The organism is Arthrobacter sp. K41, from assembly GCF_059089645.1.
Map to the genome: position 1 here is coordinate 1 of NZ_JBNHEW010000007.1, position 57,671 is coordinate 57,671.

At 60.9% G+C, this 57,671-nt stretch carries 50 protein-coding genes, 1 tRNA gene and 1 pseudogene (1 of these 52 running past the window's edge); 28 read left to right on the plus strand and 24 right to left on the minus strand.

Annotated elements, in window-relative coordinates:
• Positions 1-210: 210 nt before the first annotated feature.
• The 4 genes and pseudogenes from purU to AC5RTE_RS15000 form a co-directional block, all read right to left on the minus strand.
• Positions 211-1,086, minus strand: coding sequence for a formyltetrahydrofolate deformylase (gene purU, locus AC5RTE_RS14985; protein WP_494042178.1), 876 nt, complete (start codon positions 1,084-1,086; stop codon positions 211-213).
• 35 nt (positions 1,087-1,121) lie between these two features.
• Positions 1,122-2,018: a bifunctional methylenetetrahydrofolate dehydrogenase/methenyltetrahydrofolate cyclohydrolase gene (locus AC5RTE_RS14990; protein ID WP_494042179.1), complete on the minus strand. Its 897-nt coding sequence runs from the start codon at positions 2,016-2,018 to the stop codon at positions 1,122-1,124.
• A 346-nt stretch (positions 2,019-2,364) separates the two neighbouring features.
• On the minus strand, positions 2,365-3,648 hold the full coding sequence (locus AC5RTE_RS14995; protein WP_494042180.1) for a hypothetical protein: 1,284 nt from the start codon (positions 3,646-3,648) through the stop codon (positions 2,365-2,367).
• Between the two features lie 155 nt (positions 3,649-3,803).
• Positions 3,804-4,163: pseudogene (locus AC5RTE_RS15000) on the minus strand (formyltransferase family protein); the annotation flags it as partial.
• Between the two features lie 228 nt (positions 4,164-4,391).
• Here AC5RTE_RS15000 and AC5RTE_RS15005 point away from each other — a divergent pair.
• From AC5RTE_RS15005 to AC5RTE_RS15015, 3 genes are all read left to right on the plus strand, one after another.
• Positions 4,392-5,021 (plus strand): nuclear transport factor 2 family protein, encoded by a 630-nt coding sequence (locus tag AC5RTE_RS15005; protein WP_494042181.1) that lies wholly within the window; start codon positions 4,392-4,394, stop codon positions 5,019-5,021.
• Positions 5,022-5,454: 433 nt separating this feature from the next.
• Positions 5,455-6,030 carry a helix-turn-helix transcriptional regulator gene (locus AC5RTE_RS15010; RefSeq protein WP_494042182.1) on the plus strand — a complete coding sequence of 192 codons (576 nt, stop codon included), beginning with the start codon at positions 5,455-5,457 and terminating at the stop codon, positions 6,028-6,030.
• A 50-nt stretch (positions 6,031-6,080) separates the two neighbouring features.
• The gene (locus AC5RTE_RS15015; RefSeq protein ID WP_494042183.1) at positions 6,081-6,506 is read left to right on the plus strand and encodes a transcriptional regulator; all 426 of its coding nucleotides are present in this window, start codon (positions 6,081-6,083) and stop codon (positions 6,504-6,506) included.
• A 258-nt stretch (positions 6,507-6,764) separates the two neighbouring features.
• Here the strand turns inward: AC5RTE_RS15015 and AC5RTE_RS15020 are convergent, their stop codons facing one another.
• Positions 6,765-7,424, minus strand: a complete 660-nt coding sequence (locus AC5RTE_RS15020) for a GntR family transcriptional regulator (protein ID WP_494042184.1) — start codon at positions 7,422-7,424, stop codon at positions 6,765-6,767.
• Between the two features lie 303 nt (positions 7,425-7,727).
• Between AC5RTE_RS15020 and AC5RTE_RS15025 the strand changes: the two genes are divergently transcribed.
• From AC5RTE_RS15025 to AC5RTE_RS15065, 9 genes are all read left to right on the plus strand, one after another.
• Entirely contained in the window at positions 7,728-8,426 is a 699-nt protein-coding gene (locus AC5RTE_RS15025) for a FadR/GntR family transcriptional regulator (protein ID WP_494042185.1), read from the plus strand.
• Positions 8,427-8,515: 89 nt separating this feature from the next.
• Complete coding sequence (locus AC5RTE_RS15030; RefSeq protein WP_494042186.1) at positions 8,516-9,379, plus strand: NAD(P)-dependent oxidoreductase; 864 nt, start codon at positions 8,516-8,518, stop codon at positions 9,377-9,379.
• 36 nt (positions 9,380-9,415) lie between these two features.
• Positions 9,416-10,723, plus strand: a complete 1,308-nt coding sequence (locus AC5RTE_RS15035) for an MFS transporter (RefSeq protein ID WP_494042187.1) — start codon at positions 9,416-9,418, stop codon at positions 10,721-10,723.
• The gene (locus AC5RTE_RS15040; RefSeq protein WP_494042188.1) at positions 10,720-11,628 is read left to right on the plus strand and encodes a transketolase; all 909 of its coding nucleotides are present in this window, start codon (positions 10,720-10,722) and stop codon (positions 11,626-11,628) included. Before AC5RTE_RS15035 ends, AC5RTE_RS15040 begins: the two co-directional genes overlap by 4 nt.
• The gene (locus tag AC5RTE_RS15045) at positions 11,625-12,644 is read left to right on the plus strand and encodes a transketolase family protein (RefSeq protein ID WP_494042189.1); all 1,020 of its coding nucleotides are present in this window, start codon (positions 11,625-11,627) and stop codon (positions 12,642-12,644) included. Before AC5RTE_RS15040 ends, AC5RTE_RS15045 begins: the two co-directional genes overlap by 4 nt.
• Before the next feature lie 101 nt (positions 12,645-12,745).
• Entirely contained in the window at positions 12,746-13,000 is a 255-nt protein-coding gene (locus tag AC5RTE_RS15050; protein WP_494042190.1) for a hypothetical protein, read from the plus strand.
• 560 nt (positions 13,001-13,560) lie between these two features.
• Positions 13,561-14,868, plus strand: a complete 1,308-nt coding sequence (locus tag AC5RTE_RS15055; RefSeq protein ID WP_494042191.1) for a hypothetical protein — start codon at positions 13,561-13,563, stop codon at positions 14,866-14,868.
• Positions 14,868-16,235, plus strand: a complete 1,368-nt coding sequence (locus AC5RTE_RS15060) for an SNIPE associated domain-containing protein (protein WP_494042192.1) — start codon at positions 14,868-14,870, stop codon at positions 16,233-16,235. The genes AC5RTE_RS15055 and AC5RTE_RS15060 overlap by 1 nt, the downstream gene beginning before the upstream one ends.
• A gap of 163 nt (positions 16,236-16,398) precedes the next feature.
• On the plus strand, positions 16,399-16,965 hold the full coding sequence (locus tag AC5RTE_RS15065) for a recombinase family protein (RefSeq protein ID WP_494042193.1): 567 nt from the start codon (positions 16,399-16,401) through the stop codon (positions 16,963-16,965).
• Between the two features lie 316 nt (positions 16,966-17,281).
• On the opposite strand, the gene AC5RTE_RS15070 is transcribed toward AC5RTE_RS15065, so the two are convergent.
• From AC5RTE_RS15070 to AC5RTE_RS15105, 8 genes are all read right to left on the minus strand, one after another.
• Positions 17,282-17,779, minus strand: a complete 498-nt coding sequence (locus tag AC5RTE_RS15070; RefSeq protein ID WP_494042194.1) for a hypothetical protein — start codon at positions 17,777-17,779, stop codon at positions 17,282-17,284.
• A 723-nt stretch (positions 17,780-18,502) separates the two neighbouring features.
• Positions 18,503-19,039 carry a hypothetical protein gene (locus AC5RTE_RS15075; RefSeq protein ID WP_494042195.1) on the minus strand — a complete coding sequence of 179 codons (537 nt, stop codon included), beginning with the start codon at positions 19,037-19,039 and terminating at the stop codon, positions 18,503-18,505.
• 13 nt (positions 19,040-19,052) lie between these two features.
• Entirely contained in the window at positions 19,053-20,531 is a 1,479-nt protein-coding gene (locus AC5RTE_RS15080; RefSeq protein ID WP_494042196.1) for a mannitol dehydrogenase family protein, read from the minus strand.
• Positions 20,532-20,543: 12 nt separating this feature from the next.
• Positions 20,544-21,539, minus strand: coding sequence for a carbohydrate kinase family protein (locus AC5RTE_RS15085; protein ID WP_494042197.1), 996 nt, complete (start codon positions 21,537-21,539; stop codon positions 20,544-20,546).
• Between the two features lie 58 nt (positions 21,540-21,597).
• A complete protein-coding gene (locus AC5RTE_RS15090; RefSeq protein WP_494042198.1) occupies positions 21,598-22,656 on the minus strand; it encodes an NAD(P)-dependent alcohol dehydrogenase in 1,059 nt (352 codons plus the stop codon).
• A 41-nt stretch (positions 22,657-22,697) separates the two neighbouring features.
• On the minus strand, positions 22,698-23,618 hold the full coding sequence (locus tag AC5RTE_RS15095; RefSeq protein ID WP_494042199.1) for a carbohydrate ABC transporter permease: 921 nt from the start codon (positions 23,616-23,618) through the stop codon (positions 22,698-22,700).
• On the minus strand, positions 23,615-24,583 hold the full coding sequence (locus tag AC5RTE_RS15100) for a carbohydrate ABC transporter permease (RefSeq protein WP_494042200.1): 969 nt from the start codon (positions 24,581-24,583) through the stop codon (positions 23,615-23,617). The genes AC5RTE_RS15095 and AC5RTE_RS15100 overlap by 4 nt, the downstream gene beginning before the upstream one ends.
• A 20-nt stretch (positions 24,584-24,603) precedes the next feature.
• Positions 24,604-25,956 (minus strand): ABC transporter substrate-binding protein, encoded by a 1,353-nt coding sequence (locus tag AC5RTE_RS15105; protein ID WP_494042201.1) that lies wholly within the window; start codon positions 25,954-25,956, stop codon positions 24,604-24,606.
• Positions 25,957-26,230: 274 nt separating this feature from the next.
• Between AC5RTE_RS15105 and AC5RTE_RS15110 the strand changes: the two genes are divergently transcribed.
• Positions 26,231-27,160 (plus strand): AraC family transcriptional regulator, encoded by a 930-nt coding sequence (locus tag AC5RTE_RS15110; protein ID WP_494042202.1) that lies wholly within the window; start codon positions 26,231-26,233, stop codon positions 27,158-27,160.
• Positions 27,161-27,218: 58 nt separating this feature from the next.
• On the opposite strand, the gene AC5RTE_RS15115 is transcribed toward AC5RTE_RS15110, so the two are convergent.
• The gene (locus AC5RTE_RS15115; RefSeq protein WP_494042203.1) at positions 27,219-28,097 is read right to left on the minus strand and encodes a LysR family transcriptional regulator; all 879 of its coding nucleotides are present in this window, start codon (positions 28,095-28,097) and stop codon (positions 27,219-27,221) included.
• A 509-nt stretch (positions 28,098-28,606) separates the two neighbouring features.
• Between AC5RTE_RS15115 and AC5RTE_RS15120 the strand changes: the two genes are divergently transcribed.
• On the plus strand, positions 28,607-29,128 hold the full coding sequence (locus AC5RTE_RS15120; protein ID WP_494042204.1) for an EamA family transporter: 522 nt from the start codon (positions 28,607-28,609) through the stop codon (positions 29,126-29,128).
• 103 nt (positions 29,129-29,231) lie between these two features.
• Here the strand turns inward: AC5RTE_RS15120 and AC5RTE_RS15125 are convergent, their stop codons facing one another.
• The gene (locus AC5RTE_RS15125; RefSeq protein ID WP_494042205.1) at positions 29,232-29,675 is read right to left on the minus strand and encodes an Lrp/AsnC family transcriptional regulator; all 444 of its coding nucleotides are present in this window, start codon (positions 29,673-29,675) and stop codon (positions 29,232-29,234) included.
• Positions 29,676-29,746: 71 nt separating this feature from the next.
• Here AC5RTE_RS15125 and AC5RTE_RS15130 point away from each other — a divergent pair, with 71 nt between their 5' ends.
• Together AC5RTE_RS15130 and AC5RTE_RS15135 are read left to right on the plus strand one after the other, a co-directional pair.
• Complete coding sequence (locus tag AC5RTE_RS15130) at positions 29,747-30,475, plus strand: AzlC family ABC transporter permease (protein WP_494042206.1); 729 nt, start codon at positions 29,747-29,749, stop codon at positions 30,473-30,475.
• Positions 30,468-30,803 (plus strand): branched-chain amino acid transporter permease, encoded by a 336-nt coding sequence (locus AC5RTE_RS15135; protein WP_494042207.1) that lies wholly within the window; start codon positions 30,468-30,470, stop codon positions 30,801-30,803. The genes AC5RTE_RS15130 and AC5RTE_RS15135 overlap by 8 nt, the downstream gene beginning before the upstream one ends.
• 889 nt (positions 30,804-31,692) lie before the next feature.
• Here AC5RTE_RS15135 and AC5RTE_RS15140 read toward each other — a convergent pair.
• The 7 genes from AC5RTE_RS15140 to AC5RTE_RS15170 all read right to left on the minus strand — a co-directional run bounded on the left by AC5RTE_RS15140 (position 31,693) and on the right by AC5RTE_RS15170 (position 42,587).
• A complete protein-coding gene (locus AC5RTE_RS15140; RefSeq protein WP_494042208.1) occupies positions 31,693-33,294 on the minus strand; it encodes a DUF5597 domain-containing protein in 1,602 nt (533 codons plus the stop codon).
• Between the two features lie 110 nt (positions 33,295-33,404).
• On the minus strand, positions 33,405-35,120 hold the full coding sequence (locus AC5RTE_RS15145) for an ABC transporter ATP-binding protein (RefSeq protein ID WP_494042209.1): 1,716 nt from the start codon (positions 35,118-35,120) through the stop codon (positions 33,405-33,407).
• Positions 35,121-35,257: 137 nt separating this feature from the next.
• Positions 35,258-36,772, minus strand: coding sequence for a GH1 family beta-glucosidase (locus AC5RTE_RS15150; protein WP_494042210.1), 1,515 nt, complete (start codon positions 36,770-36,772; stop codon positions 35,258-35,260).
• A gap of 57 nt (positions 36,773-36,829) precedes the next feature.
• Positions 36,830-39,244, minus strand: coding sequence for a glycoside hydrolase family 3 N-terminal domain-containing protein (locus AC5RTE_RS15155; RefSeq protein WP_494042211.1), 2,415 nt, complete (start codon positions 39,242-39,244; stop codon positions 36,830-36,832).
• Between the two features lie 165 nt (positions 39,245-39,409).
• The gene (locus AC5RTE_RS15160; protein WP_493993669.1) at positions 39,410-40,318 is read right to left on the minus strand and encodes a carbohydrate ABC transporter permease; all 909 of its coding nucleotides are present in this window, start codon (positions 40,316-40,318) and stop codon (positions 39,410-39,412) included.
• Entirely contained in the window at positions 40,315-41,250 is a 936-nt protein-coding gene (locus AC5RTE_RS15165; RefSeq protein WP_493974061.1) for a carbohydrate ABC transporter permease, read from the minus strand. The genes AC5RTE_RS15160 and AC5RTE_RS15165 overlap by 4 nt, the downstream gene beginning before the upstream one ends.
• A gap of 5 nt (positions 41,251-41,255) precedes the next feature.
• Complete coding sequence (locus tag AC5RTE_RS15170; protein ID WP_494042212.1) at positions 41,256-42,587, minus strand: ABC transporter substrate-binding protein; 1,332 nt, start codon at positions 42,585-42,587, stop codon at positions 41,256-41,258.
• Positions 42,588-42,746: 159 nt separating this feature from the next.
• Between AC5RTE_RS15170 and AC5RTE_RS15175 the strand changes: the two genes are divergently transcribed.
• The 4 genes from AC5RTE_RS15175 to AC5RTE_RS15190 all read left to right on the plus strand — a co-directional run bounded on the left by AC5RTE_RS15175 (position 42,747) and on the right by AC5RTE_RS15190 (position 46,824).
• Positions 42,747-43,403 carry a TetR/AcrR family transcriptional regulator gene (locus AC5RTE_RS15175; protein ID WP_493993667.1) on the plus strand — a complete coding sequence of 219 codons (657 nt, stop codon included), beginning with the start codon at positions 42,747-42,749 and terminating at the stop codon, positions 43,401-43,403.
• A 268-nt stretch (positions 43,404-43,671) separates the two neighbouring features.
• Positions 43,672-44,586, plus strand: coding sequence for an aldo/keto reductase (locus AC5RTE_RS15180; protein ID WP_494042213.1), 915 nt, complete (start codon positions 43,672-43,674; stop codon positions 44,584-44,586).
• Positions 44,587-44,652: 66 nt separating this feature from the next.
• Complete coding sequence (locus tag AC5RTE_RS15185) at positions 44,653-46,497, plus strand: glycoside hydrolase family 3 protein (RefSeq protein WP_494042214.1); 1,845 nt, start codon at positions 44,653-44,655, stop codon at positions 46,495-46,497.
• A 96-nt stretch (positions 46,498-46,593) separates the two neighbouring features.
• Positions 46,594-46,824, plus strand: coding sequence for a hypothetical protein (locus tag AC5RTE_RS15190; RefSeq protein WP_494042215.1), 231 nt, complete (start codon positions 46,594-46,596; stop codon positions 46,822-46,824).
• Between the two features lie 512 nt (positions 46,825-47,336).
• Here the strand turns inward: AC5RTE_RS15190 and AC5RTE_RS15195 are convergent.
• Complete coding sequence (locus AC5RTE_RS15195) at positions 47,337-48,125, minus strand: SDR family NAD(P)-dependent oxidoreductase (protein ID WP_494042216.1); 789 nt, start codon at positions 48,123-48,125, stop codon at positions 47,337-47,339.
• A 276-nt stretch (positions 48,126-48,401) separates the two neighbouring features.
• Here AC5RTE_RS15195 and AC5RTE_RS15200 point away from each other — a divergent pair, with 276 nt between their 5' ends.
• From AC5RTE_RS15200 to AC5RTE_RS15225, 6 genes are all read left to right on the plus strand, one after another.
• The gene (locus AC5RTE_RS15200) at positions 48,402-49,574 is read left to right on the plus strand and encodes an endo-1,4-beta-xylanase (protein ID WP_493993663.1); all 1,173 of its coding nucleotides are present in this window, start codon (positions 48,402-48,404) and stop codon (positions 49,572-49,574) included.
• Between the two features lie 217 nt (positions 49,575-49,791).
• On the plus strand, positions 49,792-50,682 hold the full coding sequence (locus AC5RTE_RS15205; protein WP_494042217.1) for an aldose 1-epimerase family protein: 891 nt from the start codon (positions 49,792-49,794) through the stop codon (positions 50,680-50,682).
• A 195-nt stretch (positions 50,683-50,877) separates the two neighbouring features.
• Positions 50,878-51,534: a TetR/AcrR family transcriptional regulator gene (locus AC5RTE_RS15210; RefSeq protein ID WP_493993660.1), complete on the plus strand. Its 657-nt coding sequence runs from the start codon at positions 50,878-50,880 to the stop codon at positions 51,532-51,534.
• A 648-nt stretch (positions 51,535-52,182) separates the two neighbouring features.
• Positions 52,183-53,457, plus strand: a complete 1,275-nt coding sequence (locus AC5RTE_RS15215; protein WP_494042218.1) for an endo-1,4-beta-xylanase — start codon at positions 52,183-52,185, stop codon at positions 53,455-53,457.
• A gap of 674 nt (positions 53,458-54,131) precedes the next feature.
• On the plus strand, positions 54,132-55,259 hold the full coding sequence (locus tag AC5RTE_RS15220) for an L-talarate/galactarate dehydratase (RefSeq protein WP_494042219.1): 1,128 nt from the start codon (positions 54,132-54,134) through the stop codon (positions 55,257-55,259).
• Between the two features lie 10 nt (positions 55,260-55,269).
• The gene (locus tag AC5RTE_RS15225; RefSeq protein WP_494042220.1) at positions 55,270-55,968 is read left to right on the plus strand and encodes a FadR/GntR family transcriptional regulator; all 699 of its coding nucleotides are present in this window, start codon (positions 55,270-55,272) and stop codon (positions 55,966-55,968) included.
• A gap of 58 nt (positions 55,969-56,026) precedes the next feature.
• On the opposite strand, the gene AC5RTE_RS15230 is transcribed toward AC5RTE_RS15225, so the two are convergent.
• Positions 56,027-56,109: transfer RNA gene (locus AC5RTE_RS15230), tRNA-Leu, on the minus strand.
• 375 nt (positions 56,110-56,484) lie between these two features.
• Between AC5RTE_RS15230 and AC5RTE_RS15235 the strand changes: the two genes are divergently transcribed.
• Positions 56,485-57,228 carry an FHA domain-containing protein gene (locus tag AC5RTE_RS15235; RefSeq protein WP_494042221.1) on the plus strand — a complete coding sequence of 248 codons (744 nt, stop codon included), beginning with the start codon at positions 56,485-56,487 and terminating at the stop codon, positions 57,226-57,228.
• A protein-coding gene (locus AC5RTE_RS15240) for an FHA domain-containing protein FhaB/FipA (protein ID WP_494042222.1) crosses the window boundary here: on the plus strand, positions 57,225-57,671 show its 5' portion. It continues 36 nt past the right edge of the window; only the first 447 of its 483 coding nucleotides appear in the window; the start codon lies at positions 57,225-57,227; its stop codon lies off the right edge, out of view. The genes AC5RTE_RS15235 and AC5RTE_RS15240 overlap by 4 nt, the downstream gene beginning before the upstream one ends.

Below are 57,671 nucleotides of genomic sequence, written 5' to 3' on the forward strand. Positions count from 1 at the left end.
CGCGTTAGTCCTTACCTCGCCGATCGAGGGTGTTCTCGCTGCATCTGGTCTATTCCCTAGTGTGCGCCAGTGGTCTGATGCTTGAGCTCGCGAACCGGCAGATCGAGACTGCTGGGGCTTGGGGGCTTCTTTAATCCCCGCAAATTCGAGCTTTCCGTCGAATTTGACCCGCCCAGCAGCCGAAGGGTCGTTTCTGCAGGATCAGGGTCTTCAGGTGAAGAGGATGGTTTGGTTGCCGTGTCGGATGACGCGGTCTTCCGCATGCCACTGGACGGCCCGCGAGAGGACTGCACGTTCGACGTATGCTCCGTGGGCCTGAAGATCTGAAGCACTCATGGCATGCGTGATCCGGGTGACGTCCTGTTCGATAATCGGACCTTCGTCCAGGTCTTTTGTTACGTAGTGGCTGGTCGCACCGATAAGCTTCACGCCGCGTTCTTTTGCCTTGCGGTAGGGAGCAGCACCGATGAATGCGGGAAGGAACGAGTGGTGGATGTTAATGACGGGGACTTCCACATGCGTGAGGAAGTCTTCGGAGATGATTTGCATGTACCTTGCCAGGACGATGAAGTCGGCGTTGCCGCGGACCAGCTCGAGGATGCGTGCCTCGGCTTCGCTTTTGTCCGGCCCCTGAGAGGGGACGTGGAAAAAGGGTATGCCAAATGCGCGCACGTCCTCGGCCACGTTGGTGTGGTTAGAGATCACCATAGGAATCGACACGGGCAGTTCGCCCCGACGGTGCCGCCACATCAAGTCCAAGAGGCAGTGATCGGATTTTGAAGCCAGGATCGCCATCCGTTTCGGCAACGCATGGTTCGTCAACTTCCACTCCAACCCAAGAGCGGTAATGGTATCCGTAAGGTCGGATTCGATTTCCGGGATAGCGCCGGCTAAACCGGGACGATGAAAAACAACACGCTGGAAGAACGCGCCGCCCTCCGGATTGTCCGAATACTGATCGAGCGTTACGATATTCCCTTTATTGCGGGTGATCAGCGCAGTGATAGCCGCTACAATTCCCGGTTTGTCTGGCCCGTGAACAATAAGGCACGCCTGGTCTTGTGGAGCTTGGATATTTAATTCCATGAGATTCCTCGTCTAGACCTTTCTTTGAGGTTTTTCTATTCGGAGTGGTTCGACAGCCGTTCTGCGATTTCGACGACGTTTGCGACAAGCATGGCCCGCGTCATAGGCCCCACCCCGCCGGGGTTTGGGGAGAGCCACCCGGCCACCTCCGCTACGGCCGGATCGACATCTCCGGCAAGTTTTGCCCGGCCTTGCCCTGTGGTTCCGGATCGGGTCACCCCGACGTCAAGTACCGCGGCGCCGGGTTTGATCCAGTCTGGTTTCACCAGATGGGGCACACCGACCGCAGCAACCACTACGTCGGCTCGGCGTACTTCAGCGGCGAGATCTGCGGTCCGTGAATGCGTCAGCGTCACAGTAGCGTCCGTGCCTTTGCGGGTTAGCAGCAGCCCCAGCGGGCGTCCCACTGTGATCCCCCGACCGATAACGGTCACATGCTTCCCTGCGACGTCGACGCCGTGTCGATTCAGCAAATGGATAATTCCCGCGGGTGTGCAGGGCAATGGCCCGGGGGCTGCTGTGGCGGGGTCGATACCTAGTACAAGTCCGCCGAGGTTCATCGGATGCAGCCCGTCGGCATCCCTTGCTGGATCGATCATCCTGATGATCGCGTTCTCGTCTATGCCGGGTGGTAGAGGGAGTTGCACAATGAACGCGGTTACCTTTGGGTCCTCGTTGAGGGCCTGTACCGCGGCGGCGATGTCCTCGAACGACGCTGACGCGGGAAGCTCGACTGAGATAGAGGCTACGCCGACCTCGGCGCAGTCGCGATGTTTGCCGGTCACATAGGAGCGCGAGGCCCCGTCATCGCCTACGAGCAGGGTACCCAGTCCAGGATTGATTCCCTTGGCACTTAGTGCCGCCACCCGTACTCGCAGCCCGTCCTTGAGAGCTGCTGCAGATGCGGTGCCGTCGAGTTTTTTAGCTGACATATTTCCCACCTTCTGTTTCTTTGCAGCAGCCAGATTTGGTATTTCGGCCGCCGAGCACACTCGGCCTGTTCAACATAAATTTGGAGGCCGTGAACACGCTCCGTTGACCAGTTACGTGCAACAGTCTTGACATTGTCTGGCTATAGACTTGCCTTAAATCTTGCTTGCCTATCGGTCAGTGTTAGTTCTTCAATTCCCACGAGTCGTTCCTGAATCGTTGGAACATTTGCGCTTCAAGCCGCACTAACTGTAGTCGTCAAGTCCTTGGTCCTGCCGTATTGGCTTCGACGTCGCCCATCAGCGGAACCGTGGAAATGAAAAGGGGGAGGGCTGGACCGGAAATCGGTCATAGGTCGTTTTGGGAGCCGAGGTGCTTGAGGTCGGCCCGGCGGTTGCTTGAATCAGCGTAGGGGGCGGGTGCGACGCGGGCCCGAATGAGCTTCTGGCGCGAGCCGGGTTCTCCCCACACAACCTCTACCTGTGTGTCGATCTCGCTGTGATCGACGTCCATTACGGCAAGCGAGAGCATCTCGCGGAAGTGGTAGCTATAGCCACGCGACGTGGCAATGCCTACGAGGCGATCTCCATCGACCACCTGGTCGTTCCACGCATAGCCGCGCTGGTCCCGCGGCATGTCCATGAAGCGGTAAGGATCTTCCTTACCGAAGTATGAGTTGTGCACGTCCTGCACGTCGTCGGAGTTCCAGACCAGGGTGCGGATCACCCGGCGTGGGTTGGCCTTCTCCTGCTCAAGGGCCGCGCGTCCTACGAAGTCATGGTTGAGATTTACAGTGCGAGACCAGCCCAACTCAATGGGACTCCGATAGTAGTCAGCAAAGTTATCGCTGGCGAAACTCCCCGTTATGTTGAAGGTCCGAGATGCTGGCGGCAGAGATGCAAGGAACTGCTCGCGATACTCGGTCATGTCGTCACCGAAGATGGCGGGCAGATAATCAATGATAATCGTCGGAAAACATGCTTCCAGATGGTTAATGAAAACCGCTCGCCCGCCGAGTTCCCGAATGCCGAACTCCTCACCGGCTGTCAAAATCTCATTCCGCACCTCTTGTATAGACTCGCGAGGCCCCTGGAACTCGAAGCCGACGTTGCCGGCCATCCCCTGTCGAAGAACCCTCACATCGTTGTTGCCCACGCGGGCGGGGACGGAGTGCATGAACTTAACGTCGCGAAGACTTTGACCAGTTGCGCGTTCTGCGGTTTGCAAAGCTGTCGGTCCTGAAACCTGCAGAACGAAAAGGTCGAGCACTTCCGAACGCACGTCGAGTGTGGGCTCCTTTGTGAGGTAGTAGTCCATGAGGAATGAGCCGCGGCCGAAGAGAACGAACTCGTCTTCACTGACCCGGCTGAGGATACCTTCGTGGATGACCTTGCCGTCAACATTGGTGTGAATCGCGTGTTTGGACTGGCCGATGGCGAACTTATCGAACGAGTTAACCGTGTACTTGGAAAAGAACTGAAGGACGTCCTTGCCTGTGTATTTTCGCTCCCACATGAACGACCAATCGCCTATATAGCAGGTCTTCTTCCATGACATGGACTCATCGAGCCAATCGGTGTACTCCGGCTCCCCCCAGCGAGATGTGAAATAGCCGGGTGGCGTGGTCCGCATTGACGAAGCTAGCACCGGGTCTCCTTACGTTCTTAGGCGTTTTCGGACAAACGTCCGTTAGACGGAGACTAGCAGTCAGCCGCACTTTGCTCAATGCCTACAATGAATGAAAGCCCCTCCCCCAACATCATGCAACTCTCAGACCTTGCCATGGTGACGGTGAGATTGCCGTGGGTGACGACAGCGTCTTCTGCATGCCATTGCACAGGCCTGGCAAGAACGGCTCGCTCAACGTCGGCGCCGCGTCTCTGAAGATCGACGGCTGTCCTGGCGTGCGTAACCCGGGTGAGGTCTTGTTCGATAATTGGCCCCTCATCGAAATTTTTGGTGACGTAGTGAGAAGTTGCACCAATGAGCTTGACTCCGCGCTCCTTGGCCTTTCGGTAGGGTGCTGCACCAATAAATGCCGGTAAGAACGAGTGGTGGACATTGATAACGGGCACACCGACGACGTCAAGGAAATCACTTGAAAGGATCTGTATGTAGCGGGCAAGGACGACGAAGTCTACGTTCCCCGGGCGGACATAACCAAAAAAATGCCCTGTTGTTCAGGATAAAAGCTCTTGGCCTGCCTCGCCCCGGCACCTCAGCGACGCTCCTGAGGTTCCAATCCGCGGGACCGAGGAGGGGGCGGACCGGCTACAATTGGCGAGTCGGACAGTTCTCCGCACAGCGGACAACCTGCTAGACTCGCCAAATCAAGTCGGTGAGGAATCCGGATGCGACCCGCGGGAGGGAGAGGAATGGGCAGGGATTTAGCCTCGAATCAGCCAGCAGGCAATTTCCCGGTGGGACGGCTCGATAACGTCGAGATAAGGGAAGTTGTCGAGAGTTGGGCGGTAGCGAGAGACACCGGAGACTGGAAACGCCTGCTCTCGGCGTGGCATGAGGGCGGCACCATCGTCACCACTTGGTTCCAAGGAGCGGCGCGGGACTTCGTCACCGCGTCCCAAACTTCCTGGGAGTCCGGGACGCGCGCGTTTCACACGCTCGGAGGGTGCACTATCGACATCCTTGGCGATCGGGCGCTGGCCCAGACTCGCATGAGCATAAACGTCCGCGGATATGTCGGGGAGGACGAAGTCGATGTCACGAGTGCTGGCCGTTTTTATGATTTTTTCGAGCGCCGAAACGACCGTTGGCTGATCGTGCATCGCCGGGCCTTCTACGACCGGGATCGCCTTGATCCGGTAATCCCCAGCACAGTTGTCCAACTCGATGCCCGGATCCTTGCCCAGTGGCCGGAGGGCTACCGGCATCTAGCCTATATCCAGTCGGCAGCCGGTGCACAACCGCCCACAGACCTTCCAGGCCTGCGCGGTCCCGCGGCCGAACGGCTCCTGGAAGAGGGGGCCCGGTGGCTCCAGGGATAGTCGCGTCGCGTCTTGCCTAAAAATGAGTAATGAAGGATAAACGAGCAGTCCGAAGCCGTGGTGGCCAAATCGGCCGCAAGCCTGTATTCCTTTGTGAGCGATGCGCTGGCCGTCGGTCGTTGTGAACAGCAGTTCGCTGCCGGGCTGCCTTGCGACTAGGGGGATGAGCAGGTCTGCCAGGGCGGGGTTGAGCCCGATGGTTCGCTTTCCTGCCCTGGTTTTGGTCGGCCCGATGTAGTAGTGGGATTGCCCGTCACGTTTCCATGCTTTGCTGATTCGTGCAGTCGGCGGTTTGGAGAGCAGATTGATATCGGCGACTTTGAGTGCGATTGCCTCGCCGAAATGTCGTTGCCGTCCACCCGCTGGGTGTACCAGCCGAAGGATTCCCACTTCTCGGTCACCGGCTCGGTGCGCAACACCCCTGGGCGAGCAGGTGAAAAGCCACCGGCTCCATGCTGGCCTGTCCCAGGAGGCACTTGCCCGTTCAACCGGTATCAGCCGTTCAACCCTCATTGATCTCGAGCAGGGCAGGAACGTCTCCATCAGTACCGCCCTGAAGGTTCTTTCCCAGCTGGGCACCGGGCTGGCCATCGAAGGAACCCCTCCGGAACCGGAACTCTACTGGACCGCGGAAATGGCAGCCCGTGAGATTAAGCGGGAGCTGCGCAATGGCGATCCGGATTTCGCCATGCGCGTGCTTTCCATGGCCGCCAATTATTTCGACGATCTCTATCCAGCTGGCCGCCGACGATTCCTCCTCGCTCGGCCCGCGTCGACTGGCCGGAAGCGCTGGGACGCCCTGCTGGCCAGGACCTTCGCCTACAAAAGCCATCAGCACGGACTTAAAGAGCCGGACTGGACGAGCACTCCCCCGCTGGAGTCGAAATGGTACGCTACCCCCCGCAAGCATGTCTCGCCTGCCTGGAAGCAACGAATGGCAGAACGAACGCCCGTTGAATTCGCCGAAGCGAACATCGTCTTCGATGCCGCGAACCTGGCCGCAGCATGAGAGCGGAACGCCGCGCATCTTACGGATCCGATGACATACGGGAGCTTCTCGTGGAACTGTCCCGCCGGCTTCACGCTGGGGGTGCCGGCGCAGATATCTATCTCATCGGCGGAGCGGCCATCGCCATCGAGTTCGACTCCCGACGGTCGACGACAGACATCGATGCCGTGTACCACCCGGAGCAGACGGTGCAGGACGTAGCCACGGACATGGCACAAGAAATGGGGCTGGACCCGCGGTGGCTGAACAACGCCGCACGGGCCTACATCCCGGACGCCCTTGTGCGCGACACTATCGAGGTCTCCGACTCGATGCTCTCCAGACAGGCCTCCCAACTGGAGGCCGTGGGATACGTAAAGATCCGCAAGGGTCACGTCGGCAAACGACCCCCGACCTGGCTCTCCCTTACAGCCGCAGGGCGCACCGCATACACCACCCATCTCGCGACTCTGCGCGCCATTGCTGAAGGCCTCTAAGTTCCTCCCGCCCCTCCAGCAGTTCGGACACAGAAACGTACCCTGGATGCCTCCGTACCAACCTCGGTGCTTCGGGAAGCGTTGAGATTCCCAAGAGGGCGTAGGTCGGGAAAATTCGCCTGAGTAAGCCACACCCCAACCTGACATTGGGACAAAGTCGCCCTCCGTTCCTTCCGCGTGATCAGCAAATAGTGGTTTGCCCGGCCGAGGCAGGTCGGGCAAGGGGCGTATGGTGCGGGCACCAACGGGCGACGGGTCCTAGGTGACCAGGTTGGATGCGGCGGTATCCATGTGTTCGCGGATTGTTTGTCCTGCCAGGGAAGCGTCACCGGTGCTGATGGCTGTCACGATGTCGCGGTGCCTGTCGACACCCATGTTCTTGATGCCCCTTTCTAGTCCGCCGAACATGATCGACATCCTGATGGAACCTTCGAGTGAGTTCCAGGAGTGCAGCAGGGTTTCATTGCCTGTCAGCCGGCACAGCGTCCGGTGGAATTCCATGTCGGCTTCGACCTGATCCTCCAGGGAGGCATTCTGTGCCGCATCCATTGCTTCGACCTTCTGGTGCAGAGTTTCGATTGCCTGAGCGCGGTCGGTGAGCTCGGCCAAGGTGCGTGCAGCCAGAGATTCGAGTGCGGCACGCACCGCAAAGATGTCGCGAATCTCTTTTGCATCGAGGTGGCGGACTGACAGTCTGCCGCGGGAGCCTGCGGACAGGAGTCCTTCCTGTTCAAGCTGGCGCAGAGCCTCGCGGAGGGTTCCGCGGCTGATTTGCAGCATTTCGGACAGTTCGGTTTCCACCAGGTGCCGACCAGGTCCAAGTTCACCGCTGGTGATGGCGGTCCCTAACGCCGAGAGCGCCTGCTCGCGCAAGCTCTTCTTCTGAAGTCCCACGAGTGGGGCTGTCAGTCTGGCCATAGCGTTCCGTCCTCAATGTTGATTCGACTGTCGACAGCCGCAGTTTTGATATTAGTGCAGCAGGCTCCTGCCGGGCCCAGCGGCTATGGCTGCTCGGGACCGATTTCGGGATGTGCAGGATCCAGCAAACGATGGCGACGGCATGTCCCTCGGCGCGGAAAGGCTTTCTTCCCATAGGGCTCATTGAGCGCTCCCGAGTCTTGCCCGGGAGTGCTGGTAAAGATTGGTTCAACCAATGTCTTGACCCCGCGGCGCCCTAGTGATTAGTATCTCATGTATTGGTTCAACCAATTAGGAGATGTCGTGGCAAAGGATCTGGCCGGCCTCGTGGATTCGCTCATCAACGAAGCGAGCAACGAGGAGTCCTCCGGGCGCCTTCGGTTACCCACCGAACGTGCTCTGGGTGCGTCCCTGGATTTGAGCCGGGGGATGCTCCGTGAACAACTTGCTACCCTGGAGCTCCTGGGCTTCCTGGACCGGACCCAGGGCCGCGGCACATACCTGGAAGCACCCGATTCCGGGTTCATCCAGCTCTACTTCCGCTTGGCTCTCCGTCTGGGCCACATCAGCGCCGAACAGTTTACCCAGGCCCGGGAAATGCTGGAGATGACTGTTGTGGAACAGGCAGCTCTCATAGCGACCCCGGCAGAAGTCGCAACCCTTCGCAGCCATGTCGACAGGATGGTCGATGCAACATCGCGCGGCGACGTCGAGAAGGCGATCACCGCGGACTTCGACTTCCACCGAAGCCTTTTCGAACTGGTCGATAATCCGATTTTCAATTTCCTCCAGGACGGCCTGCGCGACGTACTCCGGGACGTTGTGGCAGACCGCCGGCGGCGGGCACTGGCCGTGGTTGAGTCAACAGAAGATTTCCTCACCGACCGGGTCCACTACGACATCACGGACGCCTTGGCCAAGAATGACCCCGAGGCTGCCCGGACCGCCATGCGTCGACACTTCGATGTTTGGCGCACCATGACAGACAAGCCTAAGCAGTAACCCCCCGCGACCAGAGAACAGCATCAGGCGGCAAGGCCTGGGGCTTGGTCTGCTGCACCCAAAATAACCTCTCCAAAGAAGTAGGAAACATGCCTCATCAACAAGCAGTGACATTCGTCGGCATCGGTGCCATCGGGCTCCCGATGGCAACGCAGCTCGCCCTCAACGGCTACGCCGTCACCGGTGTCGATCCCGTCGTCTCACAACACGAACGTGCCCGCAACGCGGGCGTCTCCGCCGCAGCTTCAATCACTGAAGCCCCGCCTGCCCAGACCGTCATCGTTATGGTCGCCACCCCGGACCAGCTCAACCAACTAATCACCACTGCTCTGGAGACGACCGATGTATCCGGGCAGACCTGGGTCGTCATGAGCACCGTAGGACCTGACGCGGTGCGCGAGGAAGCCGGGCGCCTGCAGTTCAAGGGCACGGCCGTGGTCGATGCTCCGGTCACCGGCGGGGTTGCCAGGGCAACGACGGGCGAACTGACGATCTTCGCTTCCGGCGCACCGGAGGACGTCGAAACAGTCAGCAGCCTCTTGTCCAACTTAGGCACAGTTCGCCGTGTCGGCTCCTCCGTCGGTGACGGTCAGGCCATCAAGGTCGTCAACCAGCACCTGTGCTCGGTTCACATCGTGGCAGCGGCGGAAGCGCTGAATCTTGCCGAATCGCTCGGCCTGAACAAAGCCGACGTCCTGGACCTCGTCAGCTCAGGAGCAGCAGGTTCCTGGATGCTCTCTGACCGGGGCCCAAGGATGCTCGAAGGAACCGACGTCGAGGTCACAAGCACCATCAACATCTTCGTCAAAGACAGCACCCTGGTCGCCGACGCCGCCCGCAAATCCGGCGCCCAGACACCCCTGCTGGACACCGCCAAGGAACGCTACGAACAAGCGGCCCGCATGGGCCTGGCCACCCGTGACGATTCCCGCGTCATTGAAACCTACAGCTAAAGACCGTCCCCAGCATTACTTGTTCAAGGAGGAACAATGAGCAACACAGCAGCACCACGCAAGACACAATCCCAATCCGTCAAAGCATCCGTCGCCTCGATGATCGGCAGCGCCGTTGAAGCCTATGACTTCTTCATTTACGGCACGGCGGCCGCGGCATACTTCGGCACGGTCTTCTTCGCAGCCGAGGAACCCATCATCGGCGTCCTGGCCTCGTTCGCCACGCTGGCCATCGGCTTCTTCATGCGCCCACTGGGCGGTTACCTCGCCGGCCACTTCGGTGACAGGCTCGGCCGCAAAGTCGTCCTGTTCTGGTCACTGATCATCATGGGCGGCGCCACCGTGCTCGTCGGCGTCCTGCCCACGTACGCCGAGGCCGGCGTCATCGCCCCCGTCCTTCTCATCCTTCTGCGGATGATCCAGGGCATCGGCTTTGGTGCCGAGTGGGGCGGTGCGGTCCTGATGTCCGTTGAACACGCCCCCGTCCGCCGGCGCGGTTTCTTCGGAGCCGTTCCCCAGGTTGGCATCCCCGCAGGGCTCCTGCTGGCCAACGGCGCGTTCCTTCTCTCGGCCCAGCTCTTTGAGGGTGACATGGTCTGGCGCGCCCCGTTCCTGGCATCGCTCATCATGGTCGTCGTCGGCATCTTCATCCGGCTCAGCGTCAAGGAATCCCCTGACTTCGTGAAGATGAAGCAGGAAAACACCATCGAAAAGCAGCCCGCCCTGACAGTTATCAAGCGTGACTGGCGCGTCATCCTCAAAATTATGGGCCTGCGTATGGCCGAAACCGGCGGTTACTACATCACCACCAGCTTCGTCCTGTCCTACGTCGGCCTCGCGGCAATCACCGACAAAAACAACGTCCTCCTCGGAACCCTGGTCGGATCCGCGCTGGGGCTCGTCAGCCACCTCGCCTACGGCGCACTCAGCGACCGGATCGGCCGCAAGCCCGTCTTCCTGTTCGGGTCAATCTTCACCATCGCCTTCGGCATCCCAATGTTCTTGCTGATCAACACCGGCTCGGTCATCATGGTCGTCGTCGCCGTCGCCATCTCCCTGCTCTTCAGCCACGACTCCATCTTCGCCGTGGAATCCAGCTGGTTTTCCGAACAGTTCCCCGCCAACGTCCGCTCCTCAGGAATATCCCTCGGCTACAACGGCGCATCCCTCGTCGCCGGTGTCCTGCCGTTCCTCGCCGTGGCCGCCTACGGCTGGATCGGCTGGATCGGCCCGGCCCTCATGTTCGTGGCCCTGGGCATCATCTCCACAACAGTGGCCATGTTCGTGAAAGAAACCGCGCCGGTCAAGACCGGTGAAATCGAGAAAGCAAAGGTCTCAGCATGAGTGCCCCCGCCACCCAAACACCAGAACAAACCACCCACCGTGCTTCAGCAACATTCGAAGAACGAGTCCACGAGACCAGCGCAGCGGCATACCGGATCCGGCACCACGCCCTGAACATGGGCGAAGTCCAGGGCCAGGGCTACGTTGGCCAGGCACTGGGGGCAGCGGACATGCTCGCCACCGTCTATGGCGATCAGCTCCGCTTCAAGGCGGAGGACCCGCACTGGGAAGCGCGCGACCGGTTCCTGCTCTCCACCGGGCACTACGCGATCGGCCACTACGCGGCGCTGGCTGAAGCGGGCATCGTTCCGGTGGAGGAACTGGAAACCTACGGCTCGGACGATTCCCGTCTGCCGATGTCCGGGATGTCCACCTACACCCCCGGCATGGAAATCTCCGGCGGGTCGCTGGGGCACGGCCTGACCATCGCCGTCGGGATGGCCCTGGGCCTGCGCTACCAGGGCTCCAACTCCCGAGTGTACAACTTCCTTTCCGACGGCGAACTGGACGAAGGCTCAACCTGGGAAGCGGCCATGGGCGCACACCACCACCAACTGGGCAACCTCACCGCCATGGTGGACATCAACGCCCTCCAGGCCGACGGCAAAACCGACACAGTCCTCCGAACCGAGCCGGTGACCGAAAAGTGGGAATCCTTCGGCTGGTACACCCAGCGCGTGGACGGCAACGACGTCGCCGCGCTGCTGGCAGCGTTCGACAACGCAGCGGCCCAGGCCACCGCCGCCGGACGACCTTCCGTGATCCTCTGCGACACGAAGGTCGGCCGGGGCGTCCCCTTGCTGGAAAACCGCGAAAAGGCGCACTTCATGCGCATCGAAGAACACGAATGGCAGACCTGCCGCGAGCAACTCACCGCCGGCTACGAAGGAAAGGCTTCAGCATGAGCACCACCACCGAGGCCCCCGACACTGCAACAGCCGCAAAGCCGAAGCTGAAGACCTCGGCGATGATTGCCTCCTTCGCCGACCCGGACCAGAAGACAACGTCCGCGCCGTTCGGGCATGCGCTGGTGAAGGCCGCGCAGGAGAACGACAAAATCGTCGGCCTGACGGCGGATCTGGGCAAGTACACCGACATGCACATCTTCGCCAAAGCCTTCCCTGAACGGTTCTTCCAGATGGGCATGGCCGAACAGCTGCTCTTCGGCGCCGCCGCCGGCCTGGCAGAAACAGGACTGGTGCCGTTCGCGTCCACCTACTCGGTGTTCGCCGCCCGCCGCGCCTACGACTTCCTCTGCCTGGACGCGGCCGAGCCCAACCTGAACGTCAACATCGTCGGCGGCCTGCCCGGCCTGACCACCGGGTACGGACCCAGCCACCAGGCCACCGAGGACATGGCGATCTTCCGCGGCATGCCCAACCTGACCATCGTTGACCCCTGCGACTCAATCGACATCGAGCAGGCCGTCCCGCAGCTGGCAGCCAGCGACGGGCCAACCTACCTCCGCCTGCTCCGCGGCAACGTACCCACAGTCCTCGACGAGTACGACTACACCTTCGAACTCGGCAAAGCCAAAGTCCTGCGCGGCGGCAACGACGTAGTGTTCATCTCCTCCGGCCTGATGACCATGCGCGCCCTCCAGGCAGCCAAGGCCCTCGCCGCACACAACGTGGACGTCGCCGTCGTCCACACCCCCACCATCAAGCCCTTCGACGCCGCCACCGTCCTCGCCGAAATCAACACCGACCGGCTCGCCGTGACCCTGGAAAACCACTCCGTGGTAGGCGGCCTGTTTGAAACGGTAGCCTCCGCCGTCGTTTCTGCCGGCATAGGCAAGCGCGTGGTCCCGGTGGCGCTGCCGGACCAGTTCCTCGACGCCGGCGCACTGCCCACTCTCCACGACCGCTACGGCCTCGCCGTGGACCGCATCGTCGCCAAGGTCCTCGCCGAACTCGGGTAACCACGACACGGACGGAGTGCGGGAGACCACCAAATGCCGGTCCCCCGCACTCCACTTCGTTAACTCTTTAAATGACGGACTACCGCCGGAAGGACAAAAGCATGCCCACCAGATTCATACGCATCGACGACTGGACCGCACTGACCGGGGCCACCGCCGTCATCAAGATCCACGGCACCCCCGTCTGCACAGGAACGGTCGACGCCGTCACCGCAGACGGAAACATCCTCTGGGTCCAGCCAGCGGCCGGCAACAGAAGACTGTACGAAAAAACAGGAGCCTGCGCGGCTTGGGTGGACGACCACAACCTGGGACTGCACTACCAGGTAACCCACCCGCAGCATCGAAACGCTTAGACGACGGGCGGCGGCAAACGACGAGCACGGGTAATTGCCGGAAATAGGCCCTTTCGGGGTTCTCCCCCACCCTTTTTCAAACGCCGATAATGAAGATTATGTAAAGCTGGCGCCGCGAGGGGCTCCCGGAAGACTTCCTGTGCCACCCCGGAACGACCCTCCAGGTCTTCGTCAACCACGCCAATTCAATTCACCATGTGTTCGGGCAGGCCCTGACCTGTGGCGATCTGAAATTGGCGAAGCTCCAGTCAAATAGCGGTTGACCGGAGCTCCGGTCCATTATGTGCCGGTAAACCTGAGGATTCCCTGTGAGTTCGGGCATGGTGGTTCTTATGGTGGTGGTCGTTATGTAGAGCCGAAGCTCCGGGCTTCCCAGCAAAAACTAGGCCTCGATTATCAATCGATTCAACGGCTTCCACAAGCTCGGAGAGGCCGCGGCGGAGGTTTCGCGTGACCCTGCCCACTAGCCTGCAGCCGAGGTGATCGTATTGCGACAGAGCCGCCTGCTGTCAGGACTCGCTTTTGATGCAGGCTACTAAATAATTTCGGGTCGGCCGGAGGTGAATACTTTAATCTTCCAGTTACTTGCTAATGTGAACGAAAACTGTATCTGGGGGTTTGATTTGGCACGGCGTCGTGGCTTTTTAGCGGAAATGCAGCACCAAGCGAGAGTGGCCGAACAGCGCCAGCGAGCCGCGGCACGGGAACAGGCGGCGTCGGCGCGCCGGGCCGAGCAGGCATGGAAAGCTGAGCAAAGGGCGCAGGCTGCACTGCAGCGTGCTTCCGAGGCGGACCGCAAACGCCTTGAGAAGGAAGCGCATGACGCCCACGTGGCCAGCCGCCAGGCCGAAGTCGAGCAGCTGAACGCCCAGCTTGCAAGCGTTTACGATCAGGTCGACAGCCTCCTTGAATCGACTCTGACAGTGGATGATTACGTTGACCTTGCCAGCTTGCGCAGAAGGGCTGAGCATCCTCCGTTTGACCGGAGGCTCGAGACCCCAATTCCCGCGCCTGTACCCCTGCCCGATCCCCCGGCCCCGGTGTTCGAACCCCCCGCTCCCCCGACCGGGCTGTTTGGCCGCAAGAAGAAGCTTGCTGAGGCCCAAGCCCAAGCCGAGGCCGCGTTTGCCGAAGCTTATTCGTCTTGGGAGCATGAGATGGCCCAGTTGCCCGGGCGGCGGCAGGCGGTTGCTGACAGGTATGCGGCCGATGAGAACAACCGAAAGCAAAGGCTGGCGGCAGCACAAGCCCGGTACCAGGACGAATGCGCCGCGCGTGAGACCGAGGTTGCTGAGCACAACGCCTCGATCGACCAACTCATCACAAATCTCAGTTACGGTTCCGTGGAAGCGGTCCAGGAATACGTAGGCATCGTGCTCGCCAACTCCGTCTACCCCGACGGATTCTCCGTAGAGCACGAGGCAGAGTTTGAACCTGGCACAGCAGAACTCGCGTTGCGCGTCCTCATCCCAAGCCCAAACCAGGTCCCCACGATCAAGTCCTACAAGTACGTAAAGGCCAGCGACGAGATCACGCCGGTAGCGCTTTCACAGAAAGAGTCGAAGGACCGATATGCGGGAATCGTCCACCAGGTCGTACTGCGGACTTTGCATGAAATCTTTGAAGCTGATCGTCGCGCGCTGATACAAAGCATCGCGCTGGAAGTCGGAACACAGACAATTAACCCGGCGACAGGCAACGAAACGTACATACCTTTCGCCGCAGTCGGGGTATCACGTGAGGCCTTTTCTGCCATTGACCTGTCAGCGGTGGTGCCTGCGGCTACTCTGGAACACTTGGGTGCCGCAGTCTCAAAGAACCCACTCGGGCTGGCACCCGCGAATGTCGCAGGAGTTCGGCGCTCCTGATGACGACGGCTGATCTGGTTTTCAATCCGCCTCCTGGCTGGCCCCAGCCCCCCGCGTCCTGGCGGCCACCGACAGGCTGGACGCCGGACCCCTCGTGGCCGGCACCCCCGCCAGGATGGCAACTCTGGCTGCCATCAGGAGATTCGCCCTCCCCGGCCGACACGGAGCCGGGACCTGCATCATCACCGAGCAAAGAGGAACCCACCGTATCTTCAGTGGCTGCACGGGTTGCATTTCTTGAGGCAGAAAATGAACTTCTTCGGCGGCAACTCTCCGATGCTACCGACGCATCCACTCCATACGTTGAACTCGACGACGCGCGAGTGCTCCAGGAAGTCGGCATTTACCGGTATCACCACCCGCTTGAGAATGCGGCATCGTTTCGTGACCGGCTAGACGAGGTGGAAGGGCGAATCGCGGAACTGGTTAAAGCCGGGCAGGCGATCGTGAAGTCGAATCTCTTCACCTTCAACAATTCCCTCGCCAAGGGCCGGCGCATGACCGATGACTTGGCCAAACTAATGCTTCGCGCCTATAACGCCGAGGCGGACAACAGCATCAGATCCTTAAAGCTAGGCAATGTTGTCACGGCGAAGCGTCGCCTCGATGCGTCCCGCATGGCAATCGCAAAACTGGGCGCACTGATGGAAATGCACATCAGTGATGACTTCCACGCTCTGCGCGTTGAAGAAATCGAGCTCACTGCCGACTGGCTCATGAAGAAGCAGGAGGAGAAAGAAGCAGAACGAGAGGAAAAGGCTCGTCTGCGCGAGGAACGCCGCGTCGAACGCGAACTCGCCGAGGAACGGGCCCGGCTCGACAAGGAACGCGCCCACCTCCTTAATGCTCTCAACGCGATGCGAGCATCCGGTCAGGGGGATGCCGATCTCGAACGGAGGCTCGAGCTTATCGACGAAGCCATCGCTCAGAACGACTTCCGGGCAGCTAACATCCGCGCCGGCTACGTTTACGTGATCTCCAACCGCGGAGCCTTTGGCGATGACGTCGTCAAGATCGGCCTGACACGGCGCCTCGAACCCGCGGAACGCGTCGCGGAACTCAGCGGCGCATCAGTACCGTTCCGCTTCGACATCCACACTCTTTTCTTCTCTGAAGATGCAGTCACCTTGGAAAACGAGCTCCATAAACATTTCGCGACGAAGGCCGTGAACCAGGCCAATCCACGGAAGGAGTTCTTCTTCGCCACCCCAGCTGAGGTGCGGGACGTACTGGTGGAAAAAGTCGGGAACCTTCTCGAATTCAGCGAACAAGCGGACGCCACCGAATACCTTCAATCCATCAAGCACTGGCCGGACCGGCCTTCCCAAGAACTGACGGTTTCATCACTGCCCATCGCTAAGCAATAGAGACTTTTCCCGCGGCGCTCAGCAGTTGGGCGGTGCCCCTCATTCGCTTGCAAATGCGGCCGCAAAACCAGCTGGTGCACCTCGAAACGGTATCCACAATGCCTTGACTTCCTTCCTGAACGGGCCTAGAACTCAACCTGACAGGACGAGGATTGGAGGCCACGTGAGCGGGCAGCGGATCGGCTACGTGCGGGTGAGCACTTTGGACCAAAATGAGAAGCGCCAGCTCGAAGGCCAAATTCTGGACCGGGTCTTCATGGACAAAGCCTCAGGCAGGGACACTGCCAGACCGGAGCTCACGCAACTGCTGCGGTTCGCACGAGATGGGGACACCGTGGTGGTTCACAGCATGGACAGGCTCGCCCGCAACCTCGATGACCTGCGAGCCCTGGTCCAGGGCCTCACCCGCAAAGGCGTGCGGGTGGAGTTCATAAAAGAGAGCCTGGTCTTCACCGGTGAGGACTCCCCCATGGCCAACCTCATGCTCTCCGTCATGGGCGCCTTCGCTGAATTCGAACGCTCCCTCATAAAGGAACGCCAAAAGGAAGGCATCGCCCTAGCCAAGCAACGCGGCGCCTACAAAGGACGGAAAAAGACCCTCACACAGGAACGGGCCGCCGAGCTCGTCCAGCGCGCCGGCGCCGGAGTTCCAAAAGCCCTCCTTGCCCGTGACTACGGAATCAGTAGGGAGACCGTCTACCAGTGTTTGCGCCAAGCCAAGCTGGAGTGAGCCGCTCCCCTGCCTCCGCCGTCGATGTGCAATAGTTCGCGCGGCCCTAGCTTGACGGAACGCCGGTTATCGGCTCTTTAATTCGGGCGGGGAGAGGTCGGAAAGGGCGTAGGCCTCCGCCCGTTCCACCAGCTCTGCTACCGCGCGGTCTGTGGGTTTCTGCTGATCGGTTTCCCGAAGCTAAGCATTGCCTAGGGCTTGCCCTGGCTGGCCGAGTCCCACCGATGTCGCCGTCGTTTGTCGACCCGGACGTTCTCCATGTAGCTGGTAGCAATTCTCTGGACCTAATTGCCGCAAGCCAACGGCGCGGACGCGTTTACCGGTAGGCAGTCTGAATTGATCTGGCTATCAGCTGTCCCGGAGTCGCTGAGCTTGTCTTGACCAGCCAGCGCCCCTGCTCATCTGTGCCTTCGCCGAAAGGACTTTCGGTGTCCGATGGCGGATCGCCGGCAGTGGCGAGACTGTAGTAGGACGTTTTGTCGTCGCAAAAGCCTTGGAATCCGTAGTCGCCCACAGGTTCCATGCCGGATTTGCTGACGTCAGAGCAGATTGTCCCGTCCGTGAGTTTGAGGTAGACGTAGTTTCCGTCGGTTTTGGGTCGTCTTGTGGTTTCGGTCCCTCTGAAGGGCAGGCCGCGAAGAACCTGCCAGGTCAGGTTCTGCTCGAGGCAGGCGTACTCATCGGCCCTGGATGGGTTTCGGAAGCACGGTGCGTCCGGGGCGTGCCCCGCGGGTTCCTTGACATTGCACATGTAAGCGTCGGACCTCTCACTGACGCGCGAGACGTCGCACCAGTTTTCTTCTGATGCGGGCACTGAGATGGTCGGGGTGTCGAGTGCTCTCTGAGACCATGGGTCGAGCGTGACGACCTCGGTTCCGCCGACGGCGACAGCCGTCGGAGATGTTGTGCCGGCCGATGGTGGCGTTGTGGTCGCTGTCGGCGCGGGCGTTGGTGCTTCTGACGACGGCTGTCTGTTCTCTGGTGGGTTATTAGTCGCACTGCAGCCGACCAGTACGACAACAGCAGCTAGGACGCAGCTGTTCCGGAATCGATGCATCGGGGCCTCCTTGATGGGACGCGATCTGCCCATTCTGAGGCGGACACGAGGCCGTGCCTAGGGGTTTGCCACCCCCTTTTCTATGCCAGAGGCCCTGCGTTTGAACGCGGTTTGATCTGCGTTTGAAGGAGGAGTCCGGTCCGGCCACCCACAACCGGGGACAATTCTCAGAGGTTATCCACCGCTACTGCTGCTAGGGAGCTACCTCAACGGCTCCCATTTACAGCCGTGAATAACCTCAATTGACCCCAGCCATGGACGAATCAAGGGTGCCACCAGTTCCAGCCGCGGGACCAGCAAGCATGGGCTCGCCCGACCAAGCAGCTTGACGGAATATCCGTTATCGGCTCTTCTAAAGACGGCTAGGGGAGAGGTCTAACGGCACTGGACGCCAGCGTCTGGGCCGCCCCCGGTCCTTGTTATTGGCGCGGTCGGAGAGCAGGAACGCCCGCGTGCTCGGATCTGCCCCGCAGGCGGTAATCACACGACTTGAAGGTGCTGTTGTTGAACGCGGAGGCGCTCCTCAATGATGCCGATATTCTTTAAAGTGACTGCCGAGCAGGAGAACGCTACCAAGCTGAATACGGTGGATGCCAAGGCACTCGCGAAGAAGAAGACGTGGCCGGCGGGGTACATGAAGAGGCCGTACATTTCCATGGCCAATACTGCCCCCGTGGCAGTTGGCAGGCTGCGGAGAGTCATTTCCAGCAAAGCGCGGAGCCGGGAGAGCTCTCCGCTCCAATCGCTGAAGATGCTTGCGATTGGAAGCACTCCGGAGCGGATGGCGTAGCGGAAAACGTCGGCATGTGCATCCGGCAAAGCGCTGAAAGGTTCGGGTGCCGGCGATGGCCGGACCAGTGCAAGGAACCCTTCGGCGAGCAGCGCGAACGTACCGGGCAGGTGGTCCAGGTACGTTGTGTCCGGATGGAGTTCAAGCTGCAATACCAAGCAGCAGGGAAGACCAAAGACGACCCCGGCAGCCAAAGCCCACTGCAGCATGACTGTGAACGTTTTCATCCGCCGTGATCTGTCAGGAGCCCGACACCACAGATGCCAAGGTCGCCCTGGCGCCCCCAGTGTGGAGGTCATCCAAAGCCGTCCCGAACGCGGCCACGAAACGCTTGTTGTCGATGAGATCGCCGAAAAGTTCCCGGTTGGAGACGAAGGCCAGCGGTTCATCACGCTGACGCGCTGCCGCGGCCATCACGTCCGTCTTGAGCCGGTCCACCACGTCAATCGGGTTTCCCTGTTCGTCAGTACCTTCGGCGTATCGGGCCCAGCTGGCCACGATAGCGGCCGAGCGGTGGATCTGGCCGCCGTGTTCGAGGTTGATGCGGATGACCGGTAGCAGCCACTTGGGGATCCGGTCTGAGCTTTCGGCGCAGAGGCGCGCAAGGGTGTCCCGGACGTGTTCGTTGGAAAACCGCTCAATGAGGGTGCGCTTGTAATCGGTGAGGTCTATGCCCGGGACGGGGTGCAGGGTGGGGGTGGCTTCCTGGTCCATGTAGTCGAGCAGGAACTGGGCGAAGAGCGGGTCTTGGGCGACTTCGTGGGCGTAACGGTAGCCGGCGAGGTAGCCGAAGTAGCACATGCCTTGGTGGCTGGCGTTGAGCAGGCGGAGCTTCATCAACTCGTAAGGCTCGACGTCCTCTACGAGCTGGACTCCGGCGTCTTCGAAGGGCGGGCGGCCGAGGCTGAAGTTATCCTCCAGTACCCACTGTTCGAACGGCTCGCACACCACAGGCCAGGCGTCCTCCACCTCGAACTCTTTGGCAATCGCCGTGCGGTCGGCGTCGGTGGTTACCGGGGTTATGCGGTCCACCATGCTGTTGGGGAAAGGGACGTGCTCCATCATCCACCTGCCCAGGCCCGGGTCCTTCAGGGTGGCGAACGCGGTGAACATCTTCCGCGCTACGTCACCGTTGCCCTGGATGTTGTCGCAGGACATTACGGTGAAGGGTGCCAGGCCGCGGGCACGACGGCGGGACAGGGCTTCGGCGATCAGGCCGAAGGTCGTCCGGGGTGCAGCTCCGGGCCGAAGGTCGTGGACCACGTCAGGATTCTCGGCGTCGAACTCCCCGGTGACGTGGTGGAAGTTGTAGCCACCCTCGGTCACGGTCAACGAGACGATGCGGACGGTCTCGGAAGCCATCTTCTCGATCACAGCTTCGGGGTCCTCGGGGGCGAAGAGGTACTCGATGATTGAGCCGATGACCCGTGCTTCACGGCTCCCATCCGGGCTCTTGACCATCAGGGTGTACAGGCAGTCCTGACTTTCCATGACCTGCTTCATCCGGGCGTCCCCGGGCAGAACGCCCACCCCACAGATAGCCCAGCCGTAAGCCTTGCCGGCGCTCATCAGCCGGTCCAGGTACATCGCCTGATGTGCGCGGTGGAAACCACCGACACCGAAATGGACGATCCCGGCAGTGAGTTTCGTTCGGTCATAGGCAGGTGTTGCCACAGTTTCAGGCAGTGCGCGAAGTGAGCCGGCGGTGAGTGTGGGCATTTTGGCGTCCTCCTAAGCCGTGTGCGTTGCGGTCAATGGGTGCAGCTCCGCGGTGGTGGGTGGATTGGCGCCCTGCCGCGAGCAGGTAATGGCTGCCGCTTTGTTCGCATAGGCGGCCAGCGCCTGCAGATCCGATGATGCAAGACTGCGAAGGCGTGACCTGGCGGAGGCGCCTAGGAAGTCCAGCTGTGCAAGGCCGGAGATCAGGGCGGCCATGAAGGAATCCCCCGCCCCTACGGTGTCTGCCACGACGATGGCCTCCCCTGGCAGTTCCGCGCGGCCCTGCCTGCTCAGGAGTACGGGCCCCTCTGCGCCGCGGGTCAGGGCCACCAGCGACGGGCCGAGCTCCAGCCAGGCAGCCAGTGACTCGTCCGGGGTCCTGTTGGGGTAGAGCCACTGCAGGTCCTCATCACTGGCCTTGACGATGTCACTGACGGCGACAAAATCTTCAGCAGCCTGCCGGGCATGGGCGACGTCGCTGCTGATGGCCGGTCGACTGTTGGGGTCGAAGCTGATGGTGGCGTGAGGGCGTGCCGCCTCGACCAGGTTCCGTACTGTTTTGTCCCCGGGGGACAAAACAGTGGCAATCGAGCCGGTGTGGACATGGTGCGAGCCTTCCACTGCTGCTAGGGCGGGAATGGAGGCTCCGTTGATGTCCCAGCCGATGGAGAACCGATATGTGGCGGCGCCCGACGCGTCGAGGGAAGCTACCGCGGTTGAGGTGGGCAGGGAACCGCCCACCAGGGTGTCCACCCCGTTGCTGCTGAGGTGCCCGGCGATGAGCCGCCCGTGCGGGTCGTCGGAGAAGTGCGTGACGAGTTTGGTACTGAGGCCCAGCCGGGCGCATCCGACCGCCACGTTCAGGGGACTGCCACCGGGATGGACCTCCCGCGCATTGGCCCCCTGTCCCGGGTCCTCGATGATGTCCACCAGGGATTCGCCGATAACGGTCACCAATGATTGATCATCGGCATCCCCGGCCACAAGGGGGTTCTGTCGTTTTTGCATGGCTGCTTCCCTCGCAGGTCGGTGCTTGATTTTGTTGCCGGTACTCCGGGTTGCGTGCTTAGCGGCCGGGGTAGACGACGGCTTTGAGCTGGCCGGGCTGCTTGCCGGCCCTGAGCGCCTCTTCCGACTCGGCGAGGGAGAACTTGCCGGTGACCAGGATGTCCAGGTCCACCTTCCCGTCTGCAATCAGCTGGATGGCCAGAGGCCAGGTGTTGGTGTAGCGGAATACGCCGGAGAGCCAGATTTCGCGGTTCTGGAGGAAGGAGACCGGTAGTTCGACGTCATCGGCCCCCAGGCCGACAAGGATAACGCGGCCGGCCGGAGCTACGGCCTTGATGCCTGACCGGACCGCCTGTGGCGCGCCGGAGGCATCGATGAAGGCGTCGACGTCGAGCCCTTCGACACTGTCGGTCCTGGCGTTGAGCGCGTGCGTAGCGCCGTGTTCGAGGGCGAACGCGAGGCGGTCTTCGGCGATGTCGCTGATGTAGATTTCGGTGGCGCCGTAGGCGCGGGCGGCCTGGGCAGCGATGATGCCGATGGGACCGGCGCCGGCAATCAGCACCCGGCTCCCGGGGCGGATCTCGGCGCGTTCGCAGGCCCAGAGGCCCACGGAAAGCGGTTCGATGAGGGCGGCTGCTTCGTCGCTGACGCTGTCGGGGATGTCGTAAGCGAAGTCGGACTGGATGGTGACGTACTCGGCAAATGCACCGTCGATCGGCGGGGTGGCGTAGAACTCGATGTCCGGGCAGAGGTTGTAGCGGCCGGCCTTGCACTGCTTGCATGTGCGGCACGGGCGCTGGGGTTCGACCGCGACCCGCTGGCCGATGCGGGCTGGGTCTACGGCGCTTCCGACGGCGGCGATCCGGCCGGAGAGTTCGTGGCCGAGGATGAGCGGGTGGTCCACCACGTAGGGGCCGATCCGGCCATGTTCGTAGTAGTGGACGTCGCTGCCGCAGACGCCGACGGCGGCCACCTGCACCAGGACCTGATCGGCGTCGAGCTGCGGAAGGGGCAGGGTCTCCATGGCCATGTCGCCCTGGCTCTTGAGGATGTTGGCGCGCATGGTGGCTGGCAGGCCGGAGCCGGTGGCGGCTGACTGGGTGGTTGTTGTTGTCATCGAAGTAGTCCTTGAAATAGTTTTGCGGGGAAACCGGCGGGTTATTTCACGGCGCCGAGGGAGAGGCCCTGGACCAGCTTGTCCTGGGCGGCGAAGCCTGCGAAAAGTACCGGGAGGGAGATCACGACGGCGGCCGCACAGACCTGGGCGAGGAAGAGGCCCTGGCCGGAGACGAAGCCGGTGAGGAACACCGGGGCGGTGCCTGCCACGACGCCGGTGAGGACCCGGGCGAGGAGCAGTTCGTTCCAGCTGAAGATGAAGCAGATCAGGGCGGTGGCGGCGATGCCGGGCATGGCCACTGGGGCGATGACCTTGCGCAGGATGAGCAGGAGGTTGGCGCCGTCGATCTGTGCCGCCTCCAGCATTTCCTCCGGAACTTCAGCAAGGAACGAGCGCATCATCCAGACCGCGATAGGCAGGTTCATGGAGGTGTACATCAGGATTAGGAACCAGATGTTGTCCAGGGCCCCCACGGTTCGTGCGAAGAGGTAGAGCGGCAGGATGGCAGCCACGACGGGCATCATCTTGGTGGAGAGGAAGAAGAACATCACGTCGGTCCACTTCTTCACCGGCCGGATGGACAGGGCGTACGCGGCCGGGAATGCCAGGAGCAGCACGAGGACCGTGGACAGGATCGAGGCGGTGGCGGAGTTGATCAGGGACGGCCACGGGCTGACGCCGGAGGTTTCGCCGAAGAATTCCCGGTACGCGTCCAGGGTCAGGCCCGCCGCGATCGAGGGCGGGTTCGTGGCCGCGTCGGTTTCGGAGTGGAACGAGGTGAGGATCATCCACAGGACCGGGACGGCGAAGAGCAGTGCGAGCAGCCAGGCCGCGATGCCGGCGGCGGTGTTGTTGCGGGTGGGGTCCATGCGTGACTTGCCGCGACGTGGTGTGCGGCCGGTGTTCAGGGCGGTGGGGCCGGGAGGTGTGCTCTGTGGTGCAGCGGGGGTGAGGGTGCTCATCGTGCTGCCTCCTTCTTGAAGAGTGAAAAGACGGTGCGGAGGGCGAAGGTCGCCACGATGATGGTGCCGATGACCACCACGACGCCGGCGGCGGAGGCCAGACCGTATTCGTTGGCGAAGTAGAAGGTCTGGTAGATGGCGTAGGGCAGGTTTGCGGTGCCCAGTCCGCCGGCGGTGAGGGTGAAGACGGCGTCGAAGTTCTGCACGATGTAGATCGCACCGAGCAGTCCGCCGAGTTCCAGGTACTGGCGCAGGTGCGGCAGGGTCAGGTGGCGGAAGATCGCCCAGGGTGTGGCGCCGTCCATCTGGGCAGCTTCCACGGTGTCCATGGGTCGGGACTGCAGGCCGGCCAGCAGGATGAGCATCATAAACGGTGTCCACTGCCACACCAGGGAGAGGATAACGGCCATCATTGGTGCCTGCGAGAGCAGGTCCAGTTGCGGCGCCGCGGCGCTGCCGAACAGGGACCACACCCAGGTCAGGACGCCGTTGATCAGCCCGTAGGTGGGGTTGAGCAGGGCGTGCTTCCAGATCAGGGCCGCTGCCACGGGCACCACCAGGAACGGGGCGATCAGCAGGGTGCGGGCCAGGCCGCGGCCGATGAACTTCTTGTCCAGCAGCAGGGCCAGGCCGAGTCCGATGAGCAGGCTGATCAGCACGACGGAGACGGTGAGGAGGATGGTGGTGAAGATTGCCTGGCGCAGGTCAGGGTCCGTGAGGACGGTGGCGTAGTTTTCCAGGCCGGCGAAGGCGGTCTTGTCCGGGCTGAGGCTGTTCCAGTTCATGAACGAGATGATCAGGGTCACCACGAACGGGAGCTGGGTGACCAGGATGAGGAAGACCAGGGCAGGGAGTAGCGGTGCTCGCCGTGCCCATGCCAGGGCGCGTTCGCGCGATTTGGCGTCTTTCGAAGGTTTGGCTGCGTGGTGTCCCGGGCGGGAGATGCGCGCCGTTGCGGTAGTCATGATGTTCTCCTGCGGTTCGGTTAGGGCTGCTTGTACTTGTTGCCGACCTTTTGGGCGGCTTCCTGGCCTTTGGCTAGCGCGTCGGCCACGCTGCTTTGGCCGGCGATGGCGGAGCTGACGCCCTGGGAGACGTTGGTGCCCAGGGCGGCGAATTCGGGGATGCCCACGAACTGGATGCCAACGGCGGGACGTTCCTGGGCGCCGGGGTTCTTCGGGTCGGCGTTCTCGATAGCGAAGCGTTCGGCTTCGAAGAACGGTGCGGCCTTCTGGAACTCGGCGTTCTCGTAGGTGGAAATGCGCTTCCCGGACGGGACCTTTGCCCAGCCAAGCTCGGAGGCGACGAGTTGCTCGTAGTCCTTGGAGCTGGCCCAGGCGATGAATTTCTCGGCAGCGTCCTGCTTCTTGGAAGCGGCCTGCATGGCCCAGGACCAGGTCCACAACCAGCCGGAGGACTTGGTTTCCTTCACGGGCGCCTGTGCGTAGCCGATCTTGCCCTTGACCGGGGAGTCCTCTGCTTCCAGCGCGCCGGCGGCGGATGTTGCGTCGTACCACATGGCCACGTTGCTCTGGCTCATGTTGTTCAGGCACTCGGTGAACCCTGCCTGCGCGGCCCCTGCTTCGCCGTGTTCGCGGACCAGCTTGGTGTAGAACTCCACCGCTTCGGTGAACTCGGGGCTGTTGACCTGGGCGTTCCAGTCCTTGTCGAACCAGGTTCCGCCGAAGGTGTTCACCACGGTGGTCAGGGGTGCGAAGACCTGGCCCCAGCCCGGCTGGCCGCGCAGGCAGATGCCCTTCATGCCCGGTTCCGCACCGTCGACCTTCGCCGCTATGTCCGCGACTTCGTCCCAGGTGGGTTTGGCCGGCATGGTCAGTCCCTTGGCCTCCAGGATGTCCTTGCGGTACATCAGGAAGGAGGACTCACCATAGAACGGCTCGCCATAGAGTTTGCCGTCCTCACCGGTGAGGGATGCGGTGTAGGCCGGCAGGATGTCGTCCTGGTCAAACTCCGGGTCCTTGGCCACATCGTCCAGCGGGGCGAGCCAGCCGTTGGCCGAATAGAACGGGATCTCGTAGTTGGAGAGGGACGCAACGTCGTACTGGCCGGCCTGGGAGGAGAACTCCTGGCTGATTTTGGCCCGGACGTCATTCTCCGGCAGGATCGTGTAGTTGACCCTGATGCCGGTTTCCTTGGTGAAGTTCTCAGCGGTGAGCCGCTGCAGGTCTTCCATCTGGGGGTTGTTCACCATCAGGACACTGATGCTGTTCGGATCTCCGGCGGAATTGCCGCCGCCGGCACCTGCGCAGGCCGAGGCACTGAGGGCAATGCAGAGGGCTCCGGCGGACACGACGGCAGCGCGCGTTTTCGGGCGCATAAAGGACTCCTTTGTTCTTCAAGGGTGCACAGTCACCGCATAACGACTGCTGTGTCGATGCCGGACCGGGTGAGGCGACTAGGACCGGGAAATCCGGTGCGCCGCTCTCTTGTTCCTCAACATTAGGGCTGTGGGGTAAGGCACAACTAGCGTCCTGGTTGCCTATTTCTGATACTAATTTTCCCGCCCTTCACTCTGAGGCAGCCGTTACTCTAGGGGAAGGCGGTCAATGTGCTGTCCATATTTCATAAACAACGCAACATGGAGAACCATCATGAGTGTCGGGGAGCCCAAGGATGGAGCGACTGCCCGCCTGGCTGAACGGCTGCTGGGAATGCGCGCCAACCGCGAAGTCATTCCGCCGGACCCCAACCACTCCGTCAGGTGGCACGAACACGACTACCCGAGCCCTGTTGCCCGGTGGAATTATCACCCTGAGTACGAGATCCACCTCATCCGTAAGGGCACCGGGAAATTCATCGTCGGAGACCACATCGGAACGTTTGAGGCCGGACACGTCTCGCTTGTCGGGTCAGGCCTGCCCCACGACTGGGTCAGTGACCTGGAACCGGGAGAAATCCTGGAGAACCGGGACGTGGTCATCCAGTTCGACGGAAAGTGGGTGGAGCACACCGCTGCCCTCGTCCCCGAAATGGCCGAAGTCAAACCCCTGCTCGATCAGTCCGCCCGCGGTATCGAATTCCTGGGACAGGCGGCGCGGAGCGCGGCCCTTTCCATGGAAGCCATGGGCGCTTCCACAGGACTTGCGCGGCTTCAGCACCTCATGGAGCTCTTCTCTACTCTGAGCCGTGCGCCACAGGAAGAACGGCGCTACCTCGCCGACGAATGGTTCAGGCCCCAGCTGGACGGCCAGGCCGCAGCCGTGGTCGACATCGTCCTCGAATACGTCTTCAGCAACCACGCCGGAACCCTCAGAATGTCCGACGCGGCCGCCCTGGTCGGAATGACAGAACCAACATTTTCGAAGTACTTCAAGCGCTCTACGGGCCAAAACTTCAGCGACTTGACCCGTAAACTGCGCCTCGCACACGCCCGTCGGCTCTTGGAGCGAAGCGACAAAGCCATCTCAGACATCTGCTACGAAGTCGGCTTCTCAAACCTCTCAAACTTCAACCGGCATTTCCTCAATGACGCCGGAGAAACACCAAGAAATTACCGCCAGCGCGTCCGGAATGAGCTGTAAAAAGGACGGCCGAATCCTCGACGGGTCATGAGCGGGACTTGCTGCTGCGCTTCGGGACTTAGTGGGATGTCTCTGCCGTTTCGTCGGGACTGAATGTCTCCCGCGCCAGCCGTGTGAAATCTGCTACCAGGGCTGAAGGATCGTCACGGCGGGAGGCGAGGAACACTGAGATAGGTGGGGCATCCCGGACCAGCCGGTACACGACGCCGGGCCGGGGATTTTGCGCCGCGGTCGCCTCCGAGGACATGCCTATGGCTTGTCCGGTGGAGATGAGCATCAGCCACTCATCGACGCCCTGCACCTGTCGGAAGGACGCCGGACGTGCCGATCCGGTCCAAAGGTCTTCGGTAGTCGTTCCGGTGCGGTAGTCCACAGCCAGCGTATGACCGACGAAGTCAGCCATGCGCAGGAAGCGTTTGCGGGCCAGTGGGTCTTCCGTGGCCACTGCCGCGTAACGGCCTTCCTTGCCAATGAGCGTCGATGTGAAGCGGTCATCACTGATCGGGCGCCTGAAGACCGCGACATCGGCAGAGCCGTCCGCCAACCCTCCGGATGCGGCGTAGGTCTGGACCCACACCAGGTCTACGTCTGGGTGTGCCTGTACCCATTTGCGTTGCAGGGCCGCGGTCCGGGCGCCCAGCGCCGACCATGCGTAACCTATTTTCAGTTCGCTGTTGTGCTCTCGTGCCGCCCGTTCAAGGAGCGCCACCTCGGCCAGGACGCGCCGCGCATGCGCGATGACCCTTTCCCCCGCTGGAGTAGGTGTGATGCTGCGCGTTGTCCTTTGCAGAATGCGCAACCCTAGGACCCGTTCCAGTGCCGCAACGGACCGTGAAACCGCGGCTTGGGATGTTCCGAGGTCAATGGCGGCGTCGGTAAAGGTCTGGGCGTCCACCACGGCAATCAGCGCCCGAAGGTATCGCACTTCAACATCCATACGCTCATCGTATAGAACGCCTACAGAGCACATTTCACAACCACAGCTCGACCCCCGAAGCTTTCGATATGGAAGCTCAGCTAGAACAGGGAACGGCCCATTCCCGCGGCGCCCGCGCCCACACATCGCTAGTTCGTGGAGTTCTGACGATGACGGGAAGCGGACTCAGTAACCAGATAGGCGCCGGAATCGGGGCTCACGCCTTTCCGATGGTCGGACCGGCCGGTGTCGTGGCCGTTCGGCAGTTTGTAGCTGCCGCGGTTCTCCTTCCTGTTGCGCGGCCACCCTTCCATCGATTCACCTGGCGGCAGTGGTGGCCGGTCCTTCTGCTGGGGGCAGCGACAGCCCTCATGAATATTTGCCTATACGTGGCCATCGACCGGATCGGGCTCGGACTAGCCGTCACCCTGGAATTTCTTGGACCATTGGGCGTTGCGCTGCTGTCCTCGAGGAGCCGATGGGATCTGGTGTGTGGGCTCAGCGCCGGCTTGGGAGTGTATGTTCTCGTCATGCCGGGCCCCAGCAGTGACTTCATTGGTGTTGCCGTCGCCCTGGCCGCAGCCGCCTGCTGGGCGGCGTACATCCTTCTAAACAGGGTTGCCGGTCAACGCCTGCCCGGCCTGCAGGCTCCCGCCGCCGGAACACTGGTTTCCCTGGTTTTTTACCTGCCCGTAGCTGCGTATCTCCTCGGCCAGGGAGTGTTTACCGCGCCGGCGCTTCTGTACGCCGTCACCGCCGGGGTCCTTTGCTCGGTGGTCCCTTATGCCGCCGACCTGATCGCGCTTCGCCACGTGCCGGCCGGATTCTTCGGCGTCTTCATGAGCATCAACCCCATCCTGGCCGCGCTCTCCGGAACAGTAGTACTGGGACAGGTCCTCGTCCTCCACGAATGGCTCGGCATGGGAATGATCGTTGCCACGAACACAGTGGCCCTCTGGCTGGCAGGGCGCAGGAGCAGGACTGCTGCTAGGCAGCAAAGCAACAGCCCTGCTCCTGCCCCCTCTGCCCATGGGGCTTCAGCGGAAAACTAACAGGAGAGCCTGTGCCGCGAGGAACTTCAGGACCGCGAAACGCCCGGTCCATAAGAGCAACCAGCGATGGCCTGCCTGGCCGGTACTAAGTAATGGGAGTCGGTCAGTTCTTGAGCAGCTTCATGGTCTGGTGCGAGTCGACGCGGAACACTGCGGGGAGTGCTGTGAGCTTTTGCATCTGGAACTGCTCGTATTCCTCGATGCCGCTCACGAGGATGCGTAAGAAGTAGTCCGGGTTGCCGAATACCTTCCGCGCTTCAACCACCTCGTCGAAAGCCACGACCGCCCGCTCGAACTCTGCGATCGTCTGCGTATCGGTGCTCCTGACCTCGACTGTGGCGGTTACTTCGAGGCGACGGCCCAGCTTTTGGGCGTCGATGACTGCACGGTAGCCGGCGATCACTCCGTCAGCCTCAAGGCGGCGCACCCGGCGCAGACACGGCGCCGGAGTCAGCCCGACCCGTTGGGCCAATTCGAGGTTGCTGATACGACCATCCAATTGCAACTGCTCAATAATTGCCAAGTCCAGCGCATCTGGCTCTCTCATGTTGCTAACTATGCCTTCGAGAGGCACAAAACAGCAACCATAGTTCGCACAATTGTTTCTACGATTGCTTTATGAGCGAAGCAGTGGTGAACATTGAGGAGACGGGCGTCCCAAGCAGCCCCAGGGAAGTCCTATCTGGCATCCGGATCGCGCTCCCCGCCGGGATAGCAATGTTCCCGCTGGGAATGGCACTAGGGGTGCTCATCTCGCAGTCCAGCCTGCCGTGGTGGACAGCACCGCTGTTTACGGGCGTGATTTTCGCTGGTTCCCTTGAGTTCCTGCTCGTTGGCATGGTGATCGCGGCGGCGCCGCTCACGTCAGTAGCGCTGACGGCACTGTTGGTGAACTTCAGGCACGTCTTCTACGCGCTCTCTTTCCCCCTCGGACAAATCCGCTCGCGCAGTCTCCGGGTGCTGAGCACGTACATCCTGTGCGATGAGGCCTGGGCACTGACGGCGCATCCCGAAGCGCGCCAATGGTCCGGTGCGCGCGTCCTTGGGATCCAATCGGTGTTTTACGTGAACTGGGTGGTCAGCGCCACGATCGGTGTACTCGCCGGTTCCCTCGTCCCGCCCGGCATAGTGGGGCTGGACTTCGCGATCACTGCGTTTTTTCTCGTGCTGGGCATCGACGCCTACCGTGTGCGCCGCTCAGTACCGATACCGCTGACAGCGCTTGCCTGTGCCCTGTTCTTCGTAATTTTTGCCGGGGACGCGATGATCCTGCCCGCCATGGGAACATTCGTTGGCTTGCTCCTTTCCTCCTACGAGTTCAAGCGCTGGAGGTCGCGTCATGGATGACACCCAATACCTCCTCGCCGTCACGCTCGTGGCCGCCGCAGTGACCTGGGCGTTACGCGCACTCCCCTTCGCGATCCTCGCACCCTTACGCAGCAGCAAACTCCTGCCCTACATCGCCGAACTCATCCCGATCGGCGTGATGGTGATTCTCACCGTCTACACCCTCCGGCACGTCAGCATCATCGACCCGGCAAGCGCAGTTCCCGCAATGCTCGGGGTGGTGGTGACATCAGCGCTGCACCTATGGAAAGCGAACATGCTGCTGAGCATCGCAGGCGGCACCACCAGTTATGTACTGCTGATTTCTACCATCTTCGGCCCAACCTGACGCGGCGCTTGGTTACTGATACAGGTGCATATTCGATTTCGAACTACTCTCGCCCTGGATGCTGGACCCGGGGCCTGCTCAAGTCTTAGCCATCCCCGGCCCCTTTGCATACCGGGGCCATCAGGTCTGGATGAAAAGGCTCAAAGCGGTTGATTGACCGGCTGGGCCACACCCCAATCTGACAAACTTCCGAGATCGTCTTGACTTCCTTCTGAGACAGGCCTAGAACTCAACCTGACAAGGCGAGGTTGGTCGGAATTAGCATCGAACCTGCCCTCGCTGACGAACGTCCCGTGCGGTGGGCACTTAGGCAACTCAACAGGGCCATTCCGGACTCCGATGGGTCCGTCCGCGAAGATGGCCCAGCAGATGTAGTTGTGCACGTCGAGCAAGGCGGCACCGGCGACCGAGAAGGATTCAGCTTTCAACCCGCATCCGACGGAGTCACCATCCGGGCGGCTACCCCCTGGGGATTGGCGTACGGCATTACCGAGCTCGCCGACCGAATCCGTCTCGGAGGGCCGCGCCTAAACGCGCCAAGCATCTCAGCGGAGGAGCACTCACCGGCAACGCCCGTCCGATCCGTCCTCCGCGCCTTTTGCCGGAGGACCTGGAATCCCTCCAGGTCCTCAGGAGTCTCCATCCCGGGCCAATAAAGAACAGGCAAGCTCGGCGGCCGGGCAGGTTCTCTGCAATAAATACTGGCGGCGGCCGAGCCGACGACAACGGCCGAGCTGACGACTACCCGAGGGGACCCGGCTGTGGCTGAACCACAACAAAGGTCGCCCCCTAGATCAGGGTGTCACCCGCAAGAATCTACCACCTATCTACCACCTCAGTTTGGCAAAGCGAGTCGGTCTTCACCGAATAAGGACCCACCGGCTGTCGGTCAGTATTTGTAGACGGAAATCCGGGTGATACCGGCGTCCGGTATCCGGGTCGGGATGACACGTCCCGGGAGCAACGGCGCCCCGGCGAACGGGAAGGGAATCAGCGTTCCGCCGCCTGTCTCGTCGCCATTAAGGTGCCGCCTCGGCCATAGTTTTCCGTTCTCGAGACGGTACTGGGTGACAGATGCAAAGGAGACTTGTTCGGGCTCAGTTTCAGCCAGTGTGATCCAGAAACCTCGCCCAATGATGAAGAGCCCATCCCCGTCTTCAATGGCGATACCGTACGCGGGGTAAACAGGGGTGACAGTGCTCAACTCATCCTTGGAATGGATCATGATTGTGGTGTCACTTAGTTGCAGCTGGGCTCCGGGCTGAGCCTCGGAGAGCACGAATGCTTCGACGGCGGCCTCGGGGTTCTCGCGGATGAGGAGTGCGGCAGCTTTGAGCAGGTGATATGCGTCCACAAGCTGAAGGTTGTCCGGATCGGAAGGGTCGAGGCTGTCTACCCCAAAAAGGGAGACTCCGAGCGCCTGGTGTTTTCCTAGGGCGGAGAACATCTGGGCGATGCCTACTGTGTCCGCGCGCAACTCCGGGATAAAAAGACGACCTCGGCGGCTCCGGTACGCCTTAAAGACTTCCTCGCTCTCATCAACGTACATGTCAACTGCAAGGAAGTGCAGTTGGGGTGCAAGTCTTTCCCAGATGGCCGCCACCGCGATGACAGGACCACCGCTGGGATAGTCCCCCGGTCGTTTTCCGCCGGCGACGGCTATGGGTCCGTCGAGGACACTGTCGGCATCTAACCATGCGTTCACGAAAAGCGGGATATCATGCTCAGCGGCGCCGGCTGCTGCAACCTTTCCAACGTACGCCGCGAATGCGGCGGCCATGAAGGCTTCGTCACGGCGGTCACCCTCGGGGAACACCTCTGACCACGTTCCGCTCCGGCAGGATCCGTGATCCATCCATTCCTGATGCAGCGGCATTGAAGAGTCGCTGGCGACAGCCTCCACCACCTTTGCGGGAACGGCTGAAGCAAAGGCTGCCTCTGCAAGCTGTCCTCGGTCGCGTGTGTCTCCCAGGAGTCCGATCTCGTTCTCTACCTGCACTGCCAGGACAACGTTGTTGGTGTCCACTGCCGCGATATGACGCATCAGCTGGGCAAAAGCGCGTGCGTCGGCTTGGCAGGATTCGAGCCCGAAAGCCGAAAGATGCTCGACCCTACGTCCGCTGCTTACGACGGCCCGGGGGAATCGATCAAGGTTCGTCTTGACCCAACGAGGTACGTAGGTTGACGCGGCATTTTTCCAAGAACCGAACCACAGCGGAATCAGCCGCATTCCGAGGGCCGACGCGGTATTGATCATGGCGTCGATCAGCACGAAGTCGAAAACGCCTTCCTCAGGTTCGAAGAGGTCCCAGGCTACCGGTGCAAGAACGGTATTGGCGCCCAGCCGCTGAACCGTTGTAAATGATTCATTGATAGCATCGACCGTGCTGGAGCTCGAGTTATGGACTTCGGCCCCCACGATGGGAAACGGGGCACCATCGACCGACATATATGGTCCGCTCCAGCCAGTCGTTGCAGTGCTGTCAATCATTTCTGTCTCCAAGTTTAGATGGGCGTAAAACCCGATGCGGCACCGGGATGATGATGTCTACCCGCGTCGCGCTGAGCAGGTGCGATTAAAGACCCCGATATGCTGCCCCTTCACTTCACTTGAAGGAAGTGAAGTTTCGCGTAGGCGCCATGGGCTGCGAGAAGGTCCTCGTGAGTCCCCGTTTCAACTATGCGGCCGCCATCGAGGACAACTATTCGGTCCGCGGAGCGAATGGTTGAGAGTCGGTGGGCAACAATCAACGTGGTCCGTCCGTGTCGCAAGTTAGCAAGTGCGTTCTGGACGAGTCGCTCCGACTCGCCGTCGAGAGCGCTGGTTGCTTCGTCGAGCAGGAGAATCCGCGGATCCCTGATGAGGGCACGCGCGATGGAAATTCGCTGTCGCTGTCCGCCCGATAGCCGGGCTCCACGTTGTCCCAGCGAAGTGTCGAGTCCGTCCGGAAGTGCCTGCACGAAATCCCAGGCGTTCGCGTCCTGAAGCGCTTGCCGGATTGACTTGTCATCGACGTAATCAAGTCCGTAGGCGATGTTCGCCCTGATCGATCCTGAGAACAGCACGGACTCCTGGGGCACCACCGAGATATGCCGACGCACGGTGCGTAGATCAAGTGTTTCCATGTCGGTGCCATCCAGAAGGAGACGCCCTCCGGTTGGACGGAGAAAACCGAGGGTCAAATTCAGCACCGTAGATTTGCCGGACCCAGACTTCCCAACGAAAGCGATTGTCTCTCCCGGCTTGATGTCTAAGTCGAGGCCTTTGATCGCGAGGTCTTCTCCTTCCGGGTAACGGAAGTCGACCTGTTCGAAAGTGAGGCGCCCCTCTACATGACGTACCTGATGCTTACCGCTGCTACGTTCAATGTCCGGGTCCTGGAGCACCTCGGCGATTGACCGCAGCGACTCGCGCCCTTTTGTGAGTAAGGGAGCGAGGTTGAGAAGGTTGACGACTGAATTAATCAGCATCACAAAGTAGGTACTGAGCAGTACTACTTGTCCTGGGGTGATCGGCAGGATGCCGCTCACCGAGAGCAGTGCCGCACCGATCAGGCAGGCTATGGACAGCATCTGAAAGGAACCCCACGCAAGCGCGCTGAACCGGCCGTTTAGGACGTCAAGGCTGAACCCGGAATCACGCACAGCCTTTGCTGTGGTGAGAACCCGTCGGGTAGCCACCCTTTCAAGGCCATGCGCGCGGGTAATTGGCAGCAGTGTTGCCATCTCCCCCACCTGCGAGGAGAACCTTTCGATGTCCCGGCGGAATAGCTCATTCCTCTGGTCTGAGCGGCTGCGCACTCCGCGAACGAGCACGGCGGAAAGCGGCACAACAAACACGAACAACAGCAGGAAGGCTGGCACCTGAAGGGCGAGCACCGTTATTGCCCCCAAGATCACGCCCAGACCTGAGAGCAGCGGGTTGGCGCCCTGTTGAAGCATCAGTTCGACGTTCTCGACGTCACGAACAACCTTGGTTTGCATGACGGACGAGCTGGACCTTGTATGGAATCCGATGGACAGAGCCTGGAGCCGGTGCGCCAGCTGGTTCCGCAGGGAGACGCCGAGGTCGCGGACAGTAGCGCTGACCAACCGAACGAACGTCTGGCTGGCGGGGTAGTTCAAAGCGACCAATGCCACCGCGATGAGGCCCAGTAGTACGAGATCCTTGACGGGGCCCCCTGCGATCACGGTGTCGATTACGGCCGATGTGATCACGGGCAGCACCCATACCGGGCTGTCTTTCACGAGGTAGGCGACCGCTGCAAGCGACAGCTTGAGCCGCGCTGGTTTGAGTTCCCGTGCCAGTCCCGTCAAGGGAGCGTCGACCGTTATAGGAGACTGTGCAGAGTCTTGCCTGCTCGGTCTGCTGGGTGAGGCGTGTGACCGCCAGTTGAACGTCACCGGGCTACTTCTTGGGGATGTGGTTTGCCGCCGTCGTAGGTCACGCCGCCTTAGTCCAAACTCGCGCCGGTTGTGAGTGATTCCCTAGCCTGAAGAGCCAGCGCCTGGTTTTGATTGTGCTGACTGTCGACCGACATCTCGCGCAGGGTTGGAATGGTTTTTGACGCGCAGAGTTGCGCGAACCAGTGGGAGCTGAGTTTTGGGGTCCGCTCGAGGGTGTCGTAGTCGACGTGGATAATCCCGAACCGAGGTCCGTATCCGGCGGCCCATTCGAAGTTGTCCAAGAGCGACCAAACCAGGTATCCAACAATGTTGGCTCCGCGTTGACGGGCGCGGTCCGTCGCCGTGAGGTGTTCGATGAGGAAGCGTGTGCGAGCAAGGTCAATGACAGCTTGGCTGCCCTGTAGCGAGACAATTTCGTCAGGAAACGCTGCCCCATTTTCCATCACCATGATCGGCAACTTGGGATATTCAGCGGAAAGGGCGACGAGGTGGTCTTCCAAGCCTCGGGGTTCGATCCCCCAGTCCATGCCGGTCCGCTCAAGATCGCCGCGTCGGACGAATTCGATTCTTTCCGACCCCGGGAATGCGGTGCCGCCGTCCTTTTCAGTTACGGGGTCGAAAGCCGGGTTTAGGCGCACATGCATGACTTCGTAGTAGTTCACGCCCAGGAGGTCGATCGGTTGGTGACTGATTTGCAAGTCTCCGGGCTGGACGAAACTCCAGTCCGTAAATTTTCGGGTGTCGGCGAGAAGGTCGGCGGGGTATTCGCCGTCGAGCATTGGCCCGGTGAATACACGATTGGCCACGGCGTCGAACAGGCGAGCAGCTTCTGCATCTTCTGGTGTTTCAGCCTCGACACGGAAGATGTTGAGGGCCACCGAGATATGGGCGTCAATCCGGGTTATGGTTCGCCGGAGGGCTTTGACGGCAAGCCCATGGGAAAGATTGAGGTGATGGGCCGCGATGAGCGCATCCTCGTGGCTTGTTCCACCAGGCGCAAACGCTCCGCTGCCGTATCCGGAGAAGGAGTTATTCCAGGGCTCGTTATGGGTCGACCAGATGAAGACGCGGTCACCGAGCGCCTCGCCCATGACCTCTGCGTACTTTTCAAAGGCGAAAGCGGTCTCGCGTCCACGCCACCCGCCGTACTTGTCCTCCAGTGCCTGAGGCAGGTCCCAGTGATTGAGCGTCACGATCGGTTGGATGCCGCGCGCCAGCAGACTGTCCACGAGACGCGAATAGAAGCCCAGGCCTTCGGCGTTCACCTCCCCCTCGCCGGTGGGCATGACGCGGGACCACGAGATCGAGAAGCGGTAGGCATCAAGGTTGAGGGCATCCATCAGGCCGAGGTCCTCGTCGACACGGTGATAGTGGTCCGCGGCGACGTCTCCCGTTGCCCCGCCCTCGGTTTTTCCTGGCGTGTGGCTGAAGGTATCCCAAATGGACGGGCCGCGTCCCCCTTCGTTTGCTCCACCTTCAATTTGGTAGGCGGCTGTCGCGGCGCCAAGGATGAATGAAGGAGGTAGATCGATGTGTCCAGCATCGAGGAGACCGTTGTACATGGCCAGTCCTTTCGCATCGGTCGTGTGACCGCGTTGTAATTCGCTGCAGCGGGTGGTTTATGGCAAATCTGCGGTGAGTATCAGGGATGTCGAATCAGTGAGGAATACCCGGCTGTCCGTCACGTCTGCTGTCCCGCCTGTGACGTCCAGGAGAGCGCTCAGCGGACGGTGGCCGGAGGATGAGCCGACTGAGATGGACATCGGCCCCGCTTCAACGATCCACCTGCAATCGAGCGACAGGTAGGCCAGGAGCGCGAGTTGAAGCCTGAAAACGACTGTTGCCTCCTGGCCGGGTTCCAGGATGATTCGCCGGAATCCGGCAAGTTGCAGCGCAGGTCGTGACAGCCCCAGAGCCTCGTCTTCGACGTACAGCTGGACCACTTCGGTGCCGGGGCGCTCCCCGGTGTTGGTCACCGTCACCGACACCTCAATCTCGCCGTCCGCGGCCACAGATGCCTCACTGAGAGTGAGTGCTGAATACGTGAAGTCGGTGTAGCTAAGACCGTGACCAAACGGATAGAGCGGTGTTGAGGCCTCGTCCACGTATCCCCCGTGGTCGTCACCCTCGCGGCGGCGGTAACCGCTGCCGAACCGCTGGCCTGAGTGGATAGGTACCTGCCCGCTGGACCTCGGAAGAGTGTACGGGAGGCGGCCTTGCGGTTCGCTGGCGCCGGTGAGAACGTCCACGACCGCGCGGGTGCCTTGTTCCGAACCGAAGTAGCCGAGTACGAGCGCGTTCAGCTTAGGTTCGATGTCGCCCAGTGCGAGGGGTCGGCCCGAGAAAAGTACGCCCACCGACGGGGTGTCCAGGGTGGCGATCGCATCGACAAGTTTGCGTTGTGATTCCGGGAGCCGCACATCGGAGGCGTCTGCGCCCTCGCCTTCGGTGCGTTCGGAGAAGAACCACCGGGCCAGGCCGCCGAGCGCGAGGATGCTGATGTCCGCGCCGCGAGCGGCTTCCAGCGCGGCGGGGATTTTCTCAGTGCCGCCGTCAACGTCACAGCCCTCCGAAACTACTATCGTTGCGTTCGGCAATGCGGCTCTCAGGGCGTCGCTGAGCGACACGGCGCCGTATTGGGTCTGTGCGTACTCATCCTCACCCATCGACAGGAGATCGCCGATCTCGCTTTCGACATATGCCACGTCCGGCTGGAAGGTCGTCTCGTCCACTCCGACCATGGAGCTCGCCATGCCACTGCGCAGAGCACGGGTCAGGGCGATGAAAGCGGGGAACGTATAAGGGGCGAATGCTGCCCCTGCCGCATTCGCGTGAGGACCGATGACCGCTATGCGGGGCGCTTTCCCAAGGGGCAGGACTCCGTCGTTTTTCAGCAGCGTGATCGACTCGTGCGCGAGCCGCGACGAGAGTTCACCGCCCTCCTTGGCAAGTGAGGTCACTGTGACGTGATCAACACCCACGTAGGGGTTCTCGAACAGCCCGAGCTCGAACTTGTGAGTAAGGACCCGCAGGACGGCCTCGTCGATGAGCGCCTCACTGATCTCACCATCCTTTGCGGCGGAGACAAGGGCCTCGCCGTAGCCATACGGAGCCGGTAACTCCACGTCGATTCCCGCGCGCAGCCCCAGCACCGCCGCTTCGCGTGCGTTATTCGCAGCCCGGTGGTGGATGACCAGGTTCTCAATCGATCCCCAGTCGGACACCACGGTTCCTTCAAAGCCCAGTTCGTCCCGCAGCAGGTGCCGGAAAATCCGGGGATCAGCCGCCGCAGGTACACCATCCCAATCGGACAGTGAATTCATGACAGAATCCAAGCCGGCGAGACTAATGGCGGCAGCGAACGGACGGGCATAGACCTCCCGGAGCTCGCGCTCACCCAAGTTCACGGACGCCATGTTCAGCCCGGCCTCACTCATCGCGTACCCAAGAAAGTGCTTGCCGGTGGCGATTACGCCGTCGCGTAGCGACGCTCCTCGCAAGTTTCGGATGAACGAAACCCCGAAAGCACTTACGAGGTAGGGATCCTCGCCGTAGGTCTCATGGACCCGCCCCCATCTTGCGTCTCTGGCAACGTCAAGGACGGGAGACAGCGCATGATGGAGGCCGACTGCACGCATTTGCCGACGGGTTAGCGCAGCCATCTCGCCGACCGCTTCCGGATCCCAGGTCGCGGCAAGGCCGATCGCCGTGGGGAAGGAAGTGAAAGTGGGTGCGTTGACGCCGTTCAGCGCCTCCACGTGCATGATGGCGGGAATACCCAAGCGGGTGTTCTCCACCAGATACCGTTGAACCTCATTGTTGAGCCGCGCGACCTCGGCAGCAGTCCTTGGGAATCCACCCATATGCGGTTCCACATACCCGATGCCATCACCGAGCTTGCCGGCGGCGATCTCGGGACGGATGCCGTCTGCGTCGAACAGCATCGTCGGCACCAGCGACGTCAGCTGTGCGACCTTCTCCGAGATGGTCATCCGTGTAAGCAGATCAACGGCTCGAGAGCGCGCTTCCTCCACGTTTTGCTCCTAAAGTTCTTTGTTGCGTGGTGCACCCAGCGTTGCCTCCACACTGATCGTGATCAGCGCATCGTCCGCTCGGCGACTGTTCATGGTGGTGCCGGGCCGGCAGACAGCATCCGAGATGAGTCGCCTACCGGCCGCTGACAAAGCTGCTAGGGAATTTCAGCCCTTGACACCCGAGGAGACGGTGGAACGGATGAAGTACCGCTGGGCGAAGAAGAAGATCGACAGCACAGGCAGGATGTACAGTACGGCAGCAGCGGCCTGCACGGTGGGAATGGTGTTTCCGTTAGGGTCCTGGTACCAGGCGGTGATGGCCACCGAGAGGGTCGTGTGGTCAATGTCCAGCAACAGCGCGGGGGCGATGTAATCACCCCAGGTCCACGTGAACGACAACAGGAATGATGTGATCAGGACCGGGCGGGAGAGGGGAAGGAAGATCTGGACGAAAATTCTGAACCAGCCGGCACCATCCATGATGGCCGCGTCCTCCAGTTCACGCGGGAGCGAGGAAAAGAACTGCCGGAACAGGAACACCATGTACGGTGATGCTGCCAGACCCCACAGGATCCAGGGCCAGTAGGTGTTTACCAGCCCGATTTGCGAGAAGAGAACGTACGTGGGCAGCAGCGTCAGAATCTGCGGGATCATCATGGTCGAGAGCAGAACCAGGAACAATGCTTTTTTCCCTGGGGCCCTGAGCCGGGCGAAACCGAAGCCCACCGTGGCGCTCGATATGGTGATCAGAACCGAATAGGTCGTGGCGAGGAACAGAGAGTTGACCGTGTAGCCGAAGAAGTCCATCTGGGTGACGGCATCGACGAAGTTGTTCCATTGCGCCTTATCAGGCAGAACCTGGATCGGAAATGAAGCCCATTCAGCGGGCGTCTTCAACGCCGCAAGTACCAGCCACAGGAACGGGCCGATGAAGAACACCGACAGGAGCAGAATCAAAATGTAGAGTACCGCCGGTGGCCGCTTATCCTTCCGGGCCTTTTCAGCCTTCGGAGTTCGCGTTCGCGGTACCGCAGGTGTCGACCCCACGGCCGTTTCACGCTCAGTCGTAGTCATCGGGTTGCTCCTTCTTTCTCGGCTTCCGTGTCGACTTCGTAGTAGACCCAGGACTGGCTCGACCGCAGGAAGAGCAACGTCAGACCGAGGATGATGAGGAAGAACACCCATAGCATTGCCGATCCGTAGCCGAAACGGTTGCTGAGGAAGAACTCCTGGTACACCTGCACCATGTACAAGGTGTTGCTGTCCGGTACACCGCTGACCTTCGAGATCCCCGCCGAGCTTGTCAGGAGCAGGGGCTGAATGAAGACCTGCAATGCGGCGATAACGCCAGTGATCACCTGAAAGAAAAGGATCGGTGAAATCATCGGTACTGTCACGTGCCGGAAGACGGACCAGCGGCCGGCACCGTCGATGGTGGCCGCTTCCTCCAGCTCAGCCGGAACTCCCTGAAGAGCGGCGAGCATGATGATCATGCCTGCGCCCAGACCCCAGAGCATAAGGATAATCAGGGCGAAAAAGGCGGTCGGGTCCAGAAGCCACGCGATCGGCTGGATTCCTGCGGCACCCAAAAGAGCGTTAAGGATGCCGGAGTCCCTGTTGAAAACAAGTTTCCACATGATCGCCATGGCTACCACCGGTACGACTGAGGGCAGGAAGAACAATGTCCTCCACAGTCCCAACGCCCTCAGCCGCCGGTTGATAATCATCGCCAGACCAAGAGATCCGCCGATGGTGATTGGTACAACGATAGCGGTGAACAGCAACGTCCTAAGGAGCGCCATCCATGCCTCGCCGTCACTGAACAGCTCGACGTAGTTACTAAGACCAACCCATTTGAAGCGGGGAGAACTGCCGTCGAAGTTGGTGAGGCTCACAAGCAACCCGAACACCATGGGCAACGCCGTCAGCAGCACGAAACCTATTACCCAGGGCCCGACGAAGGCGTAAAAGGCCTTCTTCGGGTAGCGGGACCACTTGCGTGCCATATTCCTTAGCCGATCTGCTCTTTGCCCTGTGCGAGGGCCTTATTCAGTTCATCAGTGAGCGCTTCGCATGCCTGATCAACGCTCAGTTCACCCTTGATGGATTTTTCGAGGTACGTCTGGATCGTGCTCTGCATCAGGTCCCCGGAGATGTAGGGCGAATCGGGCAGGGGCTTGGCGTACTGCAGTTCGTTCTGCGCGACAGTGTATGCCTGCTTCTGATGCGGAAGATCCTGGGGCAATTTCTCGCTCAGCGACTTTAGCCCCGGAAGGCCCCAGCCACTCGCAGCGCGCTTTTCAGCGGGCTCGCCTGCCATGTAGTACTCCATGAGCTTGAACGCGGCGTCCTTGTTCTTCGCCTTCTCCGGGATCCACCAGCCCTGACCGGAGTAGGTGGGCGCGACCCGGGTATCTCCCATTACCGGTGAAGGAGCCATCCGAACTGTCTTCAAGGCATCAGGTGCTGCGAAGTTGCCGCCGTACCAATAGCCGTCCTGGCTGATCGCCATGCGTTCCGCCGCGAAGGTCGAGTAATCAGAGCCGTCCGGAAGCGGGTTCAGGGATGTTGGTCCTACCCCGGACTTCCCGAAGTCGACGTACCACTGAAAGGCGCGCTTGGCCGCCGCGGAGGTGAAGTCGATTTCGGTCAGGTCCTCGTTGTAGAGGTTTTCACCCTGCTGCATGACCATTGCCGATATTGGGCCGTAAAGGGACCAGTCCCATTCCACGCCAAGCCCAAAGGTGGTGGTTGTGGTGCCTTCCTTTACGGTGAGCTTTTTGGCGGTCTCCAGGAGCTCGTCGTAGCTGGTTGCCTCTGTGTCGCTGAGGTATGGGACCCCCGCCTTGTCAAAGAGGGCGGTGTTGTACCAAAGAGTCGAGTCCTGGCTCCAGTCTTTGACGATGCCGTAGAGAGGACCTTCGCCGCTCTTGGTACCGTCCCAGCGGAAGCTGTCGTTGACCGGCTGAAGGTCGTCTTCCTTCAGCGTCTCACTTTTCTCCAGATACGGTGTGAGGTCCGTAGCCAATCCTCGTGCGTTAAAGTTGGCGCTGCCGACGGCACCGCCCACCGCGATGTCCGGTGGGTTACCCGAAGCAAGCATGGTGTTCAGCCGGGTCGCGTCGAACAGAACCTGGTTAATCTTGATGCCGGGGTTGTTCTTCTCAAACTCAGCGACCTGCTCCGGAGTAAGATCCTGAGCTCCGACCATTACGGTCAAAGTGGTCTCCCCCGCCTGGCTCCCGCCACCACCGGCGCTGCACCCCGCCAGTAGCGCCGTTGCGGCGATGAATGTGCCTGCGACAAAAGTACGCCGCTTGAATGTTGCTGTCTGTATAGGCATGTCTACCTCCTTGTGACATGGGGTGCCCGGCTGCGGGTCACCTTGGGTGTTCGTGATCATCATTACACGAAAACGGAACAGTTGCTACAATTTTGTTTAGGCAATTGAATTGGGTCAGGCGTTGTTCAGGCGCCGCGGCAGCTGAGTAAGGTCTCTAGCATGAGTGAACAGAAGAACGCCGGCGTTCGTGGTCCGTATGCAAAGTCGGCTCAGCGGGCCAGTGACATCCTCGATGCTGCCGCTACTGTGTTCGCCACGCACGGCTACCACGGCGGCTCGCTGCGTGACATCGCCCGTGCGCTGGACCTGAGCCTTACCAGCGTCGTTCACCATTTCGGGACCAAGTACGAGCTTCTCGAGGCGGTGCTCGAACGGGCCGACAGGACCACTCCTGGCAATGAAGAGTTCGACTTTGATGCAGCTTGCGCTGAGCGGGGGGTCGCGTCCGCCACCCTGGAACGGGTCCAGTCAAGCCTCGAGCGACCTGAACTGTTGCGTCTGTTTGCCATTCTGGCTGCCGAATCCTCCGCCCCCACACATCCTGCCCATGACTGGTTTGTCGCCCGGTACCGGCGCAAGGCGAAAGAACTCGCGGCCGCCTTCGCCCACGACCAGGCCGTTGGCCGAATCAGCCCGCACCGGGACCCGCACACTCTCAGCCGGCTGCTCATCGGGACCTGGGACGGAATACAGCTGCAATGGCTAATCGACCCAACCGCCGACATGACCAAATCCATGACAGCGTTCTTCGAATGGGCCCTTCCAGAAGCGATCCAGGATCTCCCGGGCGTTTCTGGCGCATCCGCAGTCAGGTGAACTCGCCAACTTTCAGGCCTCCGAGTTCAATGCCGTCTAGCCGGCGCCCGGTCCGGCTGGCCCCCAGGTACACCGTTGACCAGAAAAATGTAGCAGTTGTTCTGATTTCGTCGTAGGGTGGGCGCTGTCGCTTCTCCAGTCGCGACGACTGCACATATTTCAATGAGGAGATCCCCCACATGAACGGCTCCAAAAGGAATCACGCCAGAGTTGGGAAACCTGTGGAAGGCCCCGTGCGGCCTACCAAGGGCAGCAGAATGGCACGGGCGTGAAGGCACCATCCATTCTGACAATCGGCACTTCAAGTTTTGGTCGGGGCACCCGCCGCGATTCCGCCAGTGAAGCGCAGGCCGTGCGTTTAGCCGAGACCGCCCTCAGCGCAGGTCATGCGTACGTGGACACCTCGAACAACTATTCCGGGGGACGGTCAGAAGAAGTCCTGGGGATAGCAATGGCCCGACTCGGAAATCGCTGCTCCACCGGGGTGATTACCAAGGTCGATGCTGACCCAGACACCGGCCGCTTCGATCGGGACAGGGTCCTGGCCTCGTTTGAGGAAAGTATGTCCAGACTCGGGGTTGACCGGATACCCCTGCTGCACCTTCACGATCCTGACATGCTCACCATGGCAGAAGCCCTTGGACCTCGAGGCGCTGTCGAGGGACTGATCGAGCTGCGGGCGTCCGGCGTCGTTGATGCCATTGGCATCGCAGGTGGGCCCATACCCATGATGACCGCCTATCTCGAGACTGGAGAATTCGACGCCGTCCTCTGTCACAACCGGTACACGCTAATCGACCAGAGCGCCGAGACCCTATTCCAAGCAGCACGAGACCGCGACATGACCGTGTTCAATGCGGCGCCTTTCGGCGCCGGCATCCTGGCAACCGGGGCGCAACCCGGAGCACGGTACGCGTATCAGCCGGCAGGTGAGCACCTCACGTCGTGGGTTCGACGAGTTGAAGAGCTTTGCCGCGAACTCCAGGTGTCACTGCCCGCTGTATCCCTTGCCTTCTCACTAAGGTCCCCGCTAATTGATTCCACCGTGATCGGCGTTTCCTCGCCCGAACGAATCCTCGAGTTGGCCCGGCTGCGTGAAGAGGTCATCCCGGATCAATTTTGGGACGAAATCGCGGCGTTGGGTCCTGCTCCTTCGCCCATCCAGGACCCGGCCGTCCGATAGCCCCCTAGGGGCTGCATCGCCAATAAGCCTTGGTAACTCAGGTTGCCTACCCAGGAGAGAATCCATATGACCGATCTGGTTCTGTCAACCACACCTGACGGGGTTCCGTACCGTGATCTGAACAAGAACGGGATTATGGACCCCTTTGAGGACCCACGGAAAACACCCGAAGAGCGCACGGAGGACCTTCTCAGTCGGCTTTCGCTGGAGGAAAAAATTGGCCTCATGTTCCAGACCGTCATTGAATCTGGACCTGATGGCTCGTTGCTTGAGGAAGCTGGTCACATCAGCAAGTCACCGACGTCGGTAGTGGTTCTACGCAAGAATATGAACCATTTCAACGTGCACGGACTAGAGGACGCGCGTAAAGCCGCCCAGTGGAACAACGCCCTGCAGAGACTCGCTGCCCAAACGCCGCACGGAATTCCTGTGACAATCTCTACCGACCCCCGCCATGCGTTCGCCGAGAATGTCGGCGTCGGGTTTTCGGCAGGTCCGTTTTCGCAATGGCCAGAAGGGTTGGGGCTGGCCGCCATCGATGAGCCGGAAACTACCCGTCTCTTCGCGGAAATAGCCCGCACTGAATACACTGCGGTCGGAATCCGTTCGGCGCTTCATCCGCAAATCGACCTGGCAACCGAGCCTCGGTGGGGACGTCAGCTTCAAACTTTCGGATCCTGCGTGGATCGCGTTGTAGCCCATACCGCCGCGTATGTGGACGGCTTCCAAAGCGCCACGCTTGGCCCGGGAAGTGTTTCCTGCACGACCAAACACTTCCCGGGTGGGGGCCCCCAAAAGGACGGCGAGGATGCTCACTTCCCCTACGGTCGCGAACAGGTGTACCCCGCCGGCCGGTTCGAAGACCACCTTGCCCCGTTCAGGACTGCCATTGAGCACGACACCGCGGCCATCATGCCGTACTACGGCATGCCGATCGGACTTGAGATCAACGGGCAACCAGTAGAAGAGGTAGGTTTTGGCTACAACCGCCAGGTACTTCATGATCTCCTTCGCGAGGAGCTCGGCTTTGAGGGTGTCATCGTGACCGACTGGGAACTCGTTAACGACAACGTGATCGGCGACCAGGTCCTACCCGCCCGGGCGTGGGGGGTAGAACACCTCGACGCCCGAGGCCGGATGCTGAAAATTCTTGAAGCAGGAGCGGACCAGTTCGGTGGCGAAGAATGCGTCGAAATCCTCCGCGGCCTAGTCGATGAAGGTCTCGTCGCGGAATCCCGGATCGACGCCTCGGCTCGACGCCTGCTACTGGTGAAGTTCCGGCTCGGACTTTTCGACAACCCTTTTGTCGACGAAGATCTAGCCGACCGCATCGTCGGCAGTCCGGAACACCGTGCCGCAGGTGAGCTTGCTCAATCACGCTCCGTTTGCGTCCTCGAGAACAAGCTCCGCGGCACTGAGCCGGTCCTTCCAGTTGCACCGAACCAACGCCTCTACATTGAAGGAATCGATCCCGCAGTAGCCAGCATGTTCGGTACCGTCGTGTCCACACCAGATGAAGCAGACCTTGCAGTCATCCGAGTCGACGCACCATTCGACGCGCGAGACGACCTTTTCCTCGAGTCATTTTTCCACCAGGGAGGGCTCGAGTTCCGCCCTGGCCTCATCTATCGACTGGGTGCAATCGCCTCCCGCCTACCGCTGGTCGTCGATGTCGCTTTGGACCGCGCCGCAATCCTTACTCCTATCGCAACCATCGCAACAGCACTCACCGCTACCTTCGGGGTATCCGACCGTGCACTACTGCGGGTGCTCAGCGGCGAAATTACAGCAGTCGGACGCTTACCAATCGCCCTACCAATATCCATGGATGACGTCCGCACTGTCGCTGCGGACGCCGGCATAGCTGCCGAGGCATGTCTTTATCCGGCCGGACACAAGGCGCCTCAGTAAGCGCCTCTCTTACAACCACCGTCCACCGTTGCACCGTTCGCGTCGCCTTGAACGGCCGCAATCCGGTGCAGTGAGGTGCAGCGAAAGGAACACTGCATGAAAATTTCAGAGGTGGCAGTACCCGGCATGCTGGAGGTGCATGTCAAGGAAGCATCAGAGGTTGACATCGCTCTCGAAGAAGCCATAGCAGTCGTATTGAAGGCCGCGCTCCAACACCGTACAGGGATCCTTGTGACGCGGATCGAGGCCGGCAGATACATCGTACGGGCTCACCCCGCCGTCCCCTTTGGGCTGATCCGCCAGCGCCATGACGCATCAGGTAAGTAACCCCAAGAAGCAGTTTTGGAACACCCCTGTGACGGTCCCAGGCAGGTTCTTTCTCGGGTTGCGTGCCAAACCGTGCTGGGGAAATCGGCGTAAACCGAATTCCGCCGGAGCCAGGGCCCGAGCGTGATCGCTGGGATAAAAAGTGTCCGCACCGTTCCACAACAATCGTCAGGGACGGGGATTTGCCCGGCTGAAAGGCTGGCCCGCAGCTTTGTCTTCGGCCGCTGATGGCATTGTATTTGGTGACACGGGCTGGAAACCGGGTTTCCCGTCCTGTGCTGGAGGAGGGACATTGTGAGCTGACAAGACAACTCTTATGTGCCGGTCATCGACTTTTTCAACAACCCTCCTATGCAAGACGCCGTGGTGCTTCAACCACAGAATCGCGCCGTCCGCGGTGACGGCATCCACGATTCCTTGGTCCAAGAGGCGGTCTCTGTCCCAAACTTCCACCTTCAGACCCGTGACCACAGTCCAGTCGTCGACCGGCTTCCATGCTGCCCTCGACGGCATCACAACACAGACTTCATTTGTCGGCCGATAAAATCGGTGACTGTGCGGGATGAAATGCGCGAGGCAGCATCCAGCACCTTGGCGTCCTTTCCCACTAAGACTCGAAAGCTGCCCTTCTCCAGGCCCTGGATAATTTTGGCGGCAGTTGCTTCGGGTGTGGTGGCAGGTGCCTTCCTTCCTTTGGGATCAATTGCTTTGACCCCAGAGTTGCCGCTGATGTCGGTGCTGATGTTTCCCGGGAAAACAGTCGTAACGGCAACAGATGTGCCGCTCAGCTCCTGGTAAAGGCCCTCACTGAACTGCTTGACTGCTGCCTTTGTTGCTCCATAAAAAGTCTGGCCTGCAAAAGGCAACAACGCGGAGAGGCTGGAGATGTTCACGATTGCTGCCGCCGGCCGCTCCAGCAAAGCAGGCAGGAAGGTCTTACACATGTTCACCGTGCCCCAAAGGTTCACGTTCATAACCCGCTCAAAATCATCGAATGTCAGATCAGCCACCGGCACGAAGCGGTGGATGATACCCGCCACGTTGATAAGGCCATCGACCTGTCCGTGAACGCTGATCACGTCATCTAGTAGTGCCGCAACCGCATGACGGTCCGTCACGTTTGTTACGTGAGTACTCAGTTCGCCATCAGAAGCGGCCAGCGCCTTCGTCCCAGCCAGAGCATTAGCGCTCAGGTCAACGGCTGCGATTTTTGCTCCGCGACGAAGGAGCCCTAGAACCACCTGGCGGCCGATACCATTGCCGCCGCCTGTGACTACGAAGGTCTTGCCTTGAATCTGCATGTCATTTCCTTTTTTACAGAGTTCCGTGTGCTTTGAAGCTGTCCCCAAGGATAAACGAAATTGTTGCATGCGTCACAATTTCGAGATAACCTTTTGAGTACCGAAGCAGATCTCGGTGTCGTCGCCTTACCTGGGACCACGACGGAAATGGCACCGCTGCCCCCACCCCCGGGTCGGCAGCCATCGAGCGCATCAGTAGCTGGCTCGTACTTCGAGCAGTCGTCTGAGCGGCCGAGAGCGCCTTCGGCAGTCAACTACTCGAAGGAATACCCCCGAATGAAGACGAAAAAAACACTAGCCATGCTCGCGGCAGTCAGTCTTGGACTGACAATGTCGGCATTCTCTACCCAAAGTGCAACCGCCACAACACCGAGCCCAACCTCGGATGTGCATCTCGGGGAGGAGGGTATCGGCTCTCTTCGCGAGGAGGCAGCGAAAGCCGGGCTCATCATCGGATCCGGTTCTGTGAAGGGTATGACGTCAACGGCTGACGACCGGCCCTCTAACTATCTCTCTGACCCTAAGTACAGGGAGGTGCTGGCTGAGCAGTTCAACAGCCTGTCCCCCGAAAACGACATGAAGTGGAGATTCGTCCAGCCGCAGGAGGGTGTCTTTGAGTTCGAGGGGCTTGACCGGTTGGTCGCCTTCGCCGAAGAAAACGACATGGAGGTCAAGGGACACGGCCTAATCTCGTCTTGCTGTAACCCCGATTACCTTGTCGCGAAGACCAATGATCCGGTCGCGTTCCGTGCCGCTATGGTCAAGCACTTCAACGCAATCATGAAGCGCTATAAGGGCAAGATGGACCGATGGGATGTCGTAAGCGAGGCGCTGATGACGAACGGCGGTGGCCTTCAGCAAAACGATTTCTATAACGCCCTCGGCCCTGACTACATCGCAGAAGCATTCAGGATCGCGCACCGCGCGGACCCGAAGGCGAAGCTGTACCTCAACGAAAACCTGGTGGAGACAAACCCCGGGAAGCGGCAGGAACTGTACGACCTCGTCTCGGGTCTCGTCGCTGAAGGTGTCCCTGTCCACGGAATCGCCTTGCAGATGCACCAGACGATTCAGGGGCCTCCTCCTGGGGTCATCACCGAAATGTTCAACTTCTTCACCGGTTTGGGACTTGAAGTCTCCATCGCGGAACTGGACGTGCACACACTTGACCCCGTAACGCAGGCGCAAATTTACGGCGATGTGGTCACGGAGGCGCTCAACGCCGGGATCACCGAGATCAGTGTCTGGGGCTTCACGGACAAGCACCTCTACACCTGGCTTCCGGGAGCGAAGCCGTGCATCTTTGACGAGAATTACAACCCCAAGCCGGCGTACTTCGCCTTCCGCGACGCTCTGCGTAACTTCATTGCGAAGAAGACGCCACCCGCGCAGCCTGTAGGAACAGTACAAAACACCACGGACTCGGTCCTGTACTCGGCAACGCAGTAGAACCGTCAGCGAAACGACATAAAGCCCCTCTGTTCTGCTTCTAACAGGAGCGGACTTACACGCACACCGCGGCTTGACACCCCATAGGACAACGGCACTCGCATTGAGCGTCCGGAGCAATCATCGCTCCGGGCGCTCAGTGCTGCGGCGCTACCAAGCCAAGCAACCTGTTCATCACTACTTATAAGAGGGCTGAGGCCCCGGGTAAGGGTCAGTCGTGACCTCAATTGAACTGACAGCCGGTGATTACACCGCAGTTGTCGACACACTGGGAGCCACCCTTTGCTCGGTAACTCACCAGTCCAGGCACTTAATTCTGACTCAAATACCTGGAAGCGAAACAGTTGATTACCGGGGTGTTGTCTGCGTGCCATGGCCCAACAGACTGGCCGACGGCAGCTACCTATTCGAGGGAACCCGCTATAACGTTCCCGTTACGGAACCAGCACGCTCCACCGCACTTCACGGACTTGCTTACGCCCGCGAATGGCAAGTGCAAACCGTAAGTGCTGCTGAAGTGGTGCTGTCACTCCAACTTGGCACAGACCCCGGCTACCCATTTCAGGTGAGCGTCGAAGCACGCTATAGCCTCTCACCAACTGGCCTAAGCAGCCATATCCGAGCCATCAATACAGGCGATACACCAGCTCCTTTTGGATCTTGCCCCCACCCCTACTTAGTTGCGGGGGAAGGAAAAGTGGATGACTGGACTCTCCAACTTGATGCAGAACAATACATGACGGTCTCACCTGAACGTCTGCTGCCCACGGGGCTCACCGAAGCCAGCGCAGGTCCCTTTGATTTCCGCTCAGGACGAAAAATCGGAAGCACTGTCATCGATAACGCCTTTACTGGCGTCGCCGGCAACAACGGTCTCTGCGAAGTTCGACTAACAGCTCCAGACGGTCACGGCGTTCTTATGTCCTGGAACCCTTTCATCAAGTGGGTTCAAATTTGCACCGCAGATTTTGGCGACCGAGAACCTCGTGCAGGGTTAGCTGTAGAGCCAATGGACTGCGCTCCAGACGCATTCAATTCAGGCGCCGACTTGGTCGTTCTGCAGGGCAGGGAAGCCCACGAGCTTGAATGGAACTTGACGGCGATATGAGCGCTTCTCAAGGCACGCCCTGGTCGTTGGAAACCGAGCCAGGGCACCCGCGGTTTCAAAAATCATGGAGGGAAAGATTGTGTAAAAGCAGCGGGGCTTTGTAACGCACGGGCCGAAGTTCCACTAAGTACCCTCGTGAGCAGGCAGGTCAGGTGATGGTTCAGGCGCAGGGTGGCGCTTAGTAAGGTCTCTAGCATGAGGGAACAGAAGAACGCCGGCGTGCGTGGCCCGTATGCAAAGTCGGCTCAGCGGGCCAGTGACATCCTCGATGTTGCCGCTACTGTGTTCGCCACGCATGGCTACCACGGTGGCTCGTTGCGTGACATCTCACGGCAACTTGGCCTGAGCCTTACCAGCATCGCCCACCATTTCGGATCCAAGTACGAGCTCCTTGAGGCGGTGCTTGAGCGAGCGGACAGGACCACTCCTGGCTACGAGGAGTTCGACTTTGATGCCGCCTGTGCTGACCGGGGGGTCATGCCTGCCACCCTGGAGCGGGTTCAGTCGAGCCTTGAGCGACCTGAACTGTTGCGTCTGTTTGCCATTCTGGCTGCCGAATCCTCCGCCCCCACACATCCTGCGCATGACTGGTTTGTGGCCCGGTACCGGCGCAAGGCGAAAGAACTCGCGGCCGCCTTCGCCCACGACCAGGCCGTGGGCAGAATCAGCCCGCACCGCGACCCGCACACTCTCAGCCGACTGCTCATCGGCACCTGGGACGGGATACAGCTGCAATGGCTAATCGACCCAACCGCCGACATGACCAAATCCATGACAGCGTTCTTCGAATGGGCCCTTCCGGAAGCATTCCAGAATCCCCAGAGCATCCCGGGCCGGTCTGCCACCGAGTAGTTCAACCCAAGCTGCACCTGACATTGCTATGTCCACCTGGCGCCGTCACTTCTGCTGACGCCGCCAGAGGCACCACGATTCCAGTTCCTCCCGTTTCCGTGCATGGCCCAGGACCCCAAAGCCGACAGACTTGGCAGTGCATGCATTGCCTGGTCCGGCCAGCAGAAAGTGCGGCAAGTGTAGAACGAATCGATCACCCCTCCTTCCCCCTGAGCCGGACAGGAAAAGAAATTGTTGCACGCGTCACAATTTCGCTCTACCCTTTGAACACCGAAGCAAATCTCGGCGTTGTCGCCTTATCCGGCCACGGCGGGACTGGCACCGCTGCCCCCAACCCCCGGGTCAGCGTCCATGAGCGTATGAGTAAATGCTTCGTATTTCGAGCCGTCATCTTGCGGAGCCGAGCACGCTCTTGACTCCCAGCGGACCCTCTCGACATCAAATCACTGGACCGGGTCGTGCTACGTCCGCTAGATGAAGATGAAAAGTCAGGGAGTGGCACCTCACCAAGCACACCTACGAATGAAACAGGAACTTATGAAAGCGATAAGCAAAGTCGCACTCGCATCAGCAGTCAGCCTTACGCTGGCATTTGGGGCCACCGCGCCAGCTATGGCTTCCCCTGATACGGAACCAACAATCCGCCAGTTGGCTGAGCAAGCCGGCATCCTTTTCGGGTCCGGCTCGGTTAAGGCGTCCGAGTCCACGGCTGACGAGCGGCCGGCGAACTACTTCTCGGACCCCCGGTACGGGCAGGTCCTGGCAGAGCAGTTCAACAGCTTGTCGCCGGAAAACGAGTTCAAGTGGAACATGGTGCAGCCACGCGAAGGAGTCTTTGATTTCGAAGGTCTCGACCGGATGGTTGCGTTCGCGGAAGAACACGACATGGAGGTCAAGGCCCACAGCGGGATCTCCCGCTCGTTCAACCCTGACTACCTCGTGGCAAAAACCGATCCGGCCGAGTTCCGAGAGGCGGTCGTCGACCACTTCAACACCACCATGCAGCGTTACACCGGCAAAATGGACCGCTGGGACGTCGTCACGGAGATGTTCACGACCTTCGGGGGGGAAGGGCTCGAGCACAATCTGTTTTACGAGCGCCTCGGCCCCGACTATGTCGCCGAGGCCTTCAGGATCGCCCACGCCGCAGACCCGACCGCGAAACTCTTCATCAACGAGAACATGGTCGAGTACTACCCCGCAAAGCGGCAGGAGCTCTATGACCTGGTTTCCGGAATGGTAGCCGACGGAGTTCCTATCCACGGTGTTGCCTTGCAGATGCACGAAACATTCGTCGGTCCGGCCCCCGGCGTGATCACCGACATTGTGAACGACTACAGGGCCCTCGGACTCGAGGTGACAATCGCCGAACTGGACGTCCACACATACGACCCGATCTCGCAGGCGCAGATCTACGGTGACGTTGTCGCCGAAGCCCTCGCTGCCGGCATCACCGACATCAGCACCTGGGGTTTCACCGACAAGCACCTCTACACCTGGCTACCCGGCGCGAAGCCGACAATCTTCGATGAAGAGTTCAACCCGAAGCCGGCCTACTTCGCGGTAAGAGACGCACTGCAGTCCTTCGTGTACAACGACAGGGCACCGGGCAAGGGGAAACTGTCGAGCACGAGCGGATCCAGCAATGGGCTTCACGACGGCAACTACACCGTGACGATGAACCTGGCGAATGGAACACCGGGCAGCTACTACCGCCTGTACGAGAACGATGTTCTTGTCGCCGCTCAGCAGCTGAACGCTGTCGACGTGAAGACGCAGTCAGTAGAAACGTCCTTCACCGAGAAACCGGTGGGAACATACACCTACCGTGCCGAGCTCATCAACTCCGAAGGGGTGACCCAGACCACCACCACAAAGGTCAAGGTCAAGGACACAGCCCCGGGAAAGCCGGACAACAAGTAATTTCACCGCTCCTTGCGAACCTGCCGCGGGGCCCCGAGATCAGCGGGGCCCCGCGGCAGACACTCACCACTCGAGGAGGTGCCCATCGCCCAAAAGCGTGCCATCGAACAAATGACAGCCCAAAAGACGGAGCCCAGTGATTATCGCTGCGGGTTCCGCCTCCAAGAAAGGCAGGTTCCACCACAACTCGCTTAGGTGCACGATGTGGGCGACCTCGCAGACTCCATCCGTAGCGGTGAAGCGGCAGTAACAGGGAAGCACGAACTGCTAGCTGGACTACACCCCAACCTGACGTCAGGCGCCGTCGAATGCATTGTCAGGATTACACCGGATTAGCTGTTTCCGGACACTCCAATCAGGAAGTCCAAGACGTCAACCTGACACTTGGTCACGGGAGATCTGAGTGGCAGGTCATCAGCGACATGTAGGGGGATCGGTTACATGAGAGTCAAGACTGTGGACCAAGACCCCAAGTTCAGCCGATCAGATTCACCCACCTGATGGGCTGCACTAGGGAGGGCGACACCGTGGCGGGGCGTTCGCCGAAGCCGACCGGCACCAAGGCCCCTAAGAGCAGGAGACTGGAAAGGCCGAACAGCGCTTGTAGTACAAGTTAGCTGCTTGTACTATAAGAAGGCGGGCGAAGGAGCCCGGTCCCGCCCAAAGGAGAACCCATGAGTACCGTCGACCTGATCCGGCACGTCAAGCTGTCCACCGCCAAGCTCCCCCTGGCCGTACCCATCAGCGATGCCAAAGTCTTCACCGGCAGGCAGAAGCCGATGACCGAGGTGGTTTTCCTCTTCGCCGAGATCACCACTGAACAGGGCCACACCGGCGTCGGCTTCAGCTACTCCAAGCGCGCCGGCGGTCCCGCCCAGTATGCGCACGCAAAGGAAGTTGCCGAGGGAATCATCGGCGAGGACCCGAACGACATCGCCAAGATCTACACCAAGCTGCTCTGGGCCGGCGCCTCGGTTGGCCGGTCCGGCGTCGCCACCCAGGCCCTCGCCGCCATCGACATTGCCCTCTACGACCTCAAAGCCAAGCGCGCCGGTTTGCCCCTGGCCAAATTCCTCGGCTCCTACCGCGATTCCGTCCAGACCTACAACACCTCCGGCGGCTTCCTCAACGCCACGCTGGACGAGGTCAAGGCCCGCGCCACCCAGTCCATCAACGAAGGCATAGGCGGCATCAAGATCAAGGTAGGCCTGCCGGACAGCAAAGAGGACCTGCGCCGCGTCGCCGGCATCCGTGAGCATATCGGCTGGGATGTTCCACTGATGGTGGACGCCAATCAGCAGTGGGACCGCGCCACCGCCCTGCGGATGGGTCGCCAGCTCGAGGAGTTCAACCTCATCTGGATAGAGGAACCACTGGACGCCTACGACTTTGAGGGTCATGCGCACTTGGCCAACATGCTGGACACCCCCATTGCCACCGGTGAAATGCTCGCCTCCGTGGCCGAACACCAGGGCCTCATCAACGCCAACGGCTGCGACATCATCCAGCCGGACGCACCCCGCGTGGGCGGCATCACCCAGTTCCTTCGCCTCGCAGCCCTGGCTGACGAGCGCGGGCTGGGCCTCGCGCCGCACTTCGCCATGGAAATCCACCTGCACCTGGCCGCCGCCTACCCGCGCGAGCCGTGGGTCGAGCACTTCGACTGGCTCGATCCCCTGTTCAACGAGCGCCTCGAAACGAAGAACGGCCGGATGATCGTCCCCGACCGACCCGGTCTCGGTGTCACCCTCAGCGACCAGGCACGCGCCTGGACCACCGACTCCGTGGAGTTCGGCGCGTAACCTTGTTGCCATGAGCCGGAACCTCACTGCGGACCTCGCCGCTGACCTTCGCACCCGCATCGTCGACGGCGCCATCCAGCCCGGCGAGAAGCTGCCCAGCGAGAACACCCTCATTAACGACTTCGGCGTGAGCCGGACGGTTGTGCGGGCGGCACTCACCCGGCTCCAGGCCGAGGGACTTGTAGAAACTGAACGGGGGCGTGGCAGCTTCGCCCTCACCCCGCCGTCGGACGGGCCCCAGGCAGCACCCGGGGCCCGTCCCGTGGCCACCATGGAAGACCGCCTCCACCTGCTCGAGTTCCGGATGGGTGTGGAAACCGAGGCCGCGGCGCTGGCAGCAAGGAACCACACAGAGCGGCAATTGCGGGCTGTCACCGCCGCACTCGAGGAGTTCACCGCGAGTGCCGGCCATCCCGCGCACGCGATGAAGTCCGACTTCGACTTCCACCGGGCCGTGGCCGCCGCGTCGGGCAACCCCTTCTACTCCGACTGCCTGGCCGCCCTGGGCCAGACCATGATCGCCATGCCTCGCACCCGCCTGATGACCGGCGTCGAACACTATGCGCGCGATCACTTTGACCAGGTAATCCAGGAACACCGTTCCATTTCTGACGCCATCGCTGACGGTGACGAGGCTGCCGCGGCAGCTGCCATGCGCAGCCACCTCGCGAACTCCCGACGCCGGTTCAAGGCATCCTCGCGGCAGTAACCACTGTGCCGCCAAAGCAAAAGGGCCCCGGTCTGTTGACCGAGGCCCTTCATTTGCGTGCGCGAGGGGGGATTTGAACCCCCACACCCTTTCGGATACTGGCACCTGAAGCCAGCGCGTCTGCCGTTCCGCCACTCGCGCGCAACTTCTTTCACCGAATCCCGGCCGGTTTCCCGGACCGCAACCTTGTAAAAGCAGCGAGATCAAGCATAACGGACATTGGACGGAAAACACTAATTGAGGTCCCTGGGCACTGCCCTGCGGCGGGAAACCGGTGCCATAAACAGGACTTCGCCAGGGCCGGCAGCACCGGCGTCAAAGCACCACCATCAGCCCGAAACTGAACTTTTGGCAGCGCCCGGCCGTTGTGGATTAAGGTCATTCACAGGGGTGCCCAGTAGTATCTGATGTAGGAGTGACTGCTGGTCGCAGGCACACCGACGGCTTGAGAACCGCACTGCAGGTGAACTTACGGAACGAGAACTGCCCCGCATCCGGGGGGAAAGGAGAAGAACCATGGGTCTGCTGGACAAAGTCGAGCGCGGCATTGAAAAGGCCGTCCGCGGCGTCTTCTCCACCGGTTCACGCGCCCAGGTTGAACCCGTCGAGATCGCCAGCAGGCTGCGCCGGGAAGTGGACCACCGGTCCCTCACCGTATCCGCGGGCCGCACCCTGGTGCCCAACGTGTTCGACGTCCAGCTCAGCGAAGAGGACTTCCGGCGGGCCCAGGAATGGGGCACGCCACTGGCCGAGGAACTCTGCGACGTTGTTATCAACCATGTCCGCAGCCAGGGCTACACCCTGCAGGGTTCGGTGCGCATCTCCTTCCGCCGTGACGCCGAACTTCGCGCCGGTGACTTCGAAATCATCTCCTCAACCGAGAAATCCGCGGGAACCCCGGGGGGTCCTGCGCCCCGTCCGAACCTTCCCGCCGCCCCCAGCCGCCAGCCAGTCCGCCTGCAGCCTGTCCTGGACATCGACGGCCAGCGGTATTCCCTCAATGCCCCCTCCATCGTGCTGGGCAGGTCCTCCGACGCGGACATCCTGGTTGAAGACACCGGCGTTTCCCGCCGTCACCTTGAGATCCGGACCGCCAACGGGGTCACCAGCGCAGTGGACATGGGCTCCACCAACGGGAGCTATGTGAACGGACATCGGGTCTCCGGAAGCACCGAGCTCACTGACGGCTCCACCATCACGATGGGACGGACAAAGATCATCTTCCGCCTGCTTCCTGCCGGCCCTGGCGGTCAGGCATGAGCGAACTCACCATCACCGCCCTGCGGTTCGGCTTCCTGCTCCTGCTCTGGGTGCTGATCTTCAGCATCGTCTCCGCAATGCGGCGCGACCTCATGGTGGGCCGCAAGGCCGCAGCAGGCGCCCCCACCGCCCGGCAGGTCCGCAAGAACCCCGAACTTGCCGAAGAAGCGCCTCAGCCCGTGAAGCAGCAGGCCCGGCAACTGGTAGTTGTCGAAGGCCCGCTCAAGGGGCGAACCCTCCCCCTGGCCGCGAGCCCCATCCTCCTCGGCCGCGCCCAGGAGGCCACCCTGGTTCTGGAGGACGACTACGCCTCCGGCCGTCATGCCAGGTTGTTTCCCCAAGGCAGCCGCTGGTTCATCGAGGACCTGGGCTCCACCAACGGCACCTACCTGGCGGACCAGCAACTGACCCGTGCCCTGCCCGTTGAGCTTGGCGTACCCGTG

Coding starts and splice junctions, on each gene's coding strand:
- AC5RTE_RS15040 (WP_494042188.1), top strand. CDS start 10,720: ATGAGTGCCCCCGCCACCCAAACACCAGAACAAACCACCCACCGTGCT.
- purU (WP_494042178.1), bottom strand. CDS start 1,086: ATGGAATTAAATATCCAAGCTCCACAAGACCAGGCGTGCCTTATTGTT.
- AC5RTE_RS15185 (WP_494042214.1), top strand. CDS start 44,653: ATGACCGATCTGGTTCTGTCAACCACACCTGACGGGGTTCCGTACCGT.
- AC5RTE_RS15095 (WP_494042199.1), bottom strand. CDS start 23,618: ATGAGCACCCTCACCCCCGCTGCACCACAGAGCACACCTCCCGGCCCC.
- AC5RTE_RS15210 (WP_493993660.1), top strand. CDS start 50,878: ATGAGGGAACAGAAGAACGCCGGCGTGCGTGGCCCGTATGCAAAGTCG.
- AC5RTE_RS15125 (WP_494042205.1), bottom strand. CDS start 29,675: ATGAGAGAGCCAGATGCGCTGGACTTGGCAATTATTGAGCAGTTGCAA.
- AC5RTE_RS15100 (WP_494042200.1), bottom strand. CDS start 24,583: ATGACTACCGCAACGGCGCGCATCTCCCGCCCGGGACACCACGCAGCC.
- AC5RTE_RS15030 (WP_494042186.1), top strand. CDS start 8,516: ATGCCTCATCAACAAGCAGTGACATTCGTCGGCATCGGTGCCATCGGG.
- AC5RTE_RS15050 (WP_494042190.1), top strand. CDS start 12,746: ATGCCCACCAGATTCATACGCATCGACGACTGGACCGCACTGACCGGG.
- AC5RTE_RS15120 (WP_494042204.1), top strand. CDS start 28,607: ATGCCGGGCCCCAGCAGTGACTTCATTGGTGTTGCCGTCGCCCTGGCC.
- AC5RTE_RS15150 (WP_494042210.1), bottom strand. CDS start 36,772: ATGTACAACGGTCTCCTCGATGCTGGACACATCGATCTACCTCCTTCA.
- AC5RTE_RS15080 (WP_494042196.1), bottom strand. CDS start 20,531: ATGCCCACACTCACCGCCGGCTCACTTCGCGCACTGCCTGAAACTGTG.
- AC5RTE_RS15225 (WP_494042220.1), top strand. CDS start 55,270: ATGAGCCGGAACCTCACTGCGGACCTCGCCGCTGACCTTCGCACCCGC.
- AC5RTE_RS15160 (WP_493993669.1), bottom strand. CDS start 40,318: ATGACTACGACTGAGCGTGAAACGGCCGTGGGGTCGACACCTGCGGTA.
- AC5RTE_RS15200 (WP_493993663.1), top strand. CDS start 48,402: ATGAAGACGAAAAAAACACTAGCCATGCTCGCGGCAGTCAGTCTTGGA.
- AC5RTE_RS15220 (WP_494042219.1), top strand. CDS start 54,132: ATGAGTACCGTCGACCTGATCCGGCACGTCAAGCTGTCCACCGCCAAG.
- AC5RTE_RS15170 (WP_494042212.1), bottom strand. CDS start 42,587: ATGCCTATACAGACAGCAACATTCAAGCGGCGTACTTTTGTCGCAGGC.
- AC5RTE_RS15035 (WP_494042187.1), top strand. CDS start 9,416: ATGAGCAACACAGCAGCACCACGCAAGACACAATCCCAATCCGTCAAA.
- AC5RTE_RS15195 (WP_494042216.1), bottom strand. CDS start 48,125: ATGCAGATTCAAGGCAAGACCTTCGTAGTCACAGGCGGCGGCAATGGT.
- AC5RTE_RS15115 (WP_494042203.1), bottom strand. CDS start 28,097: ATGGATGTTGAAGTGCGATACCTTCGGGCGCTGATTGCCGTGGTGGAC.
- AC5RTE_RS15105 (WP_494042201.1), bottom strand. CDS start 25,956: ATGCGCCCGAAAACGCGCGCTGCCGTCGTGTCCGCCGGAGCCCTCTGC.
- AC5RTE_RS15090 (WP_494042198.1), bottom strand. CDS start 22,656: ATGACAACAACAACCACCCAGTCAGCCGCCACCGGCTCCGGCCTGCCA.
- AC5RTE_RS15085 (WP_494042197.1), bottom strand. CDS start 21,539: ATGCAAAAACGACAGAACCCCCTTGTGGCCGGGGATGCCGATGATCAA.
- AC5RTE_RS15140 (WP_494042208.1), bottom strand. CDS start 33,294: ATGATTGACAGCACTGCAACGACTGGCTGGAGCGGACCATATATGTCG.
- AC5RTE_RS15190 (WP_494042215.1), top strand. CDS start 46,594: ATGAAAATTTCAGAGGTGGCAGTACCCGGCATGCTGGAGGTGCATGTC.
- AC5RTE_RS15060 (WP_494042192.1), top strand. CDS start 14,868: ATGACGACGGCTGATCTGGTTTTCAATCCGCCTCCTGGCTGGCCCCAG.
- AC5RTE_RS15165 (WP_493974061.1), bottom strand. CDS start 41,250: ATGGCACGCAAGTGGTCCCGCTACCCGAAGAAGGCCTTTTACGCCTTC.
- AC5RTE_RS15045 (WP_494042189.1), top strand. CDS start 11,625: ATGAGCACCACCACCGAGGCCCCCGACACTGCAACAGCCGCAAAGCCG.
- AC5RTE_RS14990 (WP_494042179.1), bottom strand. CDS start 2,018: ATGTCAGCTAAAAAACTCGACGGCACCGCATCTGCAGCAGCTCTCAAG.
- AC5RTE_RS15135 (WP_494042207.1), top strand. CDS start 30,468: ATGGATGACACCCAATACCTCCTCGCCGTCACGCTCGTGGCCGCCGCA.
- AC5RTE_RS14995 (WP_494042180.1), bottom strand. CDS start 3,648: ATGCGGACCACGCCACCCGGCTATTTCACATCTCGCTGGGGGGAGCCG.
- AC5RTE_RS15175 (WP_493993667.1), top strand. CDS start 42,747: ATGAGTGAACAGAAGAACGCCGGCGTTCGTGGTCCGTATGCAAAGTCG.
- AC5RTE_RS15020 (WP_494042184.1), bottom strand. CDS start 7,424: ATGGCCAGACTGACAGCCCCACTCGTGGGACTTCAGAAGAAGAGCTTG.
- AC5RTE_RS15130 (WP_494042206.1), top strand. CDS start 29,747: ATGAGCGAAGCAGTGGTGAACATTGAGGAGACGGGCGTCCCAAGCAGC.
- AC5RTE_RS15005 (WP_494042181.1), top strand. CDS start 4,392: ATGGGCAGGGATTTAGCCTCGAATCAGCCAGCAGGCAATTTCCCGGTG.
- AC5RTE_RS15075 (WP_494042195.1), bottom strand. CDS start 19,039: ATGAAAACGTTCACAGTCATGCTGCAGTGGGCTTTGGCTGCCGGGGTC.
- AC5RTE_RS15235 (WP_494042221.1), top strand. CDS start 56,485: ATGGGTCTGCTGGACAAAGTCGAGCGCGGCATTGAAAAGGCCGTCCGC.
- AC5RTE_RS15110 (WP_494042202.1), top strand. CDS start 26,231: ATGAGTGTCGGGGAGCCCAAGGATGGAGCGACTGCCCGCCTGGCTGAA.